This is a genomic window from Bacillus sp. TE9106W (assembly GCF_054062215.1).
The window spans coordinates 1-57105 of record NZ_JBSSFA010000015.1 but is presented as its reverse complement, the minus strand read 5'-3'; the positions used below and the strand labels follow the sequence as shown (position 1 = coordinate 57105).

The 57105-nt window shown below is 34.7% G+C and carries 66 protein-coding genes, 4 pseudogenes and 1 riboswitch (1 of these 71 only partly in view); of the genes and pseudogenes, 18 read left to right on the top strand and 52 right to left on the bottom strand.

Features of this window, described 5'->3' with window-relative positions; genetic code table 11:
- Positions 1 to 106, bottom strand: partial view of a hypothetical protein gene (locus tag ACVWY7_RS22265; RefSeq protein ID WP_003293534.1) — the start only. The gene continues 413 nt to the left of window position 1, outside the view; the window shows 106 of its 519 coding nt (coding positions 1–106); it begins with the start codon at positions 104 to 106; the stop codon falls past the left edge of the window.
- A gap of 83 nt (positions 107 to 189) precedes the next feature.
- Here ACVWY7_RS22265 and ACVWY7_RS22260 point away from each other — a divergent pair, with 83 nt between their 5' ends.
- The gene (locus tag ACVWY7_RS22260; RefSeq protein ID WP_062921681.1) at positions 190 to 1092 is read left to right on the top strand and encodes an aminoglycoside phosphotransferase family protein; all 903 of its coding nucleotides are present in this window, start codon (positions 190 to 192) and stop codon (positions 1090 to 1092) included.
- Between the two features lie 2 nt (positions 1093 to 1094).
- On the opposite strand, the gene ACVWY7_RS22255 is transcribed toward ACVWY7_RS22260, so the two are convergent.
- The 5 genes from ACVWY7_RS22255 to amaA all read right to left on the bottom strand — a co-directional run bounded on the left by ACVWY7_RS22255 (position 1095) and on the right by amaA (position 4165).
- On the bottom strand, positions 1095 to 1256 hold the full coding sequence (locus tag ACVWY7_RS22255; RefSeq protein ID WP_000651087.1) for a hypothetical protein: 162 nt from the start codon (positions 1254 to 1256) through the stop codon (positions 1095 to 1097).
- A 99-nt stretch (positions 1257 to 1355) separates the two neighbouring features.
- Positions 1356 to 2129, bottom strand: a complete 774-nt coding sequence (locus ACVWY7_RS22250; RefSeq protein WP_000544541.1) for a hypothetical protein — start codon at positions 2127 to 2129, stop codon at positions 1356 to 1358.
- Positions 2130 to 2153: 24 nt separating this feature from the next.
- The gene (locus tag ACVWY7_RS22245) at positions 2154 to 2600 is read right to left on the bottom strand and encodes a flavodoxin (RefSeq protein ID WP_073522449.1); all 447 of its coding nucleotides are present in this window, start codon (positions 2598 to 2600) and stop codon (positions 2154 to 2156) included.
- Complete coding sequence (locus tag ACVWY7_RS22240) at positions 2593 to 2769, bottom strand: hypothetical protein (protein WP_000929023.1); 177 nt, start codon at positions 2767 to 2769, stop codon at positions 2593 to 2595. Before ACVWY7_RS22240 ends, ACVWY7_RS22245 begins: the two co-directional genes overlap by 8 nt.
- Positions 2770 to 2995: 226 nt before the next feature.
- Entirely contained in the window at positions 2996 to 4165 is a 1170-nt protein-coding gene (gene amaA / locus ACVWY7_RS22235; protein ID WP_073522431.1) for an N-acyl-aliphatic-L-amino acid amidohydrolase, read from the bottom strand.
- 336 nt (positions 4166 to 4501) lie between these two features.
- On the opposite strand from amaA, the gene ACVWY7_RS22230 reads away from it, so the two are divergent.
- The 5 genes from ACVWY7_RS22230 to dltD all read left to right on the top strand — a co-directional run bounded on the left by ACVWY7_RS22230 (position 4502) and on the right by dltD (position 8821).
- On the top strand, positions 4502 to 4648 hold the full coding sequence (locus ACVWY7_RS22230; RefSeq protein WP_000440293.1) for a teichoic acid D-Ala incorporation-associated protein DltX: 147 nt from the start codon (positions 4502 to 4504) through the stop codon (positions 4646 to 4648).
- Between the two features lie 12 nt (positions 4649 to 4660).
- Positions 4661 to 6178, top strand: coding sequence for a D-alanine--poly(phosphoribitol) ligase subunit DltA (gene dltA, locus ACVWY7_RS22225; protein ID WP_000770516.1), 1518 nt, complete (start codon positions 4661 to 4663; stop codon positions 6176 to 6178).
- A complete protein-coding gene (gene dltB / locus ACVWY7_RS22220; RefSeq protein ID WP_000127952.1) occupies positions 6175 to 7341 on the top strand; it encodes a D-alanyl-lipoteichoic acid biosynthesis protein DltB in 1167 nt (388 codons plus the stop codon). The genes dltA and dltB overlap by 4 nt, the downstream gene beginning before the upstream one ends.
- A 68-nt stretch (positions 7342 to 7409) precedes the next feature.
- Positions 7410 to 7649 carry a D-alanine--poly(phosphoribitol) ligase subunit DltC gene (dltC, locus tag ACVWY7_RS22215; protein ID WP_000807310.1) on the top strand — a complete coding sequence of 80 codons (240 nt, stop codon included), beginning with the start codon at positions 7410 to 7412 and terminating at the stop codon, positions 7647 to 7649.
- Positions 7646 to 8821 (top strand): D-alanyl-lipoteichoic acid biosynthesis protein DltD, encoded by a 1176-nt coding sequence (dltD, locus tag ACVWY7_RS22210; protein ID WP_001030261.1) that lies wholly within the window; start codon positions 7646 to 7648, stop codon positions 8819 to 8821. The genes dltC and dltD overlap by 4 nt, the downstream gene beginning before the upstream one ends.
- A gap of 17 nt (positions 8822 to 8838) precedes the next feature.
- Here dltD and ACVWY7_RS22205 read toward each other — a convergent pair whose 3' ends face one another.
- Complete coding sequence (locus ACVWY7_RS22205; RefSeq protein ID WP_000495244.1) at positions 8839 to 9933, bottom strand: NAD(P)H-dependent flavin oxidoreductase; 1095 nt, start codon at positions 9931 to 9933, stop codon at positions 8839 to 8841.
- A 115-nt stretch (positions 9934 to 10048) separates the two neighbouring features.
- Here ACVWY7_RS22205 and ACVWY7_RS22200 point away from each other — a divergent pair, with 115 nt between their 5' ends.
- Positions 10049 to 10969: a S66 peptidase family protein gene (locus ACVWY7_RS22200; protein WP_456523977.1), complete on the top strand. Its 921-nt coding sequence runs from the start codon at positions 10049 to 10051 to the stop codon at positions 10967 to 10969.
- 27 nt (positions 10970 to 10996) lie between these two features.
- Here ACVWY7_RS22200 and ACVWY7_RS22195 read toward each other — a convergent pair whose 3' ends face one another.
- The 3 genes from ACVWY7_RS22195 to ACVWY7_RS22185 all read right to left on the bottom strand — a co-directional run bounded on the left by ACVWY7_RS22195 (position 10997) and on the right by ACVWY7_RS22185 (position 12520).
- Positions 10997 to 11395: an SseB family protein gene (locus ACVWY7_RS22195; protein WP_000435202.1), complete on the bottom strand. Its 399-nt coding sequence runs from the start codon at positions 11393 to 11395 to the stop codon at positions 10997 to 10999.
- Between the two features lie 86 nt (positions 11396 to 11481).
- On the bottom strand, positions 11482 to 12036 hold the full coding sequence (locus ACVWY7_RS22190) for a cysteine hydrolase family protein (protein WP_001064623.1): 555 nt from the start codon (positions 12034 to 12036) through the stop codon (positions 11482 to 11484).
- Complete coding sequence (locus tag ACVWY7_RS22185) at positions 12029 to 12520, bottom strand: carboxymuconolactone decarboxylase family protein (protein WP_139242218.1); 492 nt, start codon at positions 12518 to 12520, stop codon at positions 12029 to 12031. The genes ACVWY7_RS22190 and ACVWY7_RS22185 overlap by 8 nt, the downstream gene beginning before the upstream one ends.
- Positions 12521 to 12583: 63 nt before the next feature.
- Here ACVWY7_RS22185 and ACVWY7_RS22180 point away from each other — a divergent pair, with 63 nt between their 5' ends.
- Together ACVWY7_RS22180 and ACVWY7_RS22175 are read left to right on the top strand one after the other, a co-directional pair.
- Complete coding sequence (locus ACVWY7_RS22180) at positions 12584 to 13036, top strand: Lrp/AsnC family transcriptional regulator (RefSeq protein ID WP_001175495.1); 453 nt, start codon at positions 12584 to 12586, stop codon at positions 13034 to 13036.
- Between the two features lie 100 nt (positions 13037 to 13136).
- Entirely contained in the window at positions 13137 to 13319 is a 183-nt protein-coding gene (locus ACVWY7_RS22175; RefSeq protein WP_000707107.1) for a DUF3913 family protein, read from the top strand.
- 29 nt (positions 13320 to 13348) lie between these two features.
- Here the strand turns inward: ACVWY7_RS22175 and ACVWY7_RS22170 are convergent, their stop codons facing one another.
- From ACVWY7_RS22170 to ACVWY7_RS22100, 15 genes and pseudogenes are all read right to left on the bottom strand, one after another.
- Positions 13349 to 14362 (bottom strand): CPBP family intramembrane glutamic endopeptidase, encoded by a 1014-nt coding sequence (locus ACVWY7_RS22170; RefSeq protein WP_073522421.1) that lies wholly within the window; start codon positions 14360 to 14362, stop codon positions 13349 to 13351.
- Between the two features lie 202 nt (positions 14363 to 14564).
- Positions 14565 to 15341 carry an ABC transporter permease gene (locus tag ACVWY7_RS22165; protein ID WP_000916002.1) on the bottom strand — a complete coding sequence of 259 codons (777 nt, stop codon included), beginning with the start codon at positions 15339 to 15341 and terminating at the stop codon, positions 14565 to 14567.
- Complete coding sequence (locus ACVWY7_RS22160) at positions 15341 to 16243, bottom strand: ABC transporter ATP-binding protein (protein WP_073522420.1); 903 nt, start codon at positions 16241 to 16243, stop codon at positions 15341 to 15343. The genes ACVWY7_RS22165 and ACVWY7_RS22160 overlap by 1 nt, the downstream gene beginning before the upstream one ends.
- Before the next feature lie 14 nt (positions 16244 to 16257).
- Positions 16258 to 17046: a hypothetical protein gene (locus tag ACVWY7_RS22155; RefSeq protein WP_000804804.1), complete on the bottom strand. Its 789-nt coding sequence runs from the start codon at positions 17044 to 17046 to the stop codon at positions 16258 to 16260.
- Complete coding sequence (locus ACVWY7_RS22150; RefSeq protein WP_000137724.1) at positions 17043 to 17741, bottom strand: ABC transporter ATP-binding protein; 699 nt, start codon at positions 17739 to 17741, stop codon at positions 17043 to 17045. Before ACVWY7_RS22150 ends, ACVWY7_RS22155 begins: the two co-directional genes overlap by 4 nt.
- Entirely contained in the window at positions 17738 to 18118 is a 381-nt protein-coding gene (locus ACVWY7_RS22145) for a GntR family transcriptional regulator (protein ID WP_000687504.1), read from the bottom strand. The genes ACVWY7_RS22150 and ACVWY7_RS22145 overlap by 4 nt, the downstream gene beginning before the upstream one ends.
- 216 nt (positions 18119 to 18334) lie before the next feature.
- Positions 18335 to 18736 (bottom strand): ribonucleotide-diphosphate reductase subunit beta, encoded by a 402-nt coding sequence (locus tag ACVWY7_RS22140; protein ID WP_000864959.1) that lies wholly within the window; start codon positions 18734 to 18736, stop codon positions 18335 to 18337.
- Between the two features lie 123 nt (positions 18737 to 18859).
- Positions 18860 to 18961: pseudogene (locus ACVWY7_RS22135) on the bottom strand (nuclease); the annotation flags it as partial.
- A 201-nt stretch (positions 18962 to 19162) separates the two neighbouring features.
- Positions 19163 to 19741: pseudogene (locus ACVWY7_RS22130) on the bottom strand (ribonucleotide-diphosphate reductase subunit beta); the annotation flags it as partial.
- 154 nt (positions 19742 to 19895) lie between these two features.
- Positions 19896 to 20276: pseudogene (locus ACVWY7_RS22125) on the bottom strand (hypothetical protein); the annotation flags it as partial.
- Between the two features lie 72 nt (positions 20277 to 20348).
- The gene (locus tag ACVWY7_RS22120) at positions 20349 to 20849 is read right to left on the bottom strand and encodes an HNH endonuclease (RefSeq protein ID WP_249211541.1); all 501 of its coding nucleotides are present in this window, start codon (positions 20847 to 20849) and stop codon (positions 20349 to 20351) included.
- A 531-nt stretch (positions 20850 to 21380) separates the two neighbouring features.
- Positions 21381 to 23105: pseudogene (nrdE, locus tag ACVWY7_RS22115) on the bottom strand (class 1b ribonucleoside-diphosphate reductase subunit alpha); the annotation flags it as partial.
- Positions 23092 to 23451 (bottom strand): class Ib ribonucleoside-diphosphate reductase assembly flavoprotein NrdI, encoded by a 360-nt coding sequence (gene nrdI, locus ACVWY7_RS22110; RefSeq protein ID WP_000959450.1) that lies wholly within the window; start codon positions 23449 to 23451, stop codon positions 23092 to 23094. The gene nrdI and the pseudogene nrdE, both read right to left, overlap by 14 nt.
- Positions 23452 to 23927: 476 nt before the next feature.
- Entirely contained in the window at positions 23928 to 24245 is a 318-nt protein-coding gene (locus ACVWY7_RS22105) for a hypothetical protein (protein ID WP_000502216.1), read from the bottom strand.
- 26 nt (positions 24246 to 24271) lie between these two features.
- Complete coding sequence (locus tag ACVWY7_RS22100) at positions 24272 to 24466, bottom strand: hypothetical protein (protein ID WP_000356683.1); 195 nt, start codon at positions 24464 to 24466, stop codon at positions 24272 to 24274.
- Positions 24467 to 24711: 245 nt separating this feature from the next.
- On the opposite strand from ACVWY7_RS22100, the gene ACVWY7_RS22095 reads away from it, so the two are divergent.
- Entirely contained in the window at positions 24712 to 25290 is a 579-nt protein-coding gene (locus ACVWY7_RS22095) for a GNAT family N-acetyltransferase (protein WP_000619533.1), read from the top strand.
- Between the two features lie 35 nt (positions 25291 to 25325).
- On the opposite strand, the gene ACVWY7_RS22090 is transcribed toward ACVWY7_RS22095, so the two are convergent.
- Complete coding sequence (locus ACVWY7_RS22090) at positions 25326 to 25928, bottom strand: histidine phosphatase family protein (RefSeq protein WP_000703121.1); 603 nt, start codon at positions 25926 to 25928, stop codon at positions 25326 to 25328.
- An 88-nt stretch (positions 25929 to 26016) separates the two neighbouring features.
- The gene (locus ACVWY7_RS22085) at positions 26017 to 26172 is read right to left on the bottom strand and encodes a hypothetical protein (protein ID WP_000486156.1); all 156 of its coding nucleotides are present in this window, start codon (positions 26170 to 26172) and stop codon (positions 26017 to 26019) included.
- A gap of 261 nt (positions 26173 to 26433) precedes the next feature.
- Here ACVWY7_RS22085 and ACVWY7_RS22080 point away from each other — a divergent pair, with 261 nt between their 5' ends.
- Positions 26434 to 26619, top strand: a complete 186-nt coding sequence (locus ACVWY7_RS22080) for a YkvS family protein (RefSeq protein ID WP_001165081.1) — start codon at positions 26434 to 26436, stop codon at positions 26617 to 26619.
- 55 nt (positions 26620 to 26674) lie between these two features.
- Here the strand turns inward: ACVWY7_RS22080 and queF are convergent, their stop codons facing one another.
- The 4 genes from queF to queC are packed head-to-tail and all read right to left on the bottom strand — an operon-like array spanning position 26675 to position 29053.
- Entirely contained in the window at positions 26675 to 27172 is a 498-nt protein-coding gene (gene queF / locus ACVWY7_RS22075; protein WP_000918895.1) for a preQ(1) synthase, read from the bottom strand.
- A gap of 18 nt (positions 27173 to 27190) precedes the next feature.
- The gene (queE, locus tag ACVWY7_RS22070) at positions 27191 to 27907 is read right to left on the bottom strand and encodes a 7-carboxy-7-deazaguanine synthase QueE (protein WP_000036288.1); all 717 of its coding nucleotides are present in this window, start codon (positions 27905 to 27907) and stop codon (positions 27191 to 27193) included.
- Positions 27900 to 28391: a 6-carboxytetrahydropterin synthase QueD gene (queD, locus tag ACVWY7_RS22065; protein ID WP_456523976.1), complete on the bottom strand. Its 492-nt coding sequence runs from the start codon at positions 28389 to 28391 to the stop codon at positions 27900 to 27902. Before queD ends, queE begins: the two co-directional genes overlap by 8 nt.
- Positions 28391 to 29053 carry a 7-cyano-7-deazaguanine synthase QueC gene (gene queC, locus ACVWY7_RS22060; RefSeq protein ID WP_000711596.1) on the bottom strand — a complete coding sequence of 221 codons (663 nt, stop codon included), beginning with the start codon at positions 29051 to 29053 and terminating at the stop codon, positions 28391 to 28393. The genes queD and queC overlap by 1 nt, the downstream gene beginning before the upstream one ends.
- Before the next feature lie 93 nt (positions 29054 to 29146).
- A riboswitch (PreQ1 riboswitch) is annotated at positions 29147 to 29190 on the bottom strand.
- A gap of 207 nt (positions 29191 to 29397) precedes the next feature.
- On the opposite strand from queC, the gene kinB reads away from it, so the two are divergent.
- A complete protein-coding gene (gene kinB, locus ACVWY7_RS22055; RefSeq protein ID WP_003159138.1) occupies positions 29398 to 30606 on the top strand; it encodes a sporulation sensor histidine kinase KinB in 1209 nt (402 codons plus the stop codon).
- Positions 30607 to 30617: 11 nt separating this feature from the next.
- On the opposite strand, the gene ACVWY7_RS22050 is transcribed toward kinB, so the two are convergent.
- The 4 genes from ACVWY7_RS22050 to ACVWY7_RS22035 form a co-directional block, all read right to left on the bottom strand.
- The gene (locus ACVWY7_RS22050) at positions 30618 to 30734 is read right to left on the bottom strand and encodes a DUF6254 family protein (RefSeq protein ID WP_000038254.1); all 117 of its coding nucleotides are present in this window, start codon (positions 30732 to 30734) and stop codon (positions 30618 to 30620) included.
- 101 nt (positions 30735 to 30835) lie between these two features.
- Entirely contained in the window at positions 30836 to 31369 is a 534-nt protein-coding gene (locus ACVWY7_RS22045) for a DinB family protein (protein ID WP_000941979.1), read from the bottom strand.
- Positions 31370 to 31507: 138 nt separating this feature from the next.
- Positions 31508 to 33202: a M3 family oligoendopeptidase gene (locus ACVWY7_RS22040; protein WP_000008568.1), complete on the bottom strand. Its 1695-nt coding sequence runs from the start codon at positions 33200 to 33202 to the stop codon at positions 31508 to 31510.
- A gap of 160 nt (positions 33203 to 33362) precedes the next feature.
- Positions 33363 to 33809, bottom strand: a complete 447-nt coding sequence (locus ACVWY7_RS22035; protein ID WP_000203348.1) for a MarR family winged helix-turn-helix transcriptional regulator — start codon at positions 33807 to 33809, stop codon at positions 33363 to 33365.
- Positions 33810 to 33999: 190 nt separating this feature from the next.
- Here ACVWY7_RS22035 and ACVWY7_RS22030 point away from each other — a divergent pair, with 190 nt between their 5' ends.
- Positions 34000 to 35496: a DUF3149 domain-containing protein gene (locus ACVWY7_RS22030; protein WP_212113850.1), complete on the top strand. Its 1497-nt coding sequence runs from the start codon at positions 34000 to 34002 to the stop codon at positions 35494 to 35496.
- Positions 35497 to 35525: 29 nt separating this feature from the next.
- On the opposite strand, the gene ACVWY7_RS22025 is transcribed toward ACVWY7_RS22030, so the two are convergent.
- Positions 35526 to 35807, bottom strand: a complete 282-nt coding sequence (locus tag ACVWY7_RS22025; RefSeq protein ID WP_000495530.1) for an aspartyl-phosphate phosphatase Spo0E family protein — start codon at positions 35805 to 35807, stop codon at positions 35526 to 35528.
- Positions 35808 to 36146: 339 nt separating this feature from the next.
- Between ACVWY7_RS22025 and ACVWY7_RS22020 the strand changes: the two genes are divergently transcribed.
- On the top strand, positions 36147 to 36917 hold the full coding sequence (locus ACVWY7_RS22020; protein WP_017560849.1) for a divergent polysaccharide deacetylase family protein: 771 nt from the start codon (positions 36147 to 36149) through the stop codon (positions 36915 to 36917).
- A gap of 68 nt (positions 36918 to 36985) precedes the next feature.
- Here ACVWY7_RS22020 and cbpA read toward each other — a convergent pair whose 3' ends face one another.
- From cbpA to ACVWY7_RS21965, 11 genes are all read right to left on the bottom strand, one after another.
- On the bottom strand, positions 36986 to 37609 hold the full coding sequence (gene cbpA / locus ACVWY7_RS22015; protein WP_001264196.1) for a cyclic di-AMP binding protein CbpA: 624 nt from the start codon (positions 37607 to 37609) through the stop codon (positions 36986 to 36988).
- A 125-nt stretch (positions 37610 to 37734) separates the two neighbouring features.
- Complete coding sequence (locus ACVWY7_RS22010) at positions 37735 to 38364, bottom strand: class II aldolase/adducin family protein (protein ID WP_000896001.1); 630 nt, start codon at positions 38362 to 38364, stop codon at positions 37735 to 37737.
- Between the two features lie 248 nt (positions 38365 to 38612).
- Entirely contained in the window at positions 38613 to 40928 is a 2316-nt protein-coding gene (locus tag ACVWY7_RS22005) for an NEAT domain-containing leucine-rich repeat protein (protein WP_456523975.1), read from the bottom strand.
- Positions 40929 to 41341: 413 nt separating this feature from the next.
- Complete coding sequence (locus ACVWY7_RS22000) at positions 41342 to 42124, bottom strand: DeoR/GlpR family DNA-binding transcription regulator (protein ID WP_000117663.1); 783 nt, start codon at positions 42122 to 42124, stop codon at positions 41342 to 41344.
- Positions 42125 to 42164: 40 nt separating this feature from the next.
- Entirely contained in the window at positions 42165 to 43349 is a 1185-nt protein-coding gene (locus tag ACVWY7_RS21995; protein ID WP_000862139.1) for a saccharopine dehydrogenase family protein, read from the bottom strand.
- On the bottom strand, positions 43346 to 44443 hold the full coding sequence (gene phnW / locus ACVWY7_RS21990) for a 2-aminoethylphosphonate--pyruvate transaminase (protein ID WP_061530854.1): 1098 nt from the start codon (positions 44441 to 44443) through the stop codon (positions 43346 to 43348). Before phnW ends, ACVWY7_RS21995 begins: the two co-directional genes overlap by 4 nt.
- Before the next feature lie 15 nt (positions 44444 to 44458).
- Positions 44459 to 45253 (bottom strand): phosphonoacetaldehyde hydrolase, encoded by a 795-nt coding sequence (phnX, locus tag ACVWY7_RS21985; protein WP_088119680.1) that lies wholly within the window; start codon positions 45251 to 45253, stop codon positions 44459 to 44461.
- 21 nt (positions 45254 to 45274) lie between these two features.
- On the bottom strand, positions 45275 to 47032 hold the full coding sequence (locus ACVWY7_RS21980) for a putative 2-aminoethylphosphonate ABC transporter permease subunit (RefSeq protein ID WP_212113853.1): 1758 nt from the start codon (positions 47030 to 47032) through the stop codon (positions 45275 to 45277).
- On the bottom strand, positions 47033 to 48034 hold the full coding sequence (locus ACVWY7_RS21975; protein ID WP_212113855.1) for a putative 2-aminoethylphosphonate ABC transporter ATP-binding protein: 1002 nt from the start codon (positions 48032 to 48034) through the stop codon (positions 47033 to 47035). It lies immediately after the preceding gene.
- 20 nt (positions 48035 to 48054) lie between these two features.
- Positions 48055 to 49131 (bottom strand): putative 2-aminoethylphosphonate ABC transporter substrate-binding protein, encoded by a 1077-nt coding sequence (locus ACVWY7_RS21970; RefSeq protein WP_098681919.1) that lies wholly within the window; start codon positions 49129 to 49131, stop codon positions 48055 to 48057.
- Positions 49132 to 49359: 228 nt separating this feature from the next.
- The gene (locus ACVWY7_RS21965; protein ID WP_000240799.1) at positions 49360 to 49512 is read right to left on the bottom strand and encodes a hypothetical protein; all 153 of its coding nucleotides are present in this window, start codon (positions 49510 to 49512) and stop codon (positions 49360 to 49362) included.
- Positions 49513 to 49660: 148 nt separating this feature from the next.
- Between ACVWY7_RS21965 and ACVWY7_RS21960 the strand changes: the two genes are divergently transcribed.
- Positions 49661 to 49996: a DUF3905 domain-containing protein gene (locus ACVWY7_RS21960; protein WP_000743723.1), complete on the top strand. Its 336-nt coding sequence runs from the start codon at positions 49661 to 49663 to the stop codon at positions 49994 to 49996.
- Positions 49997 to 50034: 38 nt separating this feature from the next.
- On the opposite strand, the gene ACVWY7_RS21955 is transcribed toward ACVWY7_RS21960, so the two are convergent.
- The 5 genes from ACVWY7_RS21955 to phaR form a co-directional block, all read right to left on the bottom strand.
- Positions 50035 to 51384, bottom strand: coding sequence for a TrkH family potassium uptake protein (locus tag ACVWY7_RS21955; RefSeq protein WP_001204718.1), 1350 nt, complete (start codon positions 51382 to 51384; stop codon positions 50035 to 50037).
- Positions 51385 to 51407: 23 nt separating this feature from the next.
- A complete protein-coding gene (locus tag ACVWY7_RS21950; RefSeq protein WP_001049220.1) occupies positions 51408 to 52601 on the bottom strand; it encodes an NAD(P)/FAD-dependent oxidoreductase in 1194 nt (397 codons plus the stop codon).
- A 95-nt stretch (positions 52602 to 52696) separates the two neighbouring features.
- Positions 52697 to 53782: a class III poly(R)-hydroxyalkanoic acid synthase subunit PhaC gene (gene phaC / locus ACVWY7_RS21945; protein ID WP_073522412.1), complete on the bottom strand. Its 1086-nt coding sequence runs from the start codon at positions 53780 to 53782 to the stop codon at positions 52697 to 52699.
- An 82-nt stretch (positions 53783 to 53864) separates the two neighbouring features.
- Entirely contained in the window at positions 53865 to 54608 is a 744-nt protein-coding gene (locus ACVWY7_RS21940) for an acetoacetyl-CoA reductase (protein WP_000250412.1), read from the bottom strand.
- 151 nt (positions 54609 to 54759) lie between these two features.
- Positions 54760 to 55242 carry a polyhydroxyalkanoic acid synthase subunit PhaR gene (gene phaR, locus ACVWY7_RS21935; RefSeq protein WP_000566947.1) on the bottom strand — a complete coding sequence of 161 codons (483 nt, stop codon included), beginning with the start codon at positions 55240 to 55242 and terminating at the stop codon, positions 54760 to 54762.
- A gap of 198 nt (positions 55243 to 55440) precedes the next feature.
- Here phaR and phaQ point away from each other — a divergent pair, with 198 nt between their 5' ends.
- From phaQ to ACVWY7_RS21920, 3 genes are all read left to right on the top strand, one after another.
- Positions 55441 to 55893 carry a poly-beta-hydroxybutyrate-responsive repressor gene (gene phaQ, locus ACVWY7_RS21930; protein ID WP_000903020.1) on the top strand — a complete coding sequence of 151 codons (453 nt, stop codon included), beginning with the start codon at positions 55441 to 55443 and terminating at the stop codon, positions 55891 to 55893.
- Positions 55894 to 55935: 42 nt separating this feature from the next.
- A complete protein-coding gene (gene phaP, locus ACVWY7_RS21925; protein ID WP_001990934.1) occupies positions 55936 to 56460 on the top strand; it encodes a polyhydroxyalkanoic acid inclusion protein PhaP in 525 nt (174 codons plus the stop codon).
- A gap of 101 nt (positions 56461 to 56561) precedes the next feature.
- Positions 56562 to 57005 (top strand): MaoC family dehydratase, encoded by a 444-nt coding sequence (locus ACVWY7_RS21920; protein ID WP_001067916.1) that lies wholly within the window; start codon positions 56562 to 56564, stop codon positions 57003 to 57005.
- The last annotated feature ends 100 nt before the right edge of the window (positions 57006 to 57105 follow it).

The window sequence follows — 57105 nt, the reverse complement described above, 5'->3', positions numbered from 1 at the left end:
TATAGCTAGCAAAAACTTCTTCTTTATATGACCAAAACAGTCCAAAAACGATACATAGAGAAATGATTACTATTCTTTTCTTCATAATACTCTCACCCTTCTCCATAATGATAGGTATATTTTAACATATAGAAAGAAAATTCTGATATCATAAAGTAGAATAACTTAAATCAGAAACGAGGAACAATTATGGACTCTTACAAACAATATATAAAAGAAGCTTTGCCTAATCTTTCTATACACTCATATAAACAAAATGAAGAAGGATGGGATAATGTAGCGGTTATTGTAAATGATGAACTATTGTTTCGTTTCCCGCGAAAACAGGAATATGCAATGCGAATTCCGTTAGAAAAAGAACTGTGCACAATTCTCACTCAATCACTACAAGAAATCGAAGTTCCACAATATCACCTAATTTATGAAAATGAATCTGATGAGGTGCCTCTTTGTAGTTACTATACTCTCATTCATGGTGAACCATTAAAAACAGAAATAGTTGCGAACTTAGATGAAAAAGAACGAAAAATAATTACTACACAATTAGCTACTTTCCTTGCGGCTCTACATAGCATTCCTCTAAAAAGTGTTACAGCGTTAGGGTTCCCTACCGAAAAAACACTTACCTACTGGAAAGAGCTACAAACTAAATTAAATGAGTATGTTACTAACAGTCTAACTTCGTTCCAGAAATCAACCTTAAACCGTTTATTCGAGAATTTTTTTGCCTGTATAGCTACATCGGCATTTCCAAATGCAATCATTCACGCTGACTTTACACATCATCATATTTTATTTGACAAACAAAATAAAACCATTTCAGGGATTATCGATTTTGGTGATGCTCAAATTGGAGATCCTGCCTTTGATTTTGCTGGGCTATATTATAATTTCGGACATGAATTTACTACATCAGTATATGAACAATATAGTACACTTACTTCACACCATGACCCATTACTCATTCACCGCATCACGAGTTTTTATCAGTACAGTCCTTTACTACATAACATGATTTATAACTTTGAAACAAAGAATGAACTTGAATTTCTAGCAAGTATAGAACAACTGAAAGTAATACTGCAGGGATGAGATTACATTCTCTCCCTATATTCCCTCTCCTCATACATCATTAACTTTTTATCCATTTCAATAATGACTTTATATAGTTGAAATGCTTGTAAAATTTGCAGTTGAATCCCAAAAGGAGCATTTTGTTCTTTTAACCATTGAAATACTTTCGTTTCATCTTTCATTGATTATTCCTCCCTTTATTAAAATCTGCTACAAATATACGGTAAATGATGAAAAGCTTTTCATGTCAACAACAAAAAAAGGATGCAAATTTGCATCCTTTAATGTACAATATTTTTCTTCTGCTTTGCTTCTTTCTTTACTTCTTCCCCTTGGCATTCGCTACGAAATGCACAACTTATACACTCAGAACGAAAATGACGCTCTGTGTAGTGCTCAGGTTGCTGCAACATTTCTTTCATTCTAGATAAATCAGCCATTCCAGTTGTTATATCTTCTTGTTTCGGAATGTACTCATACTTAGTTCCTTCTATTAAATTAATAACTTCAATTTTCCCTGGAAGAATGCCGAAAGCTTTATAACTAAATACTGTCATTAACTTTTGACAAAGAGCAAGCATTTCCTCATCCGCATCGACAACATACTTTTTAATTACAAACGACTCAGTACTCCACTCACCAACTTCTAGTGTCAATGACATGTGCACACCTAACTCTTCCATATATGTTTGAAATTTTTCATATAAAAATAACGGCGGTGTCTGACTATCATCTCTTTCAACAAACTGTAATAAGTGATCTGTTAGCTTTGCTAACACAATATAATACTCCGTCTTCGAAGCAAACATATTAATCCTTACTTTTTTCCAATACTTTTCTATTAATAGTAAAAGTACAATTTTCGTCTGTTGGCCCGCAGGTAGTGTGTAATATTCGTTAATAATTTGATTCACAATCATTTGTGCGATTTGTTGCCATTCAAACGAAGAAGGTTCTCTTCTTTTTATATGACGAAAATAAAATTTATGCGGGCAACGCATAAAATCATACAAATGATAATCTGTCATCGTTTTGATCGCGATTTTCTCATGCACTTACTCTTCATCTCCCTTCTGCCATTAAGAAAGGTGTTTTACAAATTCAGCTCCAAACTGTAAACATTTTTCTACATCTTCATCTTCTGGCGTTAATTCTACTTTTAGTCCTTCTAACACAACTGCTGCACCGCGTTCTTGTAGCTTTTCTATTAAAATGTCAACCGCCACGCCGTATTTTGGATAAGCTGAATCACATGATCCGAATACTGCCGCTTTTTTTCCAGTTAAATCAATAGAATCCATTGCGTCATAAAAATCTAAGAAATCATCAGGAAGGTCACCATCTCCCCAAGTGTATGCACCTAAAATAATTCCATCATACTCTTCTAATATAGAAGCTTCTGGTGAATCCATAATATCAATAACTTCAATTTCATTTTCTGTTTCACGAATTGCACCGGCAATATGATCAGCCATTTCCTCTGTATTTCCACTCATACTCGCAAAAATCATTACTAACTTACTCAACTGAACCTCTCCCTTTACTTTGTATCTCTTTTTCTGTTTGAATGCTCTTCTTCTCATCTACATATTCAGACCGAATTACATTTCGTTGCCATTCCATATGCTGATCAACATCTTTATTTTTATCTTTTAATCCCCTCCGCAGAAGGTGAAAATTTTTTCTCATTAACATGTCGCATCCATCCTATTGATAATAATTATCAATTTCAACTATATTTAGATTAATTGACATTGATTATCAATGTCAACAACTATTTTTAAAAAAATGATTAAAATGTACAAGCTTGTCCGTTAGCTATTCATATACTATAAATGAGCATAGTTCTTTCTCAGCCCTCTCTGACGGAAAGAAATAAAAGCAACTGCGATAGAGCGCAGTTGCCTTTTTTTATATTTCTCTATGATTTTAGTAGTCTTATCGTTGTCTCTAAAAATAATTCCACTCCACTAATTAGCGCTGATTCATCTACATCAAATTTTGGATGATGATGCGGATAGCAAGTATTTATCTTTTCATTACCAGTTCCTAGTTTAATAAAACAACCAGGTGCTTTTCTTAAATATGCTGAAAAATCTTCTCCTCCCATAGAAGGTTCAAGCTTCACAACACGCTCATTCCCAAACAAGTGTATTGCACTTTCTTCTACTACTTTCGTAATATATTCATCATTAATCACTGGATCATATCCATATCGATACGTATATGTATACGCCCCTCCATGTGCTTTTGTAATGCCTTTCACGATTTTTTCAATTTTCTCTTCTGCTTCCACCCTTAATGCTTGATTAAATGAACGAACAGTGCCCATTAAAGTTGCTGCACTAGGAATAATATTATCAGCCATTCCCCCATGAAACTGCGTAACTGAAACGACTCTTTGCATGAAAGCACTTGTATTTCTTGATACAATATGTTGTAGATTTGTAATAATCTGCGCTCCGATAGCAATAGGATCTATCGTTTCCTCCGGCCTCGCCGCATGTCCCCCTTTCCCTTGAATTTCAACTGTAAATACGTCTGGTGCCGCCATCATCGGCCCATATGCAATTCCTATCTTCCCGCTCTCAAGTCCTGACATAACATGTAAACCTATTACATAATCAACACCGTCCATTACACCTGCCTCAACCATTTCTTGTCCCCCGCCGGGATATACCTCTTCTGCGTGCTGAAAAAGTAGACGAATCTCCCCTGCAAAATCTTCCTTTATATTTGACAGTACCTCTGCTGTACTTAACAAAATAGCTGCGTGAGCATCATGCCCACATGCATGCATCATTCCTTTATTCACAGACGTATAAGATTTACTTGTCTCCTCTTGAATTGGCAGAGCATCTATATCAGCTCGAATTGCAATCACTTTCCCTTGTACATTTCCTCTTTTAATTGCTAGTACACTATACTTCGTCGGTCTCGTTACTTCAAAAGAAGAAAATGAGCATAATGTATCATATATAAATTGTGAAGTTTCTTTCTCATGAAACGATAATTCCGGATACTTATGAAAATATCTTCTCCATTTCACGATATTTTCTTCCGCAATTAAACTCTTCCACACTCTATTCATGATAATCTCCTCCTTTTCAAAAGAGATAGAAATAAAAAGTTTACTCCGTTTTGAATAATTAATAAAAACAAATACTATATTTTTATACATTCTTATAGTCCACTTTTATTTATTCACACAATCCACTTTCTATTTACATATCAAACCCATTACAAATTCATGCTGAATGTAATATAATTGCTAAGTTAGGGATTTTCTTTTTTAGTATTTAGTGCTAATATCAAAAAAGAGCCTTTTGACTTATTTTTACCTAAAATGTGGAAGTTTGTTTTTTTCACAATAATGTAGGACATGATACCTACAAAGAGCTATTATTTCATTAAGAGAGGGAAAGACATGGAAAGATTAAAAGAGATATGGTCTCGACCACTCACACAATGGGTTGCAAAGACGGTTTATTACCTTGCAATTTTATTTGCATTACTTTGGTTGTATGGATTCCATGATACAAACACAAGTACATTTATTTACAACGAATTTTAGGGTGGGAACGTTATGAAGTTATTAGAACAAATTGAAAAGTGGGCTATTGAAACGCCTGATCAAACTGCTTTTGTTTGGCGAGATGCGAAAATTACGTACAAACAATTAAAGGAAGATTCTGATGCGTTAGCACATTGGATTTCTTCTGAGTATCCAGATGATCGTTCACCAATTATGGTGTATGGCCATATGCAACCTGAAATGATTATTAACTTTTTAGGATGTGTAAAAGCTGGACATGCTTATATTCCTGTAGATTTATCTATCCCAGCTGATCGTGTACAACGTATCGCTGAAAATTCTGGTGCGAAATTACTTTTATCAGCAGCAGCAGCAGTAACTGTAACTGATTTACCAGTTCGCATTGTAAGTGAAGACAACTTAAAAGATATTTTCTTTACTCATAAAGGGAACACTCCAAATCCTGAACATGCGGTAAAAGGTGATGAGAACTTCTACATTATTTACACATCAGGAAGCACAGGTAATCCGAAAGGGGTTCAGATTACTTATAACTGCCTTGTAAGCTTTACAAAATGGACTGTAGAAGATTTCAACTTACAAACAGGGCAAGTATTCTTAAACCAAGCACCTTTCTCATTTGATTTATCTGTCATGGATATTTACCCATCGTTAGTAACAGGTGGTACACTTTGGGCAATTGATAAAGATATGATTGCACGTCCAAAAGACTTGTTTGCTTCTTTAGAGCAATCGGATATACAAGTATGGACTTCCACACCATCTTTCGCAGAGATGTGTTTAATGGAAGTATCTTTCTCTGAGAGTATGCTACCAAACATGAAAACATTCTTATTCTGCGGTGAAGTGTTACCAAATGAAGTAGCTAGAAAATTAATTGAGCGTTTCCCAAAAGCAACAATTATGAATACGTATGGTCCAACAGAAGCTACTGTCGCTGTAACAGGTATTCACGTTACAGAAGAAGTGCTTGATCAATACAAATCACTTCCAGTTGGCTACTGTAAATCAGATTGTCGCCTTCTTATTATGAAAGAAGATGGCACGATTGCACCTGATGGTGAAAAAGGTGAAATCGTAATTGTCGGTCCAAGCGTAAGCGTTGGATATTTAGGAAGCCCTGAATTAACAGAAAAAGCATTTACTATGATTGACGGTGAGCGTGCCTATAAAACAGGCGATGCTGGCTATGTTGAAAATGGTCTTCTATTCTATAATGGTCGTCTTGATTTCCAAATTAAGCTGCATGGTTATCGAATGGAATTAGAAGAAATTGAGCATCATCTTCGTGCGTGTTCTTACGTAGAAGGAGCAGTTATCGTTCCAATTAAAAAAGGTGAGAAATACGATTATTTATTAGCGGTTGTTGTTCCTGGAGAACATTCATTTGAAAAAGAATTCAAATTAACATCTGCAATCAAAAAAGAACTCAATGAGCGATTACCAAACTACATGATTCCACGTAAATTCATGTATCAATCTTCTATTCCAATGACACCAAATGGAAAGGTAGATCGCAAAAAATTATTGAGTGAGGTTACAGCATGACCGCATATGGATCATTTTATTTTTTCGCTATAGTGGGCATTTTATTAATACCTACTATCATAGCTGGACTAAAAGGTAAAATGTTGCGTAAATATAATGCCGTTTTAACATTAGTCATGCTTGCTATTATCTTCTCGGATAAACCGAAGCAAGCTATTATGTTAGCCGCATTTATTATTTGGCAATATGTCCTTATTAAAGGCTATTTACTTTTAAGAAAACAAAATAATAGTACATTTACATTCTGTATAGCTGTTATTTTATCAATTTTGCCACTTATTTTGGCAAAAATCGCACCGTTTGCACCTGAACTAAAGTTTATTGTATTTTTAGGGATGTCTTATGTAACATTTAGAGCAGTGCAAATGGTATTTGAAGTTCGCGATGGATTAATTAAGGAACTTTCCTTCTTTAATTTTTGGGAATTCGTTTTATTCTTCCCAGCGATTTCAACAGGACCTATCGATCGTTATCGTAGATTCCAAAAAGACATTCAAAAGCCACCTAGCGCTGAAGAATATCAAAATTTACTATATACAGGGTTAAACCGTATTTTCCAAGGTTTCTTGTATAAATTTATTATCGCTTACTTAATAAAGCAATATTTTATGGATCCAGCGTTTGCTCAGCAAGATACAATTTTATCCAATATGATTTACATGTATAGCTATAGCCTATATTTATTCTTCGACTTTGCTGGTTATAGCTCATTTGTAATTGGTGTAAGTTATATGATGGGTATTAAAACGCCTGAAAACTTTAATAAGCCGTTCATTAGTCGTAACATTAAAGACTTCTGGAACCGTTGGCACATGAGTTTATCATTCTGGTTCCGTGATTTTATTTACATGCGTTTCGTCTTTTTTGCAACGAAGAAAAAGTTAATTAAAAACCGTTATACAATTTCGTATATCGGTGCATTTTTAAACTTTTTCATCATGGGAATTTGGCATATTACTGGTGAGCATGTGTATCAATACATTATTTATGGTCTTTATCATGCCGCACTGTTTATTCTATTCGATATTTTTGAACGAAAAAACAAAAAGCATAAGTTTTGGCCAAACAATAAATTTACACACGTCCTTGCGATCGTAATTACGTTCCACGTTGTATGTTTCGGTTTCCTAATTTTCTCTGGACACCTTAACAGATACTTTTAATGCACCCTTCTTATACCATTAAGAAGTTGCACATATAATATATTTCGGATATAAAGGAGATTTTAAAAATGGCAGAATTTAAAGAGCAAGTATTAGATATTTTAGAAGAAGTATGTGAAAACGATATTGTAAAAGAAAACTTAGATGTTCAATTATTTGAAGAAGGTATTCTTGATTCTTTCGCTGTAGTATCTTTATTAGTTGAATTCCAAGAGCGTTTAGATATTGAAGTTTCTATTTCTGATTTTGATCGTGACGAGTGGGCTACTCCAAACATGGTTATTAAGAAGTTGGAAGAAATCCGATGAACAAAGCAAAATTTGGTCCGATGCTTTTAGCATTGGCCCTTTTTGCTGTATTCCTACTTATTCCGACGCGCTTTCTACTCCCGCTTTTAAGTGACGAGAAAGTAGAACAAGCTGCGACTTCTTTAAAAGAAGAAAAGATTCAAAGTATGATTTTACAGCAAAAGATGTTAGCAGACCCGAAATACCTTCCGATGTACGGTTCATCGGAATTCGCACGTATGGATGCTTTCCATCCATCGAATTATTTCAAAGTAAAACCTGAAGGATTCACACCATTCCTACTTGGGCGCGGTGGAACACAAGACCTTGTACATGTGTTAAACTTTGCATCTACAATGGATCAATTGAAAGATAAGAAAATGGTATTCGTTCTTTCTCCGCAATGGTTTGTACCACAAGGTATTGATGAAACGCACTTTGCACCTAACTTTTCAAAGCAACAAGGTTACCACTTCATTTTTAACGATGATGTAAAACCTGAAATGAAAAAGCAAATTGCAAAACGTTTATTAAACTTTGAAATCGTTAAGAAAGAAACTTTATTAAAAATTTCGCTTGAAGGTATCGCCTACGATGATACGAAGTATAAAGTAAAAGCGCTTGCTGCTAAACCTTTCGCTTATATTTACCGTAACATTTTAGATCGTAAAGATTTATTTACAGCAATGTTTAATATTAAACCGCACAAAGAAAAACTTGATCCTTCATTAAAACAAATGAACTGGGATGAAGCTCGTAAACATGCAGATCAAACAGGTGCAGCAGAATCTGGATCTAACGAATATGGTATCGAAGATGGTTACTTTAATAGCAAAATCAAAAAGAAATTAAAGCAACGTGAAGGCTACTTAAAAAATGATTCTTATGATCAATCGCCAGAATATGAAGATTTACAAATTGTACTTGATTTATTAAAACAATCTGGTGCAAAACCACTCTTCATCTCTGTTCCTGTAAAAGGGCCTTGGTACGATTACGCTGGCTTCCCGAAAGAACGACGCGAATTGTATTATAAGAAAGTTCATGAGCAAATTGAGAAAGCTGGCTATCCAATTGCCGACTTCTCAAATCATGAGTATGATAAATACTTCTTAAAAGATCATATGCACTTAGGTTGGAAAGGCTGGGTTTATATCGATGAGGCCATCCAACAATTTTATAAAGCAAACTAATGAAAAGACCGCTTGAATTATTCAAGTGGTCTTTTTCTATATACATTCTGTAATTGTTCGATTACGTTATTTGCTTCTTCCATAACTCGCTCCACTACATGCTGAGCTGATTCTATTCGTGCTAATGACGACGCTTGTCCCGCCCAAAGCGACATATATTCTCCATTATTTTGTTTTGCTGCTTCTTGGCGTATTTTAGAAGTTAATACATTTTGCACCGGATACACCGGAAGCCCTTCTTCTTTCCCTTCATGCTTCTCTATAAATTCATTACGAATACCGCGTGCATATTTCCCGGAAAACGCTCGAGTTACAGTTGTACTCGTATCTGTACTATGTAAAACTGCTTCTTTATACACATCATGCGTAATACTTTCTTCACTCGTTAAAAAGGCTGATCCCATTTGAACAGCTTCTGCTCCCAGTGTAAATGCCGCAACAAGCCCTTGCCCGTTCATTACACCACCTGCTGCAACAATCGGGATATGCGGAACTGCTGCTACTAACTGCGGAATTAATGCAAACGTACCAATCATAGCGTCCTGTTCTTTCCCGATAAACGTTCCTCTATGCCCTCCTGCCTCGCTACCTTGACCGACAATAATGTCTACTCCTAATTCAGCAAGCACTTTCGCCTCTGCCACATGAGTAGCTGTGCCGATGACTTTTATTCCACTTCTTTTCAAATCATTTATCTCTTCTTTTTCTAACGTTTGAAACGCAAAGCTAACGACTGGTACTTTTTCTTCTAATAACACTTGTAATTGTTCTTTATAACTTTTTGGAAGCTTTAAATGCTCTTCTTCCTCTATACCGAATTCTCTATTCACTCCGCTAAGTAATCCCTTTGCCAAGTTTATCTTCTCTTCTTCTATCTGTATCTCTTTCGTTAAAAGTAAATTAACACCGAAAGGCTTATCTGTTAGCTCCCTTATTGTATAAATTGCTTCACGAATTTGTTCTGGGCTCATATAGCCTGCCCCAAGCGTTCCTAATCCTCCGCTATTACTTACAGTTGCAACAAGTTCTGGCGTCGTAATCGCACCCGCCATACCTGCTTGAATAATGGGATGCTTAATTTGTAATAAATCTATGACTCGACTTGTAAACATCATCTCTCCTCCTATTCTCTTTATATCTTCTTTATTTGACAAACTTTTCCCTTCTTTTACAAGGGTTGAACTTCCTATGAAGCGAATATATTGAAAGTGAAGGAGGCTGAAAACAATGATATATCCAAATGCATTACAACAAGGTGATACAGTAATGATTATTGCACCGTCCGGCCCACCAACAATTGAAAATGTATTAAAAGGTGTAAAGGTATTACAAGAAATGGGTTTATCTGTAGTAATCGGGAAGAGTGTTTATGAGAAATATGGATATTTAGCTGGAAGGGATCAAGTCCGGCTTGATGATATACATGAAGCATTTTCAAGTCATGAGGTAAAGGCCGTTTTCTGTGCACGAGGTGGTTACGGTAGTGCTCGTCTCCTCCCTTACATTCAATATGAAATCATTCGGCAAAATCCAAAAATCTTTTGGGGATATAGCGATATTACAGCTTTACATACTGCCTTTTCACGTTATGCAAAGCTTATTACTTTTCATGGCCCAATGGTTGAAGAATTAGGGAAAGGTATAGATTCTCTTTCTTTATCTTCTTTCAACCAACTATTTCATCCGTATTCAACCATTTTATCTGCGTCAGAATGTATCGTACCTAGCTCTTCCCGTACAATTACAGGTCAATTAGTTGGAGGGAATTTAGCAGTGCTAACGAGCATAATTGGCTCACACTACGAGGTACATACAGCCAATAAACTTTTATTACTTGAAGACATTGGGGAAGAACCGTATCGCGTTGATCGTATGTTAAATCAACTACTCTTATCTGGAGAATTCAATGAATGCAATGGTGTTATTTTTACAAGCTGTCACGACTGTACTCCTTCTAAACCATCTCAATCATTGCAAACGATACTATATGAATATTTCGCACCGTATCATATACCTGTCCTATTCGATTTACCGATTGGACATATAAGCCCAAACATTGGGATTCCTCTTGGAGCTACAGCTACAATAAGTACACATAATAAAACACTCTCTATTTCTTCTGGTGTAGCCACCCCGTGTTCAAATTAAAAAGGAAAAGCGATTACGCTTTTCCTTTTATTTATAATAGTTAAAAATTCGTCCAGATGCGATATCTGCAATTTCTTCGGGAATAAATGTTTTACTTATATCAGTACCGACATTTAATACGGCTGTGGCATCTTTCTCAATGCTACCAAATAATTCTTTCCCACGTATCGTAATAAGGGGCGTTCCTTCTGGCAACACATCTTTTACAAATTCCATTTGTGTAAAGAACGGAACGATCCATCTACCATCTCCTTGGAAATGACGCAAACGAAGTATCCCTTCTGTTGCCCCTTCCTCTGCTTCTAGTGAGCCAGCAACATAAAACTCAGTAGATAAGAGCAATTCATAAAATTCCTTTTGCTTTTGTTTGTCATCCCCTGCTACAACAAGTACTTCTTCTATTCTCTTTACCGGAATTTGCTCCATATGATGCCACCCCTATTTTCAAAATGATTGTACTTAAATTATACGAAATATTCTTATTTTTTTCTACATAATTCGCAATTATTTTCTTAAAATAATTTTAATACTTCTTTTGTCGTCACAATCGTAGCAAACTCTTCATGTAAATTTACAAGTGTCATATTGTGAATATCTTCTGCACTATACTCTTTACCATCTAGACCTTTACGATTAAAAGTAGCCGTTGCATCACTCACTAAATACGTTGTAAATCCTAAATTACCTGCCATTCGTGTCGTAGTCTCCACACAGTGATTTGTCGTTAATCCTACAATTACTACTGCATTACATTTGTTTTCTCTTAATTGCTCTTCTAAATTTGTTCCAATGAACGCGCTGTTAACGGTTTTCTGAATAACCACTTCACCTGACAATGGTTTCACTTCTTCTTTAAAGTTAACCGTTTCTGCTCCCTCATAAAACATCGACTGATCATTTTCTTTATTTACATGTTGAATATGAAAAACTGGTTGTTTCCTTTTTCTCCATTCTTCCAATAACATTCTCATGTTTTCTTCAGCAAAAAGATTATTTCTCTCACCCCAGTATGGTAATTGAAACGCCTTTTGTACATCAATTATAATAAGTGCTATTTGATTATTCATCATTTCCTCCTTCATTCGGCTGCAATTGAAATAGAAAACCAAGTTGTTGTGACGCAGTAATAAAACATATATAAGCGCAAAGTTCTACAATTTCTTTTTCCGTCCAATATTGTTTCAATACATGAAACATAGTATCATCTATCGCCTTTTTGTCATGAACAAATGTATGAGCAAAAGTAACGGCTACACTTATTTCTTCTACCTTTTGCATATCAGCAGGCCTTCCCTTTGCCATACAGTACGGGCATTCATTCCCGTACGCTAATGTTCTTCTCACTTGTTCCTTTAACTCTGCTGAAAGAGTTCCTTTATTGTACAGTGTATTTTCTAATGTACTCCACGAATGTAATATTTCCGGATTATGGCCTAATAACTTTTGAAACTTTGTATCTCCTACGTTTGATAATGAAATTCTCTCCATTATTTTACCTCCTATTCCTTTCAGTTTTATTGTAAAATAAATAAAGTTCTCTTTACATTTCATATGAATCTTAATTTATATTTTTCCTTTACAAAAATAATCATTTTACTGGAGGTATATTTACACATGCAACTAGATCGTGTTGATCGAAAAATTTTAAATGAATTATATAATGATAGTCGCCTTTCCATGCGCGAATTGGCCAAACGAGTAAACTTATCTGCTCCGTCTACTGCAGAACGTGTTCGTAAACTCGAAAGTGAAGGCGTGATTCAAAAGTATACAATCGATATCGATTATAAAAAAGCAGGACTTGTTTTAGATTGTATTTTAGAAATCACTTTAAAAAATGGTGATACAACACGTATGCAACAGTTTATTCAGTCCTATCCATCTGCAAGTTTTTGTTACCGAGTAACAGGGAGTTTATGCTACATTGTAAAAATCTCTGTTCCTTCACTTGTTGAACTTGAAGAATTTATTAATGATGTTTCTTCATACGCGACGACTGTTTCTCATATCGTATTATCAGAAATATCTCTTACTCCTGATATTGAACATATCTTCCCAGAAGATTAATTAATTTTTATTCATAAAATATATAAAAACCCCTTACAATAAGAATAAAAATAATATATTATGTATTAAAATACATAAAGTTCGAGAAAGGGGCTTTACATTGAAAATCTGGTTTTATGAAAAAACGGCGCAATTAGATGACTTGCTTGGCATTTGGGACAATGTTCCGACTATCCCTCGAATTGGTGAAAAAGTTGAGATTTTAAAAACAGTCCGCACTGTTACAGATATTAAATATGTAAAGAACGGCAATAATTTCCGTGTGGAAATTATTACAAATTAAAAAGTAGCTCCTAAGGAGCTACTTTTTAATTATCTATCATGCGCTTTCTTTATAACGATTTTATCTTCTTCTACAGATACTGTTACATAATCATTTTCTTCTAACCGGAGCTTATTTACAGCCTCATCTGGTAGCTCTACAGCCATCAATCTATCTGTTACAATCACTTGACTATACACTTCATTTCCTTCTGATGCACTCACTACTTTTTCCTCATTTATAAAGCGCACTGGTGGCACACCCACTTCTTTTACGGTACGCCATTGTTTCCAGACGTAAGGAATTAACCAAAGTAATCCAACAACTGTAAGACCGATACCGATCCATAAATTACTTTGCGCTTGTAATTCAGGGATTGAAATTGCGCTACTCTCTTCTCCACCGATAAATTGCATACTTGTTGCAATTAAATTATTTAAAGCGTGTACAGCTATATTCGTCCATATATTTTTCGTCTTTATGTATAACAGACACATCACAACCCCAAACATGAACGCACCAATAACATCAAAATGTCCTAGGCCAAAAATAAGTGAAGATATAATGACAGCTTTTTTAATCCCCCATTTATAAGCCATTCGCTGTAAAAAGAAACCTCTAAAAATAACCTCTTCCATAATAGGTGCTAATACACATGCTGAAATGAAAGTAAATATCGTCATATATATGTTACTCGTATTAATAACAGTTCCGTCTTCTAACATAGTAACTAAGAAATTCGGTAACGTATGTGCTAATATGTAAAATTGAATATGAGATATACCAACGGAAAAAATCATTCCCATTATCGTTGCTAACACAATTAATCCCCACGTTAAACGTCCTCGCTTGTCAAAAAAACTATTAAATACAATATTATTTTTATTTGTTTTTACGTATAACCAAAGTAACGGAAATACAAAAAACACAGTTATTTGTGAAATAACCTCCATCGCATTCTCAGAAACATTTACTAGACTTAATGGGATCATTGTAAGGAACAATCCTATAATCATCCATCCAAAAAAGCTACGTAGCCTTATACGTGAAAATGCATAATGCATATAGAACACCTCCAAAGATAGTAAAAGTAAATGGTCGGATAACTAAATTATAATATGAATATAGTTGAAACTCTTCCTATTTTTCTCAATTACTTTCAAACAACATATCTCTTAAAATACTATATTACTGCTCTTCAAGTTGCACTACCTGAGCAAGTTATGTAATAAAAATCCCCGTTTTTACAAGCGGGGATTTCTTTTATTATAATACGTCACGTTTTTGGAATAATGCACTTGATGCTACAAGTAATACAACAAAGTATGCAGCTACAAGTAATAATGAAGTTGTAAATGTAAATTCTGTGAATGTAGGTTCTACTCCGCCACTAATTAATTTATTACTATCGTAAGCTCTTAAATCCAAATGGAAGAATACTACAAACTTTGCTACACCTTTTGCAAACATCATTAATACCATATTAATTGCTCCTTGTAAGAAGAACAGGAACATCGTAATAATTAATGGTAATACAGATTTTCTAAATACGTTTGCTAAGAAAAATGCAAGCGTCGCAAAGAAGAGCGGTGAAAGTACTTGATATAAAGTAGATTTCATTACAATTCCTAACGTTAATTCTGTTTTACTACCATCCATTACAATTCCACCAATAATCATTGAAATGATCATGTTAGCAAATATGATAAATACTATAGTAAGTAATACTGTAATATATTTAGAGAATAAAACTGTCATTCGTTTTCTTGGACGGATTAATAACTGCTTAATTGTACCTTTTTGGAACTCATCCGTAATCATACGAGAAGCAATCGTAATTCCAAATATCGTTGCAAACAAAGTAATTAAACTAATCTCTGAACTTGCAAAATCTAAATAGGATCCTTTAAATTCAGTTCCGTCTCCCCATTTCAGCATCGCTAAAACTCCCAAAATCTCCAATACTGCAATAACACCAATTAAAATATACATACCTTTTTTCGCATGCAACTTTAAAAATTCATTTTGAATTAATTTCAACATTACGCTTTCACTCCCCCTGTAATCGCTAAGAACTCATCCTCTAACGTTTTATTTTGAACGGTAACTCCGTATACAAGCACATCGTCATTCACAAGTTTCTTTACAAGTTGTGGAATTTCTTCTTTCATTACAGATACTACAATGACATTTCCTTGCGCCTTACCTTGAACGATTTCATTTGCTTTCTGTACTTGATCTACTTCAAACACTACAACTACTGTCTCATCATGTTTTGCTTGTTCATGTAAGTTATACTCTTGTACAAACTCACCTTGCTTAATAATAACGACGCGATCACACATGAGTTCAATTTCACTTAATAAGTGACTTGATACGATTACAGCAATATTCTCTTCTTTCGCTAAACGTTGTAAATAATCACGAATTTGGCGAATACCAGCTGGATCTAATCCATTTGTCGGCTCATCTAAAATTAAGATTTTCGGCTGATGCAGTAATGCCTGTGCAATTCCTAAACGTTGTTTCATACCAAGTGAATATGTTTTCACTTTTTTATGAATCGCATGCTCCAACTCAACAAGCTTTACAATTTCAGCAATGCGCTCTTTCCTAATTGGTGTAATTGCCATGTTCGCAAAATGCTTTAAGTTTTGCATTCCTGTCATATAATCATATAGTTCAGGATTTTCTACAATCGCTCCAATTTGCTCTAGCGCCTTTTCACGCTCCGTACGAATACTATGACCACAAATTGTAATATCGCCCTCTGTCATTGAAATAAGACCTGTCATCATACGGATTGTTGTTGTCTTACCGCTACCGTTCGGTCCAAGGAACCCGTACACTTCCCCTTCGCGAACTTCAAATGATAAACCGCGAATAATTTCCGTTCCACCAATCTTTTTTCGAACATTCTCTAACTTTACTACTACGTTTCCCAATTTCGATTCCTCCTTTAAACTTCTAGTTTTTTATCGATTATGCGACCTGTTATATAAACAAGTAAAACAAATATACCGATTGAAAAAGCAATACTATATAAATTCATAAGTTTTTCTGAATAGAGCAACACATTCACTTCTGATGAATCATCTATATATACTAATTTTTTTATTAAAGGTGCAGCAGGTGCAAGACCGCCCAACATTCCATATATAGTACCTAATAATTTTGTTACTAGTAAAAATAAGAAAAATACCAGTGGATATTTTAACTTCTTCTTTTTCAAAGAAAACACTTTAACGCTTGCTACTGAAAAAAGTAATACTAGCAATATGCTAGATAAATTAAATACATATAACATAGTACTAAAGAGGTGCTTTAGTGGATTGAATACACTTTGAGTAAATAATACTTCGTAGAGCTCTGTACCTTTTATTATTTTCATAGAAATACCATATAAAAAAATAGATCCTATTAATTCGAAAATAAGTAAATAAATTACAGCGTATAACAATATTGCTAAAACAATCTTTTTACCGGATATCGATGTTAACCGAAATAATGTACTTTCAGTCATTTTTCCAAATGCAGACACCGCTTGAATAACTATCATTGCTAAAAAAGTTATATATACTAGAATAACGAAACTAACTATAATTGTTTGTCTTACTTCTCCTGATTCTTGCTTAATATAATTTCCCAAACTTACGAAAGCTACAGCGACAACGAATATAAATGATAACAAAGAAATAATTATTTGTTTTTTATTTATGTTGTACATATATATTAAGCTCGGCTTCATCTACTAAACACCTCCTTAAACACCTCTGTAACAGCTTTTCCTCTCTGAAAACGTAACTCTTCTACATTTTCATACAATACAATTTCTCCATCTTTTAAAAAGATCACTTCATCAAAAATATTTTCAACTTCATTTATTAAGTGCGTCGAAATTAGTATCGTACAATCTTCTCGATAAAACTGTAAAATAAGTTCCAGTACGTGTTCCCTAGAAACGAGATCAATCCCGCCAAGCGGTTCATCTAGTACGTATAACTTCGCTTTCCTCGAAAATGTTAAAATAATTTGTAGCTTTTCAACCATACCTTTTGATAAAGCTGTAATTTTTTCTTCTAACGGTATTTTAAACTCCGCAATCGTATCTACCGCTTTTTGAATATCAAAGTCTTTGTAGAAATCTCGATAGAAAAATAAAGAATCTTTTACAGTCATCCAATCATCAAATACTGGTTTATCCGACATAAAAGAAACAATTTCTTTTGTTTCTAATCCTACCTTTTTACCAACGATTGTAATGCTACCTTCAGAAGGGTGCTGTAAGCCGGCAATCATTTTCAATAACGTCGTTTTCCCGCTCCCGTTATCTCCAACAAGCCCTATAATTTTCCCTTCAGTAATCTCTATGTTTAATTCACGGATCACAGCTTTCAATCCGTACCTCTTCCATAAGTTTTCTATTTTTAATAACTCTGTCATTCGCTCTCCTCCCTTTTTTCATGTAATGAAGAACGAAGAATTGTAAGAATTTCTTCTTCTGAAAAACCTAAATTGTCCATTCCATCTATAAAAGAGTGAAGTAATTCTTTCGCCATCTCTTTTCGCAGCTCCATAATTTTCTCCCCTTCATTCGTTACATATCGTCCCATTCCTCTACGCGTTACAACAACGCCATCCCGTTCTAGCTCTTGAAATGTGCGCTGAATCGTATTTGGATTTACTTGTAATTCACTCGCTAATTCACGTACAGAGGGAATTTTATCACCAGGCAATAAATGTCCTGTTACGATTTCTTTTTTTATGTATTCCATTACCTGAATGTAAATTGGTATATTTGGAGAAAACTCTATTTTCATTTCTTCCCTCCTTTTGTATCGGTGTACTAGTTAAATAATACACCGATACAAAAGGATTGTAAATACCCATTTACTTACAAAAAAATTCTATCCGTTAGCTGGATAGAATTTTTTAAACAGAAATCGTTATACGAAAATAATAGTGTTATGTAAACAAAACCATAAAGAAAAGCTGTCTTATCAATGAATAAGACAGCTTTTCTTTATGATCATATATTAAAAATTAAACACGAAGTCATCATCAGATAACTTTTCAACGTTCGTCGCTTTTACATAACCATTTCCTTTTACAGAGAAGAAATCATGGTTTTTCGTATCTGTACGTAAACCATTTAAAACGATTGGGTTAATTTCTTCTTCTTCAAACTTCGGCTCAAGTCCTAAGTTCATAAGCCCTTTATTCGCATTGTAACGAACGAAACGATTTACATCTTCTACAAGACCGATAGAAGTGTAAATTTCTTCTGTGTATGCCATTTCGATTTCATATAGTTCCATTAATAACTCTTGCGTTTCTTTTTGCACTTCTTGTTGATCTTCTGCAGAAAGTTCCGCGAAGGTTTGTTGTGCTAAAATACCGACGAATACGCCGTGAATTGACTCATCCTTTACCTTCACATAGATTCGCTACTTCTATGCCGTTTATACAGCTTACAGTTTCCTGTAAGAAGAGACTATATCATCTACCTTCTCAGGTAGCCCTCCATTTCGATTTAAGGGATTCTCACCCACCGCTTGGCCCTACTCCTCTTGCGGAATTTCACCGCCAATGGGATAGTCGTTGAACGTTCCTTTATCTACGTATCGCACCCACCACTGTTTATACAGTTTTCGGTGTCTAATACTTCCGTACATGTTATCGCTAGATAAAGGCTTCGCTGCTGATTGCCCTATCAGCTATTCTCCTTTCCATCTATTGATAGTTAGAGAATAACCTGAATGTATATATTCATCAATAATAAAACAGATAAATTTACAATAGGGGTTCCCAGCAATTAAAAGGGTTTTTCAATTGGTATCTCTACCAAAAGCCGCTATAAGTTAACGGATAATAAGGTTAATAATCTCACCACTCGCCGTAAGTTTTCCTTGACCAGCTAAGTAAAGTGGATAGAAGAATCCACTATAGAATAAGTAACTTTCTAAGAACACACTTGCTACCATTGCCATGTATAACTCTTTTTTCGTCACTTCCGGTTTTAATAAACGACGATAGTAACTTGTAATAATACCAGCCTTTTTCTCAAGTAACGGATGAGTATCTACCCAGTCAAAAATCTCATCGATTTCTTCTTCAGTAGCTAACGTTGTGAAAATATGACTATAACTCTTCGCATGTACTTCTTCCATAGCACCCATGAAAGCTAATACACTTTTTGCTTGTAAATTTTCAAGATGAACAAGTACAAGAGGCATCCCTTCGCCACCTTGTTTCGTATCTAAAAGTGTTAAACCACCTAATACACGCTTATAAGCAATTTGCTCTTCTTTTGATAATTGCACCCAAGTATTTTTGTCAGACGAAACCGCAATTTCTTCTTCTGTCCAAAACTGAGCGATGTTTTGCTTCCAAAACATTAAACTGAAATCATCTTCTTTTTTATTCCAGTTAACAGCGCGCATTGAATCACCCCTATATCTATTATTGTTCTACTGAACGGTTAAATTTCCATCTAACAATGAAAAGCTAACCGTTTAGTAGAACAAACCAAGTATGAGCAGGGTTCATAACCCTGCTCATACTATTGGGTTATTCATTTAGTATGGCAATATGCCATTAAACGGTACAAGCCACACACTCTTCCACGCTTAATTTACGTGTTCTCGTATAATACAGACTCTTTAAGCCTTTTTTATGTGCATAGATGTAGTAACGTGCTAATTCACGTGTTGAAATATCACTATTAACGTAAAGAATTGTACTAATTCCTTGGTCAATATGTTCTTGAATTTCTGCGATTAAATCAATTAATTTAAACTGATTCATATCGTAAGAAGATTTATAGTACCAGAACGTATCTTTTGATAAATACGGCATTGGATAATATGTTGTCGCATTCGCATACGTTCTTGATTCGATTTGACTTACAATCGGCATTACGCTTGAAGTTGCATTTTGAACGTAACTGATCGATTGTGTCGGAGCAATGGCAAGACGATCCTACATACCCTCTCTTTCGAGACACTTTAACACTTCTTATATGAAGTGGGAGTAGACTATTCCATATTCTTAATTGTGTTTATTTTTTCTTCTAGGTCGAATCGATTGAGGAGAACGTTCATATAACATTTTCCATGAATCCCCTCTATACATTCGTCTGACATTTCCGTATGACAATCCAGTTTGATCAGAGATTTCTCGTAAAGATAAATCGGTGTTTAATAGTAACTCTAAAACTTGTTGTGCCTTCTTCTGCTGTTGCGTCCAAACCACGTTACGATGATTTGTAAATTTTATTTTGTCTAAGCAAAACGAAGAAGGATGTTGCTCCCCTTTATGTACCTGCCTATGGCATGATTCACAAAGAGAAATAAGATTTTGAAGTCGATTAGCTTCTTCGTAAGATTCGAAGTAAACAAAAGGCTTATTATGGTGTACTGATAGTTCTTGTCCATACTCTTTCTCATGAATCCCACAAATTTGGCATTTGTATTGATCCCGTTTCCTTGCTCTTCTACGCTGCATTAACCAATTTGGTCCATAGTACTTTTTCTTACCTGTATATGGCATAGTAGAATTCCTTTTCCACGAGTATATTGTTACGGCCAAATTTTTACATTGCTTTGAGCAATATTCATGAGTTTTACGAGGTTGACACCAAATAGGCTTATTACAAACTTTACATAGTCTATATTTACCTTTGTTTTTCGCCCATGAAATCTTTAATTCTTGACAGTACTTACAACAAGTTTTAATAGCTTTACGATGTATATACGGTATTTGGAAGTCTCTATTACATATGAGACATGATATCCAAATTAATCTTCCTCTTTTATCTTTCGTATAGTCTCTAATTTCGAAAATGTCTTTCACATTAGAAGCCTCCCCTGAGGCAAACCACAAAATAAGAATCGGCTATGGTAGTCGTTGAGGGTTTACCTTGTCAATTTGATTTAGGTACTTCCCTGCAGATCATCCAATTTCTTTCCTTTTTACCGTACCTTAGGCATTACCCCTCGCCATACACACATTTCTATGTGTACTTGGTAGAAAGAACTCTTAGGACTTTCCTGCATATAAGCCGTTTTCCTCTAAACATCACTGTCTAGGGGCGCTACATGTTAACGCATTGTACAAACCATGCTCCATTACTTGTCGTTTTAATTGATTCCAATCTTCTTTTGTAGGAATATGAATTCCGGCAAATAGTTGCTGAACTTTTTCAGTTACTGGGCTATAATCAATCGTTTCATACTTTTCAAAGTATGCGCCATTCGCATAATCAGATTTATCGAAGTCTTTAAATGTTTCGCCTTTTTCTTTAGCGATTTCCATACTTTTCTCAATAGAGTAGTAATTTAACATCATAAAGAATGTACGAGCGAACTCTTTCGCTTCTGCACTTTCATAAGCGATTTTATTTTTTGCTAAATATCCGTGTAAGTTCATTGCGCCAAGCCCTACTGAATGAAGCTCATCATTTGCTTTTTTCACAGTTGGTGCATTCGGAATGATTGTCATATCAGAAACAGCTGTTAAAGCTTCCATTCCCGCATGAACTGCTTCACGAATTTCTTTATTTTCCATTACATTTACGATATTTAACGATCCTAAGTTACAGTTAATATCACGACGGATAATGTCATCTGTACCATAATCGTTAATTTCAGAAGTTTCTTGAAGCTGGAAGATTTCTGTACACAAGTTGGACATCTTCACAGTTCCAATATCCTTCAATGGATGTTGGTTATTTGCATTTGATTTAAACATTAAGTACGGATAACCAGACTCCAGCTGAATCATAGCAATTTTAATCAGCATATCACGTGCACTAATATCTAGCGGCTTCTTCTTCACTTTCGGATTGCTCATTAATTCATCGTACATTTCATCAATATCAATGTCATCTAAATGCTTTCCATATTCTTTATACACCGTATAAGGCGCGAAAACATGGAAAGGTTCGTTTTTCTCAGCAAGCTCAAAGAACTTACTTGGAACGATAATTCCGATTGATAGAGACTGAATACGGCTCTTCTCATCGGCATTTATTTTTTTTGTATCAAGGAATTCAATAATATCCCAATGGAAAATGTTTAAGTATACTGCGCCGGCACCTTTTCGTTGGCCAAGCTGATTCGCATATGAAAACGAATCTTCAAGTAACTTCATAACAGGTACTACACCACTTGCAGCGTTGTCGATACCTTTAATTTGCTCACCACGTGCGCGTAGCTTAGATAAGTTTAAAGCTACTCCCCCGCCGATTTTTGATAATTGCATTGCAGTATTAATGTTAAAGCCGATTGAATTTAAGCTATCATCCATCTCTAACAAGAAACAAGACACCATTTCTCCTCTTCTGCTTCTTCCCGCATTTAAAAAGGTTGGTGTCGCTGGTTGGTAGTTTTGTTTGACAATCATGCTTGCGAATTGTTTTGCCTTCGCAACATCACCGCGTCCTAAGTATAATGACACAATTGCTACACGATCTTCATAGCTTTCTAAGTATTGTTTTTGATCATTTGTTTTTAACGCATAATCTTTGTAAAACTTAGATGCTGCCATATAAGATTGGAACTCGAAGTTTTCACCATAAGCGATGTTATATACCTCTTCTACTTCCTCCAAGTTATACTCGTCCAGAACGTTGTAATAGTAATCATGTTCTTTCATATACTCCATTCGCTCTGCCACGCTATTAAAATGAACGGTATTCTCTCTAGCTTCTTCCATAAAGACTTCTAATGCCTCTTTATCTTTATGAAGCTGATAAAAACCGTCCTGCATTTGCGTGATTTCATTATTCAGTTCAATGTGTCGCAATCTCCCGCACCCTTTCCTTAAAATATTCTACATCGTTATTTGTTCCTGATAACTCAAATTTTGATACAATAGGCACTTCATATTTAGCAGAAATTTTGTCAGCACTTGCACCGAACATGTCTCCCCAGTTACGATTGCCGCTTGCAGATACGCCTTTTAATTTTTCATTATTGCGCTCTAAAAATTCTAAAACACGTTCTGGTACATTGCCAAAACCTGTTGTATACGTAATTAAAATAAAGTCTTCATCTATTACTAGATCTTCACCAATTTGAACGGCCGGCATATTTAATTTGTGGATGAAACGCTTTACGTTTCCTGTCATAGAATCATATGCAACTAACATTTCCGACCCTCCCTTTTCAATCTATACTCTCTGTATGTTGTTTCTTGATTTCTCTATATATTGTATTACGTTTCAAAATAAGACACAAGATATATGTATAAATTCTTTCTTTTTTTAACTTTTACTTTTCGACAAGACCGTCGATTTTTTTCAATACAATGACTATGAAACAACATTCTAAAACTCATGTCAATAAAGTGCTTTTCAAAAAAGTTGTCAACGAATTTAACCTTATTTTTAAAAAAGTTACCAATATATTTTGTCATAAAACGGCAAATGCTGGAGGAATATATTTCTCCAGCATCACGCAAAAAAGAACAGACATGAAACGATAATCTGTTCTAAAAAACGATTACATTTATCAATTTTACTTTATTAAATATTATACATATAGTTTCGGTTCGCGTTACATACTAAAAGATAGCTATTATAGAAAAAGATTATTATTATGGAAATTCAACTTATTTATGAAAAGATTATTCAGAGTGCTCAATACGCAAAATATCTTTTACAAATATATGATGCGGATTTTCATCTTTATCAATCATTGTACATACAGGAGCTTCTTCATCAAAGTATACAATCATTCCTTCTATGTACTGATACGTATGTTGAACTTGTACAGTTACTTTAATTTCTACAGCCTCTTCATATGCTCTTTTTATTTTCTGAAGCATTTTTGTGGAACACTTTCTTTTCTCTGGATACATGACCATCCCCATAAATCGGTTGCCCGCTCTATCTTTCCACATATAATCCCAATGCGGTAATATGCTTTGTTTAAAATCGCCCATAAGTCTCCTCCCCTATATTCTTCTAGTTACGAACGTGGCGTTTCTGAATATGTATAAATGACCTGTCCGCCGCGCTGTGCGTTACCAATGAAATGTTTAAAGTCTTCTCGATTTACTAAAACTTCTCTGAACGTATAAAATACATCTTTCGTAACAACATACTCCTTTATTTCACCATTTTTCAGCTGATCCAAAATTGTATTTGCTAATTCTTTATCCATGTATTTCACCTCTATGCAATATTTTATTTTATCTTATATTCTATAGGTCAACAACTGTAAAATTATCCAGATGCTATACCTTCATTTCATTTTCATTATTTTTCAAAAGATATCTCTTTAGTATATGTCCACTAAATATCATATACTAACATAGCTACTTCTCTATATCAAACATTTCGACATTCAATTATGCAAAGTTTCACACCGCTATGCTACAATATATGAATAGAACTAGGAGGGATACTATGATTCGGAAAGCAAAAAAGACAGATGCGAAACTGGTAGCACCTTTATTGTATAACGCTCTGCACGAAATTGCTGAAAAAATCACAGGTAGCACAGTTGAGACAGAAGTATTACTAGGACTTGAAACATGGTTCTCAAAAGAGAAAAATCGACTAAGCTATGAAAACTGTTTTGTATATGAGCAAGACGGGGGTGCAGTTGGAGTTATTGTCGCTTATCACGGTAGTGAAGCAACAATGCTTGATGCACCAATTGTACACCATTTAAGAGAATTACATAAAGATGAATCGATTACGTTAGAAAAAGAAGCTGAACTTGATGAATATTACATTGATACTTTATCCGTTTCAAGTGTATATGGCGGAAAAGGAATTGGTTCTAAATTAATTAAAGCTGCTGAAATTTATGCAACTGAAAAGGAGCATAAAAAAATCGCGTTACTTGTTAATTTAGAAAACAAACGTGCCTATTCACTATACGAAAAACTAGGTTATAAAAAAGATCAAATCGTTATGCTTGTAGGCGAACCTTATGCACATCTCGTAAAACCATTGAACATCAAAATTTCTATATCTTAAAAAGAAAGCACACGATCTATATAAATCGTGTGCTTTTATGTTAAATTCGTATTTAATACATTCCCATTCATCGCCTCATGAAACGTATATGTTGTACATCCCCATGGCTCTCTGTGCAAAATAGGAGAACCAGACCATCCCATCGCTCTCAGTTCGGCACCAATCATTCCATTCACATAATTATGACCTACAAGAGCAATACTTCCATGCACGAGAGCGTAACGATGTAATAAGTCGGCCGCTTGTCTTGCCCTCTCTCTTACTTCCTTATAGGACTCAACATCTTTATGGTAACCAAGTATCCATAATGTTCGTCCGATAAATATCCATACGTTAGGTTTGCATTTTATCCATTTCGGAGCATAAAAGCCCGTGGGAACCGCCGCTTCTCTAAAGAGAGAATTTTGTATAAACGATAAAGAATCCATTAATTCAGCTGCTGACTGTACAGCACACCTTTGATCACTCGTTACAATCAATTTTGCTGCTTCAACCGCTTCCCTTGTTTCCAATGGTATAGATGCTTTTTCTTTTATAGTATGTAAGTCATATCCTTTCATCCATTCATGAAAGGATGTAACCGTCATTGGTTCTATAGTACGCTCTAAGCGACCATGACGAATAAAAGAAATCTTCATTCTTTCCACTCTCCATTCATCACTTACGAACTCTATTATGTACTATTTTTACATATCATACCACGCAAAAAAAGAAAGTTATACAACTTTACATATCCCCGCCACTCTCATGTGTGACCCCAGCATATATCCCATCCATCCCATCAAAATATGTAGTCGTTTCATGATGACGAATCTTTTTTAAATGCATATAAGAAAATACAAATAAAGTTAATGCTATAATACTCCCCACAAATTGAAACATCATTTTACCGCCTCTAGTTTCTCCTACTTTAGTAGGTTATTGTATATTTTTATTATACCCCTATATAAAAATGCACGCATTTAAACCTTTCTTTTTTTCAAAAAACATGACTTTTCTACATATTTTCTTACAAAAAGTGAATATTTTTCGAATTTTTACTTTGAAAACATTTACAAAATAGGAAACATAGTTCAAAATAAAGGGAAATAAAAAATCCCAAATTATTCTTTTTTGGAAAAACTGTAACAAGGAGAGTTGCTTATGCAGATCGCAGAAACTGGAGATATCATTGAATTTAAAGGTGGAATGCAAGGCCGTGTTCAAAAAGTAAATCAAAACTCTGTTATTGTGGATATAACAATTATGGAGAATTTTAGAGAACTAGATATGGAACCTCTTACAGTTGTTAGTCATAAAAACTATACTGTCATTAATCAAAATGCATAATATAATAGAAAGAAAGGATCTGTATGTTATACAGATCCTTTCTTTCTATTATATATTAACGATTGTCAATTGTTTCTGGATATAGATCATGGTTCATCATGCGGTAGTCTGCCATTTGTTCATATTTCGTTCCTGGACGACCGTAGTTGCAGTAAGGATCAATTGAAATCCCTCCACGTGGTGTGAATTTCCCCCATACCTCAATGTAACGTGGATCCATTAATTTAATTAAATCATTCATAATAACGTTCATGCAATCTTCATGGAAATCACCGTGATTGCGGAAACTAAATAAATATAGCTTTAAAGATTTACTCTCTACCATTCTTTGTTCTGGAATGTAGCTAATATAAATTGTTGCAAAATCCGGTTGGCCTGTTTTCGGACATAAGCTTGTAAATTCAGGACAATTGAATTTAACAAAATAATCACGGTTTGGATGATTGTTATCAAATACCTCTAAAATTTCTGGACTGTATTCAAATAAATATTTTGTATTTTGATTCCCTAATAATGTTACATCTTTTAAATCTTCATCTAATCTTCCTGCCATTTTAAACATCCCTTCTCATTATACTCCGCGTTTATTTCCCCATACTAACGCATGAAGCTGCGGCAATACTTTTGCATTATTCATTTCTTTACGGTTAACTGCTTTTTCAATCAGCCACTCATACTTATCTAATAACTTTTTAATTAACATCGCATCATCTACAGTTTTTGTATCATCATTCCCTACTTGTAAGAAAAATGGCACATCTGGATAACGTTCGTGCATCTTAACTGCATACTCGAAGTCATAATCGTCAAATACTACTACCTTTAAACTAATATCTTTTCCTGCTAGTTTCTGAATTACATCATCTAACTTCTGAAAATCAGTATTCATTGTCGAGCTTGGTGGCTTCGGAGAAATCGTTATCTCATCAATTTGAAGTAACCAATCTTGCCATTTACTCCCTTGCGTTTCGATTGCCGTTCGCATTCCATTCTCTTTTAATATAGAAAGAAGAAACTCAATATTTTTCAGCAATACCGGATTTCCACCTGAAATCGTAACATGAGAAAAATTTTCGCCACCAATTTCTACAAGCTCATTCCAAACGTCTTCTGCTGTCATCTGTCTAATCTGATCTTTAGCCGATCCATCCCACGTAAAAGCAGAATCACACCAAGCACAGCTATAATCACAGCCAGCTGTACGGATAAACATCGTCTTTTGTCCTACAACCATTCCTTCACCTTGAATAGTCGGACCAAATATTTCTAAGACTGGGATTTTACTCATCGAGCATCCACTCCCGTCTTACTTCCGCATAACTAGTTGGAGTCTCAAACAGACGAACAAACTCAACACGAGCTCCTTTATATTCGTTCGCACGATTATCTTTTGTTAACGCTTCTGCCATCTTTTCATAAATCCAAACGACCATATTTTCAGCTGTTGTATTCATCGCTGGTAACGTTTCGTTTAAATAACGATGATCTAAATAAATTTCTATCTCATTCTTCCAAATTTCTTTTATATCTCCAAAGTCAATTGCAAGACCTATTTCATTTACATATTCACTAATCCCAAATACTACTTTATATGTGTGACCATGTAAGTTTTTACATTTCCCTTCATAACAGTGTAAATGGTGTGCTGCATCAAATGTAAATTCCTTGCTGACCATTACTCTTTTATTATGATATTTGAGCTGTTTACGCTGAATATCCTTGTCCATTTTTTGCAAATTTTCTACGATGCGAAATCCAAAGAAATTATCCATTAGTTACTCGCTCCTTCGCGTTCTTGTAGGTACGTATCTAATCCTGCTTTACGAAGTTGACATGCTGGACATTCACCGCAACCATCACCAATGATTCCGTTATAACATGTTAATGTTTTCTCTCTAACAAACTCGAATGCTCCAAGTTCATCTGATAATTTCCATGTTTCCGCTTTATCAATCCACATAAGTGGTGTATGAATCACAAACGGATAATCCATGGATAAATTTAAAGTAACGTTTAACGATTTCACAAACACGTCACGGCAATCTGGATAACCACTAAAATCAGTTTCACATACACCCGTTACAATATGACGTGCTCCAACTTGTTTTGCTAATACAGCAGCAAATGATAAGAATAGTAAATTTCGTCCATCTACAAACGTCGATGGTAATTCACCTTCTTCATGTGTAATCTCCATATCCGTTCTCGTTAACGCATTTGGAGCAAGTTGATTTAATAGACTCATATCTAGTACCGTATGTTTAATTCCTAGCTCTTTTGCAATTTCCGCTGCACAATCAATTTCTAGCTTATGACGTTGATTGTAATTAAACGTTACAGCCTCTACTTCTGCAAACTGCTCTATTGCCCAAAATAAACATGTCGTACTATCTTGTCCTCCACTAAAAACAACAACTGCCTTTTCTTTTTTCATTTCACTCATTCTCCTTCTCTACTACGAATAAGAAGAAAGAACGTTCTTGAACTGTCACAATAAAAAAACAAAACAATACCTAAAGATATTGTTGTTTCCATAGTTTTTTATAGAGGGAGTTCGCGAACCTCTCCCGTGCATTGCACGGAATTCCTTCTTTCATTGACAAAGCTTATTGTAACATATTGTATACTACCAGAAAAATTTTCTGATTTTTCCGCTATTTTTCATTTCATTTCTTTCATTTTATAGTATGATTAATTTAATGTAAGAAGAGAGGAGGCGTCCCACTGAAATCCTTTATTATTTATCTCTTTTTAAATATATTATTCATCCTTGTTACAATGCTCGTATACCATTTATTTTGGAATCAAAAAGGGAAACGTTCTCCTAAATTAAACTCAGCAATATTTATTGTATTATGTTGCCTCGTTACTATACTATGTATAACTTTCGCAGCAAAAACAATTTACGGATTTCAATTTGATATGCGTCATATCGTATTAATTGTCGGTACATTAACCGGAGGTCCTATTGCTGGTGGATCTATATTAGTTGTATTAAATATATACCGCTTCTTATTAGGAGGAATAGGTGTTTTCCCATCACTTATCGGTTCTATCCTTCTATTTATTGTCCTATTATTTACATACAAATTTTTCAATCGAACTTCTAATCGTATAAAAATAACACTTGCTATTATCTACAGTCTCATATACGGATTTAGTTGGATACCTTTCTTCCTTTCCAAGGTTACAAACAAGGCTGATTATATACCACATATTATTGTGTATGAGTTATGTACGATACTGGGTACGATTCTTATTTTATATTTACTACACATATTACAAACTCAAGTTCGACTCCAAAACGAACTTATGAATGCTGAAAAATTTCATTTAATTGGTGAAATGGCAGCGTCTATCTCTCATGAAATTCGCAATCCGTTAACTTCAACGAAAGGATTTTTACAACTTTTACAATCAGATACATGCACTGAGCAGGAGCGAAAATTATATATCGACATAGCCATCAACGGAATCGAACAAGCAAACCACGTTCTTACAGATTATTTAACCTTTGCAAAACCAAGTATTGAAAAAGAACAAAGATTACAGTTAGAAGAAGAGCTGCTGCACGCATTATCGTTAATTACACCGCTTGCTAATTTAACAAATGTGCGTACACATTATATAAAGCAAAGCACTTCTTTTTTTATCGCGGGAGAAAAACAAAAACTAAATCAATGCTTGTTAAATATTTTAAAAAACTGCATTGAGGCTATGCCAAAAGGCGGTGATCTTTATTTCACATTAGTTCCTGATCATAAGCATATTCAGTTATATATAAAAGATACAGGAGTTGGTATGGATCAAGAACAAGTAAAACGCCTTGGATCCCCTTTCTACTCAACAAAAGAAAAAGGTACCGGTCTTGGAATGATGGTCGTATTCAGTGTTGTTCAAGCTATGAATGGAAAAATTGATATTATAAGCGAAAAAGGTACTGGTACAACCTTCTTATTAACTTTTCCACTCATACAAAAAACGTGATGAAATACTCATCACGTTTTTTCTGTTCCTTCAACTAATTCAGCAAAAGCTTTCACTTTGCCATGTGGTTTTTGATTTTCTTTACGTGCTTTCCAAGCTCGCTCTTCTTCTTTCTTTTTCTTGGACATACTTTTTCAACTCCTTCTTATCTTTCTCCATGTAGTATTCCAAAATAAGAAAGAAAACTATGCACGTATCAAAAAAGAAGCGGTCTCCCACTTCCTTCTGATTATCGCTGTAAAATTGCGTGTTTCGCTTCTTTTAACTGCGTAAGATGTCTTTGCTCATGCAAATCAAGAAATTGAACCCACTGATATAAATTCAGATCATTAAAAACAGGATGCTTTAATCCATTTTCAAATAGGTCTTTTTCATCTATAACGCTATGAAGCGCGTGTAATAGTTCTTGTCGTGAATGTTCTAGTAATTGGATTCCTTGCTGTTTTTTCATTAGCGTTTCTGTTGGTTTCATTTGCTGAGGAGCTTCTCGTTTATGTGTGCGATCCAGCGTAAGTTGGAGATCTTTAAATGGAGTCGTGTTTCTTTCATTTTTTTGTAAGGCATATACAAGGGCAGACGTGACAGATTGTTCAACTAAATGCAAGTGATGCAAAATTTGAATAATACTCCATTTATCACGGCGTGGTTTTACATTCACTTCTGTATCATTTAACATTTCAATTTCTGATAATAGCGTGCTTCGGGTAGACTGTAATGAGCTCACCAAACTTTCTAAACTCACATCCATATTAGATTGAAGCATACTTCTTTCCCCCCTTTTGTTGGTGAAAAGAGGTGCTCCTTATTAGAAACACCTCTTTAGTATTCTGAATTTTCTTTTATTATCTCATCATTTTCCCGTTATGTCGATGTTAAACATGTGAAAAAAAGCGCATGTTTTTTACAATTTTGTGTCATCAATCGCATGTAACCATGCTTCAATTTCTGTAATAACACTTTTCACACAGCCTTCAGCAAATGGTGATGTTAAATTTGCAACTTCTACTAATTCCAAGAATGATTTACTTCCACCTTGTTGGCACAGATTCACATAATCTTCCCACGCCTCTTGTCTATTATCTCTTGCACGTTTCCAAAATTGCAGTGCGCAAATTTGTGCTAACGTGTAGTCAATATAGTAGAACGGCGAGCTATAAATATGCCCTTGACGTTGCCAGAATCCACCGCGTTCTAAATAATCATTATCCTCATAATCACGATGCGGCAAATACTTTTTCTCTATGTTACGCCATGCTGTCTTACGCTCTTCTGGTGACGCTTCAGGATTTTCATATACATAATGTTGATATTCATCAACAGATACACCATACGGTAAAAACAGAAGTGCTGAACTTAAGTGAGAGAAGTAATATTTATCTGCATCTTCTTCAAAGAATAGCTTCATCCATGGCCATGTAAAGAATTCCATACTCATAGAGTGAATTTCACATGCCTCATATGTTGGCCAATTATATTCTGGAATTTCAAATTTACGACTTTCATATACTTGGAAAGCGTGGCCCGCTTCATGGGTTAATACGTCAATATCGCCAGATGTTCCGTTAAAGTTTGAGAAAATAAATGGCGCTTTATAATTCTCAATATATGTACAATATCCACCGCCAGCTTTTCCTTTTTTCGCAACTAAGTCTAATAAATCATTATCTAACATGAAATTGAAGAATTCATCTGTTTCAGCCGATAACTCTTTATACATCGTTTTCCCATGATTAACAATCCAATCCGCATCTCCTTTTGGAGTTGGGTTACCTGTTGGAAATTCAAAGTTTTCGTCGTAATACGCTAACTTCTCTACACCGATACGTGCTTGTTGTCGTTTTCTTAATTCCGTTGTGACGGGAACAATATAATCTAGCACTTGCTGACGATAATTCGCCACCATTTCCGCATTATAATCTGTACGGTACATTCTTGCATATCCAAGTTCAACAAAGTTTTTGAAACCTAAAGATTTAGCGATTTTTGTTCTTACTTTAACAAGCTCGTCATAAATGCGATCTAACTCTTCTTCATTTTCAGCTAAAAATCCGTAATACGCCTCACTTGCTGCTTTACGTTCACTTCTCTCTTTCCCTTGCATAAATGGAATAAGCTGTGATAACGTTCTTTCTTCTCCTGCAAAATCAATTTTTGCAGATGCTAATAATTGTGTATATTGTGAAGACAATTTATTCTCTAATTGTAAATCCTTCACGACTTCATCAGAATATGTTTTTAAATCACACTCCGCAAGAGCAAATAATTGCTTTCCATAATACGCTTCTAATTCTTCACGGAATGGAGAATGAATTAACGCATTATAATACTTTGTACCATACCCTTGTACAACTGGAGAGAATTCATCAAAGAAATCTTGCTCTTCCTTATAGAAAGCATCTGTCGTATCAACAGAATGACGAATATAACAAAGATTCCCCATTGTACCAAAATCGTTACGAATTTCGTTAATTGAATGAATGACTTGTTTTTGTTCTTCTACAGTTTTTGCGTTATCAAACTTCTCTAAAGCAACTGTAAACTTCTCTTTTAATTCTTCAATATTTGGCCTTTTATATTCATAGTCTTTAAATGACATGAACGAGCCTCCTCTCCATTATATGCATCCTTACTATAATTCAATACTTACTTACAAATCTCCTCTTATTCTTCAGCAAAATACGGCATATACCGTCATAATTCCATGTAAATAAAAAAGCCTTGGGTTTCTGTATCCAAAGCTCCTTTGGAATATACTATTATTTTTCGTACTTTCCAATCTTTTTTAATAGATCAAGTAATTCATCCTTTTCCTCTTTCGTTAACATTTCAAAAGACTGATGTATAACTTGCTCATGCCCTGGAAAAATAGAAGCAATAAAGGTCTCTCCAGACTCAGTTAATTGTGCATAAATAACACGTCTGTCATTTGGGCAGGGAATTCTCTTTACTAGCCCTTTTTTCTCTAGCTTATCTACAACATATGTAATGCTACCACTAGCTATTAAAATACGCTCACCAATTTGCTGAAGTGGTTGGCCGCCTTTATGATATAGCAGTTCTAATACAGCAAACTCAGTTGGATTTAACCCGTTACTTTGTATAGATTTATTTGTAGTATCCATAACAGAACGATGTACACGAGATAATGCAATAAATACTTTTAAAGATTGAGAAATATCTTCTCGTTCATTATTTGATGTCATACAACTTTCAACCCTTCACTTAAATTCTCAGTAATAAAAAGAACAAACTAGTACTCCATATAAATTCCGAATGAGCATTCACTCATTCATTACCTCTCCCAAAATATATTATGAATGATTCTTGAATAAAAACATGACAATTTTAACATAGTTTATATATAATGATAATAAAAAAGAAGGAGTTCCAAATTTGAAATTCAAATTCCACAACATAGTTTTATATATATTGCTTGTTATCCTACCAACGATCGGTATTGGTGCTACATTTTATTCATATCATTCGTATAAAATGAAACAGGAAAACAAACGAATTGCTCATACGGTGCTCTTTTTATATAGAGACTATTTAGATCACCATCTTGGCGAAGCAATTTCTGCCTTAGAAATGCTCTCAAAGGTCGTAGGAACCGAGACTGGAAATATTAATGGAATGAAAGAAATTGTACATGATACTGATGGAAACGATGCACGTTTTTCTGGTCTATATTACACTACACCAGAAGGTATCATTACAATCGCATCGGAAGGCGACCAACCACCTGTTGATGTCTCAGATCGTAAATATATTCAAAACGCATTACAAACTAAGAAAACAACTGTATCATCCGTCATTACAGATCGTGTTCTTGGCCATCAAGCTATTATGATTGCTTCTCCCATTTTCAATAAACAGAAGGAGCTCTCAGGCTTATTGTTAGCAAGTTTACGCTTTGACTACATTTCATCATCTTTAAATGCCATTAAACCGCAATACCATTTTGAAGTAACTGATAAGTATGATGTAGTTTTTCTAACCGATGATAATAATGAAACAAGTGATGCACATTATAATATGCTTACTACTCCACTCCAAAGATTAGATTGGAAGGTCTCTGTTTCTCCTTTACCTATTCATCAAAAAACTTTAAACCAGTGGGTTGCCGTAGAATGTATAGCTACTTTATTTTTAATGTCAATTTTATTTTTACTCGCTCAATATATGTTGTTAAAACGACAAACAAAACTGGAAAGACAACAAAATGAACTACAAAAAATTGAATTAGTTGGAACTTTTGCAGCTAGTACAGCCCACGAAATCCGTAATCCACTTACCGGAATTAAAGGGCTCGTCGCTCTATTACAAGAGAAATATAAAGATGAACAAGATCAGTTCTATTTTTCCATCATCGAACAAGAAATAAAACGAATTAATGAAATTGTAAGTGAATTTCTTATTCTTGGAAAGCCAACTGCAACCACTGAACAAACATATGATGTGAGAACCATTCTAAATGAGGTAGCATTAATTATTCAATCTGAGGCGAATCTACATAACATTGTATTCCATTTACATTTGCCAGACCATCCTGTTCATATCCGGTGCTCAAAAGACCATATGAAACAAGTGGTTTTAAACATTACAAAAAATGCAATTGAAGCTATGACTTCTGGTGATACACTAACTATTTCCGTAACAAGCAATGAAACACACGCACAATTGCAAATTATAGATACTGGAAAAGGGATTCCAAAACATATTCAAAAACACCTCTTTCATCCGTTCTTTACTAATAAAGATACTGGAACAGGTCTTGGACTTGTCATCTGTAAACGAATTGTAGAGATGTATAATGGACACCTTTTTATTGACAGTATAGAAAACGAAGGAACGACAGTTCATGTCGAAATTCCATTACACATAGTATAATTATCCTTATCCCAAAAGGGTAATTATACTTATTTCATAAAACCAGCCACAAGCATTCGCCAAAAATTACTTGATTTCCCTTCATACCCAATTTGAAAAATAGGTGCCTTTATAATTGATAACCATTTTGGTGTTTGTTTTTCTTTATAACACTGGTACTGTAAAATAAGCTTGTCCAATTCTTGACTAACTTGAATCGTCTCCATACTATTTAACCCACTCGTTAAACCTAATTGAATCATCTCTTCACGTTTCATATGAATATCACGTGAAAGCTTTTCTAATGTGTACTTCCTTTTTACAGTAAACATTCATATATCCCCCTTATTATACTTCCATGCTCTCTACTTCACTTCTCCATTGGACTGTTAACTACTTAATCATATTTGAATTTGAAGAATCAGAAAATTTAACATTTTCTCCCTGTAATTTACAATTCTTTACCCTCACTTTGAGAATTATTACAAATTATTCTATCTTTGTAAATACATTCGCAATAATAGACAATTTTTTCATCTTCTTTTTTTACAAACACCAATTAAATAGCGGATTCTCTATTTTCCATATACTTTTCTTCGACATTTTTTGTTTAATTTATATAAAAACGCAAACCATAATGATGATTGATAATATAGAAAGGAAATAGTTATATGCGCAAATATACGATTGCATTGCTTATTTTGACTATGTTCTTACCATCTTTCTTGTTTCCTGTTCAAGCAAAGGCCCATACAAACAAAGTAGCTATTGTCATTGATGACTTCGGCAATAATATGAAGGGGACTGATAAAATGTTATCACTTCCTATTCCCCTAACTGTTGCTGTTATGCCTTTTCTTCCTTCCACAAAGGAAGATGCGATAGCGGCTCATAAGAAAGGACACGAAGTTATTATACATATGCCAATGGAACCGATTAAAGGTAAAAAAGAGTGGCTTGGACCAAAAGCAATTACAACTGATTTAAGCGACGAAGAAATAAACAATCGACTCGAACAAGCAATTCAAGAAGTACCACATGCAATTGGGATGAATAATCATATGGGATCAAAAGTGACTGCAGACGAAAGAATTGTACGACTTATACTTGCAGCTTGTAAAAAACACGGCTTATTTTATTTAGATAGCAAAACAAATCCTAAAAGTGTCGTCCAAAAAATTGGGAAAGAATTAGGAGTGCCAATTATTGAAAATCAATTATTTTTTGATGATGTGTATACTGCGGCACATATTTCAAAACAAGCCCAATTACTCATAAAAAAACTTCAAGAAAAACCGATTATGGTGGCTATTGGACATGTTGGCCCTCCAGGTGAAATTACATCACGTGTTATAGAAACTTCTATTCCTAAAATTCGTGAACACGCAGATTTTATTTTTTTATCTGATTTAGCATTATCTCCACCTCCTGTTTCGAAATAAGATTTATAACTCAAACTAAAAAAAGGGAGCCATTTGCATATAGCAAATGGCTCCCTTTCCTTTTCATCTTAAATATAATCTACATGACTCACCCTGAATCCTTTTTTCTCTATTTTTTCGATTAATTGCTTTAATCTTTTTTCATTTAACTCATCTGTTATATTTACAATAACGCGGCGTATATATTGATCGCCGTTATCTAGCGTAAATAGTCCACCAATATGAAATGCTTTCAACAATGTCCCAAGTTCTTTAATCGTTCCCTTACAATCTTGTGTTGCAATTGTTAATATATAACCACCCGTCCGCATACCAAACGAATCTTCAATAACATCAAATATATTGGAATGCGTTAAGATGCCAACAAATTCATTATAATCATTTAGTACAGCTAAAAATGGAAGACGACGAATAACATAAAATGCTCTGAAAAAAGAGTCCTTTTCAAAAATAAATGCAGCGGAATCTTCCAGCATATGTTCTGTACTTAATTCCTCTAATCCACCATTACACTTCTTTTCTAGAAGATCTACTTTATAAATAATCCCCATGAATTTCTTTTCATCTTCTGCTAATACAGGGATTGCTCGAAATCCCGTTTTATTCATAATTTGCAGAGCCTTTTCACCTGAATCGTTCATTTTGCAAAATGTTACTTGTGGTTTTGGCAGAAAATGATATTTAACTCGCAAAATATGTTCCTCCTTACATGTCAACATGTAATCTATATATAATAAGGAGACCTATATTTTATGAGTAAAATTATTTTTAAAACGCTTTCATTTGTTTATTGACTTGTAACGACATGACAAACATTTCATATAACAGAGCTCTTTGCACCTTTTATCATTAACAATTTTACATGATAGTTCATTAAATACTCTATACCCTCTAGCCATTTTTTCGCTTCTTCTGGCGTTTTCCCCCACACAATCATGCCATAATTATGAACGAGAACTACTCCTCCACCTTCAATAAAATTCGGCACATTATTTTCTAACAAATCAGCGAATTTTTTTTCATCTTCTACAATGGGAATTGTCATTTCTGTTATACCTTCTTTTCCAAAAACACGTTCCACGCTACGTTTATCGAATGTTACTTCCCCTTCTTCTCCGTACAACTCTGATATTAAATGACTATCTACAGTCTGTACTTGTAAAATACATTCTGCACGACTTTTTTTATAAATATCCGCATGCATAAATGATTCCACAGCTGGTTTTTCTTCATTTTCAAATACTGGTTCACACATACAGTTTACAACAATAAAATCTTCTTCTGAAAATAACCCTTTATCCCTTCCCTCAACGTTTACTAAAAAAGTTAACGGCTCTTTTGACGTACAGAGTGATAAACTAATTTTTGTACCATAAAACCAATCACGAAGTGCTAGTTCAGATTTCACATCTTTTAATTCATTCCATTTCTTTAAAAAAAATAACATTTCGTCACCCCCGGCGTAATATTCATATAATGTTCGAATCCTTTTTATGTAAAAGGAATATTTTTTGATTATTCTAAAAATTTAATTGAATTATCACATGAGAATGCTTTTTTGTCAATATAGTTTCACATCTCTTCTTTAAAATGGGCCATTCATATGTCTATACTCCTGTATATTGACTAGTTCATTTTATACATAAAAAATACGTTATTCTTTTCCAATGAAAGAATAACGTATTTTCTCATCTTTTATTTCATTATTGCGTTATATAAAAACTGTGCATATTGTTCACGTGTTACAAAATCATCACCTAAAAAGCGTTCTTTTCCATCACCTTTTGATATGTTATTATCCACTAACGCTTTCACATACCCTTCTGCCCAATGACCAGTTGGTACATCTTTAAAGTTCACTTTATTATTTCCATCTTCTTTTAACTGAAATACTTTATATAATACTACAGACATTTCGTATCGAGTTAATACTCCATCTGGACGAAACTCCCCAGTACCATCTCCTTGCATAATTCCAGCTTGCGCAACTGTAGCAATATCTTGCTCAAACATATGTCCTTTCGTATCTGTAAATCTCTCTTTCTGCTCTACTTTATTCTCTAATTTCAAATATCTTTGTACTAAAGACGCAACTTGTCCACGAGTAATACTATCCCCAAATCCAAATTGTCCATTTCCATATCCCTTGAAAATATTTTCTTTCGCTAAATAGTTAATTGCTTCTTCTGACCAATGTCCTTTTGGTACATCTTTAAATTCCACTACTTCTACTTTTGCATCTTCTTTAGAAGTATTGTCTTCTTTAGAAGTGTTATCCCCTTTACTTTCTACCACATTTTGAATGACAGATCCCGTAAAGAAGATTCCTGTATCCGCAAATGGATCTTTCACACCAAATTCATATACTTTCTCACCTGGTGTACTCCACTTAACTGCATCGTTACTATACGTACCACCTTCGTCCTTCAAACGAATTTTTGTAGAGATTTTACCGTCTTTTTCGTATATAGGTACTTTTACTTCTTTATTTACTTCTGTTTCCTCTAAAAATACTTTTTGATTTTGAACATTGATGTAGGCTGTTTTACTTAGTTCTATCACTGGTCGAACATCACGAATTTCATTTGCAACAAAACTTAAGAATACTAACTTTTTCAAATTACTAGCCGGTGTTAAGTCTGAAATATAATTTGCTTCTAAATCAAGTTTTTGTAAGTTTACTAGACTTGATAATGGCGTAATATCCTTTAACTCATTGTTAGGTAGGTGTAATTGTTTTAACTGTGTCATCTTACTTAGAGGAGTAACATCTTTTATTTCATTTTTCCCGATCCACAACTCTTCTAATTGCTTCATTTGCTCAATGCCGGATAAATCTTTAACTTTATTACGCGTTAATACTAAGTCTGTTAAAGGTAATGAATATAACGGTTTAATATCTTCAATTTGATTACCAGCTAAAGTCAAGTATGTTACATTTTTTAACGCGCTTAATGGAGCAACATTCGTAATTTTATTATTTGCTAAATTCAAATAATCTAGTTGTTCCATTTTCGCTAATGCTGTTACATCTTCTATTTGGTTACCTGATAGATATAAACTTTTTACATTTTTCATTTCAATTAGTGGTGCAACGTTTGTAATTTTATTATTACTTAAATCAAGAGAATCTAAATGATCCATCTTAACAAGTGGTGTTACATCTGAAAATTCATTACCACGCAAAGCTAAATGATTTAATTGCTTTAAGTTCGCAAAGAACGACGGATCTTTTATCTTCGCATTCGCAACTGTTAAAGATTTCAAATTTGGCATATATTTTAATGCACTATAATCAAGAATCTCATTCGTATTTAAAAACAAATTCTTTACTTGTAATAACTCTTCTTTCGTAATCGGTGTATTTACATCTTTTCTATTAAATACTTTTTTATTAACAAGTTCCCTTAACTTGTTATCTGTTATCATATTTTGATTATCAACTGGTTTATCCGTTTCCGTATTGCCTGAATTAGAGTTATCATCTGGTTTCTCTGTTTCTTTGTCACCTACAGTTGGATCTTTAATTTCAAATTGAACTTGATATTTATGATCGTATCCAATAGCTGGAATAAGTATGTGCATTTGCATATTATGCTTCTTCTCAAATTCACCAATTTCAAATTGAATTACTTTCGTCCCATTCTTCCTCTTATCTTCTGACAAAACTTTCACATCATGAAATACACCTGGTTGATTTCTATCTTCTATTCTAAGATATTGAAAATAATCGCTATCTTGCATCGTTACAGTTACAATTTTTTTCCCAGCTACAATCGCCACTTTAGGATCTTTTATATATTGAGAAACCATAGATGGCTCATCTTTTTGATCTTTATATATTTTAATCTCAGTATGATACGTGCGATCACTCGCTGCTACCGATTGGTTTGCTTCAATTTTTATTGCTGCTAATGCTGGAGTAGAGTATGCAGCAAATGGAATTGCTAATGTTGTCGCTACTACTAGCGCCTTCATATATATTTTTTTCAAAATAATATCCCCTATCATATATAATTTTTATAATTGATAACATTTATCAATTAACTACAAATAAATGATAATGAACATCATTATCATTGTCAATGAGAATATTACATTAAATTTATATTTCCAAAGGTAAAAAATAAAAAGGCCCTTTATTCAGAGGGCCTTTTTACTTATCGTATGCAGAATTTCACTTTTTTCTTTTTCATTAATAACACCAATTTTTTGCAAAATATTTGCATACAATACAAGTTTATTATATATCCGTTCTGACATACTTCCCCTTCTTTCCTTCGACCAACTTTTTTTGTATTGGTAAATTATATGAAAGAGATGCGAAAATGTGTCCACTTTTTTTGCATACATACAAATCTTTTATCCCTCTATTTACAAGCAGTAAAACTCCCACCTTAAAATCAGGCGGAAGTTCAATGTATTTAACAAATTGTCCATTGAATATTATGCTTTTTAACTTCCTCTTCAAAACTATAGGGCATTTTTTTATCACAAATAACATGCTGAATACGGGAGAATGCTGCTATTCGATAATTCCCTTTTACGCCTACCTTTGTATGATCACATAGAATATATGTTTTTTCCGCTAATTTCATCATCGCTTCTGACAGTTTCGCCTTTTCCAATTCAAAACTAGAAACTCCAAAACTAGGTAATAATCCATCAATCGAAACAAATGCTTTATGAAAATGGAATTGCTGGATGACTTGTTGCGAAATAGATCCTGATACGCGTGAATGCTTTGGAGATACTTTCCCACCAATAAATAAAACTTCACCGTGAAACATCTTTTTATTAATAGAAGAAATTAATTGTGTCGCTACTGGAAATGAACTTGTTACAATCGTTAAATTTTTACGATGAACAAGATAGGGTACCATTTGAAGTGGTGTACTTCCGTCATCAATTGCAATCACATCTCCATCTTCCACAAACGTTGCTGCTTTATACCCAATTCTCTTCTTCTCTTCTATATGCAGCATCTCTCGTTCTAACATTGGTGCCTCTATCCCAGCTCCCGGAAGTTGGACGGCTCCACCATACACTTTCTTCAACTTCTTTTCACGATCCAATTCTTCTAAATAACGGCGAATCGTCTCCGTTGATACAGCAAACTCTCTCGCTAATTCTGAAACTTTTACTTTCCCTTTAAACTCTACCTTCTCAAGAATGGTTCGCTTTCTTTCTTCACCTACTACAGACATAACCTCACCCCATTGATTTCTACCTCATACATTGCCTTACTTATACAAAGTTATAACTTTCTTTGTAAGTAGAAATTTCTTCATGAATATGAATACCACGCTTTTTTAATTCATCAAAAATAACTTGTGGATTTACAAAAGCTTCCTCAGGTGTCACAACACCAACTTTATTTACATCCCCTTTTGCGATTAACTCTGTAGCAATCCCAAATGGTATACCGACGTTTCTCGTATATGCTCTTAATTTTTCCCATCCTTCAACAGAACCATCAGATAACGGGTGTGTATGATACAATACGTGCCTTTGTTTCTCATTATTTTTCATCCCTATTACTTCTACATGAAGTGCATAACCGTAAACCTCTGTTTCTTGTCCTTCTTTCGATTGCAATAAATACTTCGAAATACAATCCATTATGCCGATTTCTTCCCCATTTATTTCAACTTGATCATTACGCAATATACCATAATCATATAAAGCACGTACGAGCTGCATATTTTGCTTTGGCCAAGTTCCTCTCGTCTCTATTAGTTTGACGCCTTTATTTTCTAATGCTTTTGCTAACGTAATTGTTTCAGAATGCGGTATGATATACTGCGTTGCCTTACCATAAGGCGCCGGTAATTCAATTTCTCTCGGACGTGCAAACGGAGGTACTTGCTTAAACTCGCCATTTTCATACACTGTACGCGATGGCAAATGTGGATCATATTCATATGTCGTTGTTTCTGTAATGGATGCAGAAAAAGCAATTGGACGATATGAACCGTGACTGACACGAACTGATTCTACCGTATGTAACTGATTCGCTGCATGCATCGCCATCATTTGCGTTACACCTGGCGTCATACCAAATCCAGGTAAACATGTTTTTCCGTTTTGAACAAATATAGAATGCGAATCATTTTCTTCACCAAATCCATTTAAGTTCACACCGTGACAACCTGCTTCTGCAATACATCGAGTAGACAATCCATTTAACTTAATTGTCGTACCATCCATGACAATGTCATAGCCCTTCATTTTTGCAACCGTATCCTCATGATTCGTTACATCTACTTTCACAAAATTAACGCGAGGATCGTTGAGCCATTCTACTATTTTAAGGCCCTCTTCTTCATTAAAATCAGCTACCGTAATCGTTTCAAAAGATGAAAATTGCACTAAATCTAAAATTGCTTCACGACAAATTTTACCTGCTCCACCTAAGCAAAATACTTTCAACCTATAACAACCCCTTTAGCAATACTATCTACTAAACGATTTATGTCTTCCTCATGTACATCACCAATATTTCCAATGCGGAACGTATCTACTTTCGAAATTTTCCCAGGATAAATAACAAATCCGTAGCGTTTTAACTCATTATATAACTGTTGAAATTCGAAGTTCCCTTCCGGATAAATAAAAGATGTAATAATAGGAGATTGATATTTTTCATTTACGAGTGGCTTAAAACCAATTTCCCCCATTCTATTCACTAATAGTTTTTGATTGTTGTAATATCGATTGTAACGTGCTCTTACTCCGCCTTCTTTTTCTAATTCAAGTAATGCTTGATAAAAAGCGTGTACAACATGTGTAGGTGACGTAAAACGCCATTTCCCATTTTGATTTTCCATCGTTTCCCACTGATCGTATAAATCTAAAGATAATGAACGTGCCTGCCCTTTACATTTCAATAATTCATCACGCTTTGCAATAACAAATCCGAACCCTGGAACTCCTTGAATACATTTATTCGCACTACTAATTAGAAAGTCAATTTGCAACTCAGCAATATCTATTTCAATACCACCAAAACTACTCATTGCATCAACTAGTGTTACTTTTCCGTATTGCTTCCCTAATTTACATACGTCTACAATTGGATTGATAATACCTGTTGTTGTTTCACAATGAACAACTGCAATATGTGTAATCTCTTTATCTTGTTGTAATATCTTTTCTACTTCTACAATATTAGTAGGCTCCCACTCTTCTGTTTGACTGACCACCACATCTATATGTAACATCTCTGCCATTTGTACAATTCGTTTACCGTATGCACCATTTGTACAAACAAGAAGCTTTCCGTTTTTTGGAATGACAGAACCGATTACTGCTTCCACTGAAAACGTACCGCTTCCTTGCATTAATACTGTTGTATATTTCTCTTCTTCCTTCGTTGCTAACGATACAAGTTTAGCTCTTACTTTTTGTACCATCGTGTTATATTCAACATCCCACGTACACCAATCGTATAACATAACTTCTTTTACCGTCTTTGTTGTCGTTAATGGTCCTGGCGTTAATAATAAGTAATGATTTTCAGTCATGATCCCATGCCCCTTTTATGAAATAATAAGTTCTTGTTTCTCGATACGTTCCATTACACTTTCAAGTTCCTGCATCGTTTCAATCGTAAAGTGCGCTCCATTTTCAACGAAACGATTGCGAACTACTTCTATTTTTTCACGAAGTTCTGCTGGATCCATATTCTCCACTTCTTCTTCACTTAAACCGAGTTCGCTACTGCCAAGAATTACACCAACTGTCCACATACCAGCATTTCTTCCCTCTTTCATATCTGATACCGTGTCTCCAATTTTTATCATATGATTCATCGGATATACACCAAGTTCCATCGCATTTTTATAACACATCCACGGATATGGACGCCCCGCAGGAACATCATCTGGCGTTACAAGAAAATCAGGTTTATATCCTTGTAGTGCTGCTTCTTTTGCTACAATGTCCATCATTTCTCTCGTATAACCAGTCGTTGAACCAATTTTAATTCCTCGTTCACGTAAAGAAGCAATCACTTCTTTTACTCCATGAATTGGCGACGCATAGCGCGGTAAAATAGCGAAGAGAATCTCTTCAAATTCTTCATACATCTCCTGAACGTCTGTTTCTGTTGGTAATTGTCCGAAAATACGATTCCATTCATTCGCAATACGAGGCATCTCTGTAAGTGCCCTTACATGATCAATTTTTAATAATCCCATTGGCTTACGGGCTTCTTCTGCTGTAATTCCCACACCTCGTTTATGAAAAATCTCCATAAATACTTCCAGTGGTGCAAAACATCCGTAATCAACTGTCGTACCTGCCCAATCAAAAATAACTGCTTCTATTTTCATACAATCCATCACCCTTCTTATTTATCTTTTTTGCCATTGTGAAGTTCGGTTACGAAGTGCTTTCGTTCCCCATTCATATACAACTCTCACTACAATATTTGTAACAACAATAAGTACACTCATTGCAGCTGCTGGCGCTACATTTCCTGCATCATCCATATTTACGATTGATACGGCAGCTAGTTTAAAATCAGCTGCGTATAAGAATACAACCGCTGACACAGTTACCATCGAATTGACGAAATAGTACATCACCATTTCTAAAATTGCTGGTAAACACATCGGTACTGTTACTCTAAAGAATGTTTTATAAAACGGAATGCCCATCGACTGCGAAACAAGCTCAAACTCTCGGTCTAATTTCTTTAAAGCAGTCGTTGCGGTAACGAATGTTACCGCATAAAAATGAATGATGTTTACTAGTACTAGCACAGCAATTGTTCCGTATAAAGAATGAAACGGATTCGTTACTGAAAGTCCAAATATTTGAATCGTTGGTTGACTAAAGAAAAAGACATATCCCAATCCAAGTACTAGACCTGGGATTGCTAAAGGTACAATCGAGAAAAAGTAGCCTGTTTTTCGGAAAAACTTTAGCTGATCTATTTTCTCAATCGCATATGCGAACATAAATGTTAAAATTGCCCCAATAACTGCTGTAACTGCTGAGACAATTACACTATTTTTAAATGCTTCAAGTCCATCTCCTGTTAAACTCGAAAAATTAAAATGCTCAAATGTAAAACTCATATTATATGGCCATACTTTCACACTTGCAGCAATACCAACTGCCACAAATAAAAGAACAATCATAAGTGTAATGACACTACAATATATGAATGAGACTACATCTCTTTTCTTATTAGCCGTTATTCTATATGGCACTGCTTTGGAAGATAAGAAATTCGCCTGCTTTCTTTGCGTAATGCGATCAACTGCAAATGCAAATATAGCTGGAATTAATAAAATCATTCCGACAGTTGCACCCATCGGCATATTTTGTTGTCCGATTACTTGCTTATATACGTCGGTAGCAAGTACATTATATTGCCCACCAACAATTTTTGGTGCACCAAAATCAGTGAAACTGAGTGTAAACACAACGAACATCGCACTAATTAATCCGTACTTTACACTAGGTAAAGTAACAGTAAAAAATTGCTTTATTTTACTCGCTCCCAACATATTAGAAGCTTCATATAAACGATAATCAGAACCTTGGAAAGCAATTAATAATATAAGAAATGCTTGCGGAAATGTATACATGACTTCAGCCATTACAATTCCTACTGGTCCATATAAAGGGATTTGTATACCTTCAAATAAGCCAAACATCCCTTTCGTTACTAATCCTTGATTACCAAATAAATATGTAAGTGCGATACCATGCATCATCGTTGGTGCGAATAATGGTAACAACGCGATGTATTGAAATACACGCTTTCCAAATACATTCGTCCGAGCGATCGCATAGGCGTAAGCGAAAGCGAGTGTTACTGCAATAATTGTTGTCGCACCCGAAACCCATACCGTATTTTGTAATGATTGAACTAGCGTTGGTGTTGTGAAATATTTACTGAAATTCGCAACACCAATGAAAGCTCCATCTTTATCATAAAAAGCTTGTGTAAATAGTTGTAATAGCGGCAATACAAGCATAATCAAAAAGGCAAGGATCATACCAATAATTAATAGTCTTTGTATCCACTCTTCTTTACCGATACGTCTCTTAATCTTTTTTTTCGTATTCTCTACCTTTAAATCTTCTAACATCTCCATCTATACAACAACCTTCTTTCCATATGACAACATATGATTTTCTGAGAAAGAGATTTGAATTAGCTTTCCTTTCCTAATGGCTGTTTTTTCTACTTCTGATGCCAATATATCTACAACGATTTTCTCATTATATAGGTGTGTTTTCTCATCTATAACTCGCACTTCTGTCCGGTATACAGACCCACGAAACTCCATGCTCTCTACAATTGTTTTCATACCATTATTTTGTACGACTGTTACATGTTCCGGACGAATGGCATGTTCTTCGTTATTTTTTGAAAAGAAATTAATAGAACCAATAAAATCTGCCACAAACGGATTTGCTGGTCTTTGGTAAATCTCCTCTGGTGTGCCGATCTGCATAATTTCCGCATGATTCATTACAACAATTTTATCAGCCATCGTTAATGCCTCTTCTTGATCATGCGTGACCATAATAGTTGTTACTCCTACTTTTTCTTGCAAATCACGCATTTCTCTACGTAACTTTTCACGTACTTTTGCATCTAAAGCAGATAACGGCTCATCCAGTAATAAAATATCCGGAGACAGAGCGAGCGCACGTGCAAGTGCTACTCGCTGTTGTTGTCCACCAGACATTTGAGCAGGATATTTATCTTTTACATTCAGTAAATCAACTAGTTCTAGCGCCGATAGCGCCTTCTCTTTTACTTCTGCTTTTCCATACTTTTTTGCCTTTAAGCCGTATTCAATGTTTTCAAGTGCTGTTAAATTCGGGAATAATGCATATGATTGAAATACCATTCCGAAATTCCTCTTTCCAGGAGGTAATGCTGTAATATCTTTTCCATTCACAGCTATACTACCTGTTGTTGCCTCTTCTAGCCCTGCTAAAATTCGAAGCAATGTTGTTTTCCCACAGCCACTTGGGCCTAATAAACATACAAACTCATTTTTTTTCACAGTAAAAGAAATATCCTTTAACGCTGTAAATGCATCAAACTGTTTTTGAATGTGTTGAATTGATAAATATTCGCTCATTTTTTCTCTCTCCCACTCACTTACTTTTTCGGTTCTGCTTTTTGACCAAACTCTTTTTCCCATTTTTCTAAAATTTTGTCGCGATTTTCTGCTGCCCACTTAAAGTCATTCTTTTTGTATAACTTTTCCGTCACATCTTTAGGGAATCCATCTGGAAGTTTATAATCATTTTTAATTGTTGCAAATCCATTTTTCTCGAAGTATAACTTCATTACATCATCAGTAATTGCCCAATCTAAAAATACTTGCGCTAATTTTTCATTTTTTGCATTATCTTTTTTAATAAGTGCGTTCGCTTCTACTTCCCAACCTAATCCTTCTTTCGGCAATACAACTTCAACTGGTGCACCTTTTTGTTTCTCTTTCAAAGCACTATAAACCATCGATACGCCAACTGGATATTCACCTGCACCTGCTAATTTCGCTGGTTTTGAGCCTGAATGCGTATAAGTTGCCATATTATCATGAAGTTTCTTCATGTAATCCCAGCCTTTATCTTCACCCATAATTTGTAACCATGCAGAAACTGTTAAAAATCCTGTTCCAGAAGAAGCCGGATGTGGCATAACAAGCGTTCCTTTATATTCTGGTTTCGTTAAGTCTTCGTATGATTCTGGCATCGGTAAATTTTTCTTCTTTAATTCTTCTTTATTTATAGCAATTCCCGTCATAAATGCAGTATTTCCAACCCATTTTTCCGGTTGTTTATCATCTTTAAATTGTGGTAGAACGCGATCCGCTCCTTTTGGAGAGTATCCTTTTAACATATCTTTTTTATCTAAAGCTAATAGACTTGATGCTGCAGTTCCCCATACAACATCTGCTTGTGTATTTTTTCCTTCAGCTAGTAATTTCGCTGTAATAACTCCAGTTGAATCACGAACAATGTTCAGCTTCACATCTGGGTATTTCTTTTTAAAAGAATCAAGATAAATTGGTACAAGTTCTTCTTCAATCGCTGTGTAAACAGTTAATGATCCAGATAATTTATCATCTTTTACTTTTGCCCCAGCACTTTCTTCTTTCTTTGCACCACACCCCATTAATAACGAAAATACCATTCCAGTTGCTACAGCTTTAAAGATTGTTTTTTTCACTGTCTCTCTCTCCTTTTACAAATCTTATGTACAACTCCAATATAAACAACTAGTGTAAAAGCAGTATTAAACCAACATTAATCTTTTGTTTGTTGTTTGTTTTTGTGTAATACGTTGCTACTTCTATGTTTTTTCGCATTTTTCTGCTAATAATGAATACTAAATTTACAAATAATTAAAAAAACCTTTATAATCCCACAAAAAAATGAGGCGTTTGTAAAAAACGCCTCATTTTTGTTTACCTTTTTTTGAATTACGATTTGCATACTTCGCGCTATTTTCTCCTTCATACTCTAATGCAAATTCTGCATCTGGTAAGCTTTCTTTCGGAGTTTTATTATTGTTGATTGCCGCATTTTGTTTCACTTTTCTTTTTACCAATACATTCACCTGCTCTCAAAAATTCACTTTCTACTCTAGTTTGAAGCAAGCTAAAATAATTATTACTGGCAAGTGTTAACAAGTACATAAGAGCAGCTAGATGGAAATACTACATATGAAAAAATCATTATAAAAAGGAGCTCGTATTTTGAAGAAGCAAGATAAAATTCAGTCACCCATTTTAGATGAAACGCTCCCGCATCAAATGAATTTTCCATCTTTTAAAGGAACAGGAAAGAAGATGCAACAACCTTTCATAAATCAATATGACGTCATAATCGGAGATAGTAAATATGATTCCGAGAACAGTCCACTTCACAATTGGAGTGATGATGTAGATCCTGCCATTATGGCTGGAGAAGAATGGATCCATCCTACAAATGATATTGGGTGGATTTCAGAAGAAAATCAAGAGTTGCTAAAAAAAGAAGTAGATAATAAAAAGGATGCTTTTATGCATCCACAATTTGGCATTAACGACTAAAAAACCATTCTACCTAACATAGGTAGAATGGTTTCATACTATCCAATAATAATCCGCTCTTTCGGATATTTATAGCGAGGTGGCTGTTCTCTTCCGCCACTAGCTAGTATAAACGTTAAAATACCAACGCGACCGATAAACATAAGTACAATGAGTACAAGTTTACCAACAGTTGTTAAATCTGGCGTAATACCTGTCGATAGTCCTGTCGTCCCGAAGGCAGAACAGACTTCAACGATTAAGCTCATAAGCGGTACATTTTCTGTAATAGATAAAATAAATAGTGCTGTGGCACATAATAAAATCCCCATCGTCATAACGACAGATGCTTTCAGCACATCCTCTTCATGTAGCTGACGTTTGAAGACTCTAACCGTTCTCCCGCCTCTTGCAAAAGTGTATAGCGATAATATACTAACAGCAAATGTTGTTGTACGTATTCCGCCTCCAACCGAACTTGGAGACGCCCCTATAAACATTAATATACTCATAAATAAAAGCGTCGGTTGTGACAATTCACGTATATCCATCGTAGCAAGTCCCCCGCTTCGCGTCGTCACAGATTGGAATAACGTATAGAAAACTGTTTCATGCCATGACTTTCCTGCTAAAAATTGATTTCGTTCTAGCAAAAAAATCATAATTGTTCCCACAATAACAAGTGCAAAAAATGTTGTTGTCGTCAATTTCGTAAATAACGAAAAACGAAATAGTTGCTGTCTCCTTTTACTAAGGAATTGTTTCACTTCCATTAATACAGGGAAACCGATTGCTCCTAAAATAATAAGTAACATATGAATCATTTGAACAATATAATCTTTCTTATACGGAATTAGCGATTGCCCTGTTAAATCAAATCCACCGTTCGTGGTTGCACTAACAGCGGCAAAAAAACCGTGAAAATAAGCTTCTTGCCAAGTTGGAAAATAAAGTAGGAATCTTGTGCCTAATAATATTGCTCCAATAAGTTCTATCGAAATAATTACAATTAAAATAGAACGCATCAATTCTACAAGGCCTGATAAGTTCCCTTGATTATGGTCTGCCATAATGAGTCTTCTTCTCTGCAAACCAATCTTTTTTCCTGTTATAATCCAAACGAATGTACCAAGCGCCATAATTCCTAAGCCGCCTAATTGCAAAATAAGGGCTAAAATAATAATTCCTGCCGTAGTAAATGTATCTGAAATTGTAACAACAGACAGTCCCGTAACACTTACCGCACTAACCGATGTAAATAGAGCATCAATAAATGTCCATTTCACACCAGATTTCGTCACAAACGGTAAACTAAGTAATATTACCGATACAACTACTGCTAATAAATAAAATAAAACAATGAGTTGTACGGGACGCAATTTTTGTAAAAACTTTTTTATATCTCTCATTCCATCACTTCGCTACCTTTTTTCTATCGATTAAATAAAGAAAAATCTTCACTTTCTTTATTTGTAAATAACTGCTCAAATATTTTAGCAAATACCATTCCATACACAGTTCCATTACCTCCGTGCAGTAATGCGTAAAATAAATTATGTATCTTTTTATCTTCTTTTAAAATGGGTAGACCATCATGACTACTGCCAAATGCTGCTGCCCAATAATACTCTGCTTGTATATTCTTATACTGGGGGAACATCTCTCTTACAATGTTAATAAGGATATCACGCTTATGCAATAGTTTCGTATCACCAATCGATTGAATTTGCATCGCTTCATCTAATCCGCCTACCATAATGCGGTTTTTATACGTCCGAAAATATAAGTAGGGACGTGCTGTTTCCCAAATCAATGATCGCTCATGCCAGCCTTCAAACTGATCTATTTCATTTGTCACAACTGCATAAGATGTCTCTACTGTTGTATTTTTTTCTTTCTTCCCAAAAAGCGCTTCATAGCCCGTCGCCATAATAATATTCTTTGCTACAATTTGATTTCCTGTTTTCGTGTAACAAATTAAATCATTTTCACGCTTTTTTATATGTATGGCCTCTGTATGCTCATGTATAATAGTACCCATTTGATTTGCTTTATGCAAAAGGCTATGCGCTAATAAATACGGGTTCACTTCAGCATCACCATGTGTATATAATGCCGCTTGTTTTGTAAAGGAATAACGTTCCTTAATATCAGCTTCTGTAAAATACTCAACAGGAAATCCATATTTCTGTAACGTATTGTACTCCTCTTGTAAAGATGAGACATCTTCACTTTTACTTGCATAATATAAACTATTTCGCGGAATAAACTGGGGATCAATATCGAGAGTCGGTACAACTTTCTCCATTGTTCGTAACGCTTCGTAACAAAGCTTATATGCTCGTACCCCTTTTTCTTCACCAAATGTATGAATAAGTGAGGTTAACGATTTATCATGAAAAAACTGTAATAAACCTACATTTGCAAATGTACTACCACATGCAATTTCTCTTTTTTCAATAAGCATCACACTCATGCCAATTTTCGCTAAAAAATACGCTATATGGGCACCTGCTTCGCCACTTCCGACTACAAGCACATCACATATCATATCATTTTCTAACGGTGGATAACAAGGTACAGAAACTCCTCTATTCCAAAACAACTTACCAGTTATAAGGTTCATAATTATACTCCTACAATATAATTTTCTCCTTTCTATGTTTTGTTATTTTCCATAAAAAAATCCAACTAACACAACGCTAGTTGGATTTTTCATTTTTACTTTGAACGCTCGTCAAGCCAATCTCCAATCGTCGGATACGTTTGTTTTACAGCTGTTCCGCCGTAAACGATAGACATATGCCCTGTCGGTAAACATACATATTGTTTATCTGTGCTAGAAATATGATCTAGCAATGCTTCTACTTGGCATGGCAGAGCGATATGATCACGTTTCCCGGAAATATTTAAGACATTCGCCTTAATATTTGCAAGGTCTACCTTTTTTCCACGAATAACGAGTTCACCCTTAACGAGTTTATTATTTTGATAAAAATCACGAATCCACTGTCTGTATGATTCACCTGGGAACGGAATGCCATCGCCAACCCACTTTTGAACTAACCTCCAGCTTTCAACGAAACGCTCATTCTCTGAACGATCTACTAAAGCAACGTATGGACCAACAAAGTTTGTAATTGGTTTTAACATTTTGTTTCCGAAATCAATCATTTCTGGCGGGATATTACCAAATGTATCAACTGCTTTATCTAAGTTAAAATATTTTTCATCTAGTAACGGACCATATAATCCTGTTTCAGAGAAATCAAAAGGACTTGTCATAAAGATTAAGTTGCGAATTGGCATGTGCGGATGAAGTGCCGCATAAATAGAAGTTAACGTTCCACCCATGCAATAACCAAGTAAAGAAATCTCGTCCGATTTTGCAGTTCGCATTACTTTTTTCACTGCTTTTGCAATATAATCAAACACGAAATCATCAAATTTCAAATGACTATCTTCTAAACCAAATGTGCCCCAATCAAGCATATACACATCAAAACCACGGTCCACTAGATATTCCACTAAACTATTTCCAGGAGTTAAGTCCATAATATATGGTTTATTAATAAGAGCATATATTAATAGAATTGGAACTCTTTGTGTTTTTTCTTGTTTTGGAATGTAGCGATAAAGCTTCGTCTTATTCTTCGTCCAAATAACCTCTTTCGGCGTTAATCCGACTTGCGGCTCTGGTTCACGTAATAAAATTTCACTCGCCCTTTTCACCCGGCGGTATGCTTTTCGATACTCTTCTGGGTATAGCTCTAATTGCTTTTCCCATTCTGTTGCGAATGTAGTCATTTTTCTATCTCCTTTTTGGTCAATTTCCTTCTAAAAAAAGAAGTGCATTCCTGCTATGGATATGCACTTTTTTCTTACTTCATTACATATATAATCCGCCGTTAATGTTTAATTGCTGACCTGTAATATAAGCACCGTCGCGGCATAGGTATACTACACCTTTTGCAATTTCATCTGCTTGACCAAAACGTTTTTTCGGGATTTTTGCAACAATTTTTTGTCGTACTTCTTCTGGTACTTCTGCTACCATTTCAGTATCAATAAATCCTGGGCAAATAGCGTTTACAGTTACATTTGTTTTTGCAAGCTCTAATGCTAATGATTTTGTAAATCCTAGCATACCTGCTTTCGCTGCTGAGTAGTTTGTTTGTCCAAATCCACCCGCTTGACCAATAATAGAAGAAATGCTAATAATTCTACCTTCTTCTGCTTCCGTTATGTATGGAAGTACCGCGCTTGTCGTATTAAACACACTGCTTAAGTTCACGTCAATTACGCGTTCCCAATCTTCACGATTTAACTTTTTAAATGTACGATCTCTTGTAATACCAGCATTATTAACAAGAATATCAACTTTACCAAAATGATTCACTGCTTCTTCTACAAGTCGGTTTGCATCTTCTACTTTAGAAACATCTGCTTGAACTGCATAAACGTCATGTCCTTCTTTTCCTAGTTCATTTACTAAGTTTTCAGCTGCTTCTTTGCTGCTGTTATAGTTAATAACAACTTTTGCTCCCTCTTGTGCAAGCGCTACTGTAATCGCTTTACCAATCCCTTTTGCCCCACCTGTTACGATTGCTACTTTTCCATTTAATTGAACCATTTCTTTTCCCCCTTAAATGAATTTGTGAACGACTATTATGAATCATTTTGGTACTCATACTATGGAGTCCCTATATAATTATGTTTCGCTGTTTATACATAGAAAAGAGATTCTCCCTCTCTCTTTTATCTGTTATAAACAAGCGCTATTATCACTTTTTATTTTCTGGCTTATTCGCAGGTTTTACTTCTTCCTTTACAGGTTCTTGTAGTTTCGCTAGTACTGCATTTTGCTTTTCTAGCAATTCTAGAATTTGATCAACCTTCGTTTCTAATGTGCGAAGATCTTGTTTTACTTTCGTAACATCACGCTTTAATGTAGGAGCTTGTCCTACTGACTCTACCTTCTCTTCTAGAAACTCCTCAATGTTATCCACTTTATTTTCTAAGTTAATAACAAGCGTAGCCACTCTAGCGATATCCTCTTTCGTAGGCACATTCACCTGCTCTAAATAATTTTTTGTCGTATCATTTAATGCTTTTTGATAAAACAAATTCAAATCTAGAACGCTGCCCATCCAAGCAGAATATTCTTCTGTTTTAATTGTTTCATTGAGCGCTTTTCCCCAAAATGTTTCGGTTTGTTCATAAGCATTTTTCCATGCTTGTAGTGGATCGAATTTTTGATCAATCACTTTACCTACACTCCCTTTTTCGTTTTTGAAACAATTCAACCTATTCATTATTTTCTAATATTCTGAATAAAACTTCAAGTCTATATTTTATTTTTTTCTATTTTCTAACAAATGTATTGACTTTAAAAACAGATAGGTGTAAATTGCACTTATAAGCAAAAAATTCCATCTAACTGATTCATGAGGTGATGCACAATCATGCTACATAATGAACCAGAACAACGCGAAAGTTTGGAGAACAACCAAGCAAAACAACCAAACTCCATGCCAAAAAACTTCTTAGTTCCCTTCTTACTTCTCTGTCTTAAAGACTGGAGTCTTCATGGTTACAAACTTATTCAAATGCTAATGGATATCGGCTTCTCTTCTGTTGACCAAGGTAATGTGTACAGAACACTACGCAAATTAGAAAAAGAAAACCTTATTTCTTCTACTTGGGATACAAGCGACGGAGGGCCAGCCAAAAGAATTTATTCTTTAACTGAATATGGAGAGCAATATTTAACAACATGTGCGACTTCTTTTGAACATTATCAAAATATGTTGCGGACGTTTTTCACGTTATACACCAATGCATTCTTTCCATTTTCTACTTCTCCAGAAAAGGATGAAAAAGATTCTTCATCTTCACCTGGTGATACAGCAGAGTAATCTGCGTTCACAATATGTAAAAAAACATTTGGGGGTCAAACAATGGAAACTAAACCATACGAATTAGTCGATGCATTTTGGAAAAACTGGTCTCAATCACTTTCCCTTTTCTCTTCAGCTGGGAAACAATTAGAGCAACTTACTTTAGAAACATTAAAACAACAACAAGATGCTTTGCATAAATTAACATCAGGAGTAGATGAACTAGAAAAAGAACTACAACAATTCACTGCTCAGTTCAATAATCAATATACAGATTACGTGAAGCAATTAACTGGAAACTCCTTAAATGATCAAATTAATGAGTGGCAAGACAAATGGAAAGAGCTTTCTACTCATATGCAGCAGCTTACTATTTCTCCTACGAAAACATCTTTGTCTATTCTTACTCAAACAAGCGGTCAATTTGAAGAAACAACAAAACAATTTATTGAACAACAACAATTACAACGTGAAGAGGCTCAAAAACAGTTAGAAGGTTTTTTGGAAGAGTTCAAGTTAAAACAGTTGGAACTCGCAAAAAAGTTCGAGGAAAACTCAAAAAATCTATTTACTTCCATCAAGTAAGAAAAATGTGGGAGCTAACTGCAGCACAAACAAAACTCTTTCTTCCTCCTACTACATCAAGATGGCTAGCATTTTTCGATATGGAAAAGAAGGAGGACAAAATGAATCCATTTCAAGAAGCACAAACTGTTCCGGAGCTTCGTTATGATGAGATTCAAGTCGGTGATCAAGCATCACTTACAAAAACGATTACGGATGAGGACGTTATCAATTTTGCAAAATTGACTGGAGATGTAAATCCTATTCATATTTTAGACTCTTTTGCAAAAACGACAATGTTTAAAGAACGCATTGCTCATGGTATGCTCGTTTCGAGTTTTATTTCTACCATCCTTGGAACGAAACTCCCGGGTAAAAATACGATTTATTTATCTCAAAACGTTTCATTCCGCGCTCCTGTCAAAATCGGCGATACACTTCGCGTTGTGGCAGAAGTCATCAAAAAACGTGACGATAAAAAAATCATTACGTTGCAAACAAATATATATAATCAATCGGATGATATTGTCGTTGAAGGTACAGCGACAATACTAAAAAAAGAGTAGCAATTTTGGTCATCTCCCTGTCAAGTAGACAGTCATAAAAAGAGTATTATGCCACGGCCTTTTCCCGATATTCTATCGGGGAAAGGCCGTGAAGTTTTTC

Bases quoted from the DNA above. Each gene is read 5' to 3' on its own strand.
- phaC (WP_073522412.1), bottom strand. From the start codon at position 53,782: ATGACTACATTCGCAACAGAATGGGAAAAGCAATTAGAGCTATACCCA.
- ACVWY7_RS22100 (WP_000356683.1), bottom strand. From the start codon at position 24,466: ATGGATAAAGAATTAGCAAATACAATTTTGGATCAGCTGAAAAATGGT.
- ACVWY7_RS21980 (WP_212113853.1), bottom strand. From the start codon at position 47,032: ATGGAGATGTTAGAAGATTTAAAGGTAGAGAATACGAAAAAAAAGATT.
- ACVWY7_RS22020 (WP_017560849.1), top strand. From the start codon at position 36,147: ATGCGCAAATATACGATTGCATTGCTTATTTTGACTATGTTCTTACCA.
- ACVWY7_RS21950 (WP_001049220.1), bottom strand. From the start codon at position 52,601: ATGAACCTTATAACTGGTAAGTTGTTTTGGAATAGAGGAGTTTCTGTA.
- ACVWY7_RS22080 (WP_001165081.1), top strand. From the start codon at position 26,434: ATGCAGATCGCAGAAACTGGAGATATCATTGAATTTAAAGGTGGAATG.
- ACVWY7_RS22185 (WP_139242218.1), bottom strand. From the start codon at position 12,520: ATGAAATGTAAAGAGAACTTTATTTATTTTACAATAAAACTGAAAGGA.
- ACVWY7_RS22085 (WP_000486156.1), bottom strand. From the start codon at position 26,172: ATGTTTCAATTTGTGGGGAGTATTATAGCATTAACTTTATTTGTATTT.
- ACVWY7_RS22105 (WP_000502216.1), bottom strand. From the start codon at position 24,245: ATGGGCGATTTTAAACAAAGCATATTACCGCATTGGGATTATATGTGG.
- queF (WP_000918895.1), bottom strand. From the start codon at position 27,172: ATGGCAGGAAGATTAGATGAAGATTTAAAAGATGTAACATTATTAGGG.
- dltB (WP_000127952.1), top strand. From the start codon at position 6,175: ATGACCGCATATGGATCATTTTATTTTTTCGCTATAGTGGGCATTTTA.
- ACVWY7_RS22165 (WP_000916002.1), bottom strand. From the start codon at position 15,341: ATGTTGAAATTAATTCAAAATGAATTTTTAAAGTTGCATGCGAAAAAA.
- ACVWY7_RS22120 (WP_249211541.1), bottom strand. From the start codon at position 20,849: ATGCCATATACAGGTAAGAAAAAGTACTATGGACCAAATTGGTTAATG.
- ACVWY7_RS22045 (WP_000941979.1), bottom strand. From the start codon at position 31,369: ATGCTTCAATCTAATATGGATGTGAGTTTAGAAAGTTTGGTGAGCTCA.
- queC (WP_000711596.1), bottom strand. From the start codon at position 29,053: ATGAAAAAAGAAAAGGCAGTTGTTGTTTTTAGTGGAGGACAAGATAGT.
- kinB (WP_003159138.1), top strand. From the start codon at position 29,398: ATGCTCGTATACCATTTATTTTGGAATCAAAAAGGGAAACGTTCTCCT.
- ACVWY7_RS22200 (WP_456523977.1), top strand. From the start codon at position 10,049: ATGATATATCCAAATGCATTACAACAAGGTGATACAGTAATGATTATT.
- ACVWY7_RS21975 (WP_212113855.1), bottom strand. From the start codon at position 48,034: ATGAGCGAATATTTATCAATTCAACACATTCAAAAACAGTTTGATGCA.
- ACVWY7_RS22180 (WP_001175495.1), top strand. From the start codon at position 12,584: ATGCAACTAGATCGTGTTGATCGAAAAATTTTAAATGAATTATATAAT.
- ACVWY7_RS22090 (WP_000703121.1), bottom strand. From the start codon at position 25,928: ATGAAGATTTCTTTTATTCGTCATGGTCGCTTAGAGCGTACTATAGAA.
- ACVWY7_RS22145 (WP_000687504.1), bottom strand. From the start codon at position 18,118: ATGAAAATAGAGTTTTCTCCAAATATACCAATTTACATTCAGGTAATG.
- ACVWY7_RS22195 (WP_000435202.1), bottom strand. From the start codon at position 11,395: ATGGAGCAAATTCCGGTAAAGAGAATAGAAGAAGTACTTGTTGTAGCA.
- ACVWY7_RS22000 (WP_000117663.1), bottom strand. From the start codon at position 42,124: ATGTCTGTAGTAGGTGAAGAAAGAAAGCGAACCATTCTTGAGAAGGTA.
- ACVWY7_RS21920 (WP_001067916.1), top strand. From the start codon at position 56,562: ATGAATCCATTTCAAGAAGCACAAACTGTTCCGGAGCTTCGTTATGAT.
- dltC (WP_000807310.1), top strand. From the start codon at position 7,410: ATGGCAGAATTTAAAGAGCAAGTATTAGATATTTTAGAAGAAGTATGT.
- amaA (WP_073522431.1), bottom strand. From the start codon at position 4,165: ATGAATAGAGTGTGGAAGAGTTTAATTGCGGAAGAAAATATCGTGAAA.
- phaP (WP_001990934.1), top strand. From the start codon at position 55,936: ATGGAAACTAAACCATACGAATTAGTCGATGCATTTTGGAAAAACTGG.
- phnW (WP_061530854.1), bottom strand. From the start codon at position 44,443: ATGACTGAAAATCATTACTTATTATTAACGCCAGGACCATTAACGACA.
- ACVWY7_RS22025 (WP_000495530.1), bottom strand. From the start codon at position 35,807: ATGTTTACTGTAAAAAGGAAGTACACATTAGAAAAGCTTTCACGTGAT.
- ACVWY7_RS22205 (WP_000495244.1), bottom strand. From the start codon at position 9,933: ATGTTTACAAGTCGAGTCATAGATTTATTACAAATTAAGCATCCCATT.
- ACVWY7_RS22150 (WP_000137724.1), bottom strand. From the start codon at position 17,741: ATGACAGAGTTATTAAAAATAGAAAACTTATGGAAGAGGTACGGATTG.
- ACVWY7_RS22190 (WP_001064623.1), bottom strand. From the start codon at position 12,036: ATGAATAATCAAATAGCACTTATTATAATTGATGTACAAAAGGCGTTT.
- ACVWY7_RS22230 (WP_000440293.1), top strand. From the start codon at position 4,502: ATGGAAAGATTAAAAGAGATATGGTCTCGACCACTCACACAATGGGTT.
- ACVWY7_RS21955 (WP_001204718.1), bottom strand. From the start codon at position 51,384: ATGAGAGATATAAAAAAGTTTTTACAAAAATTGCGTCCCGTACAACTC.
- ACVWY7_RS22240 (WP_000929023.1), bottom strand. From the start codon at position 2,769: ATGTTAATGAGAAAAAATTTTCACCTTCTGCGGAGGGGATTAAAAGAT.
- dltA (WP_000770516.1), top strand. From the start codon at position 4,661: ATGAAGTTATTAGAACAAATTGAAAAGTGGGCTATTGAAACGCCTGAT.
- queD (WP_456523976.1), bottom strand. From the start codon at position 28,391: ATGGATAATTTCTTTGGATTTCGCATCGTAGAAAATTTGCAAAAAATG.
- ACVWY7_RS22260 (WP_062921681.1), top strand. From the start codon at position 190: ATGGACTCTTACAAACAATATATAAAAGAAGCTTTGCCTAATCTTTCT.
- phaQ (WP_000903020.1), top strand. From the start codon at position 55,441: ATGCTACATAATGAACCAGAACAACGCGAAAGTTTGGAGAACAACCAA.
- ACVWY7_RS21940 (WP_000250412.1), bottom strand. From the start codon at position 54,608: ATGGTTCAATTAAATGGAAAAGTAGCAATCGTAACAGGTGGGGCAAAA.
- dltD (WP_001030261.1), top strand. From the start codon at position 7,646: ATGAACAAAGCAAAATTTGGTCCGATGCTTTTAGCATTGGCCCTTTTT.
- ACVWY7_RS22255 (WP_000651087.1), bottom strand. From the start codon at position 1,256: ATGAAAGATGAAACGAAAGTATTTCAATGGTTAAAAGAACAAAATGCT.
- ACVWY7_RS22050 (WP_000038254.1), bottom strand. From the start codon at position 30,734: ATGTCCAAGAAAAAGAAAGAAGAAGAGCGAGCTTGGAAAGCACGTAAA.
- nrdI (WP_000959450.1), bottom strand. From the start codon at position 23,451: ATGTTAGTTGCATATGATTCTATGACAGGAAACGTAAAGCGTTTCATC.
- ACVWY7_RS22040 (WP_000008568.1), bottom strand. From the start codon at position 33,202: ATGTCATTTAAAGACTATGAATATAAAAGGCCAAATATTGAAGAATTA.
- phnX (WP_088119680.1), bottom strand. From the start codon at position 45,253: ATGAAAATAGAAGCAGTTATTTTTGATTGGGCAGGTACGACAGTTGAT.
- ACVWY7_RS22010 (WP_000896001.1), bottom strand. From the start codon at position 38,364: ATGTTATTTTTTTTAAAGAAATGGAATGAATTAAAAGATGTGAAATCT.
- ACVWY7_RS22095 (WP_000619533.1), top strand. From the start codon at position 24,712: ATGATTCGGAAAGCAAAAAAGACAGATGCGAAACTGGTAGCACCTTTA.
- ACVWY7_RS22155 (WP_000804804.1), bottom strand. From the start codon at position 17,046: ATGAAGCCGAGCTTAATATATATGTACAACATAAATAAAAAACAAATA.
- ACVWY7_RS22170 (WP_073522421.1), bottom strand. From the start codon at position 14,362: ATGCATTATGCATTTTCACGTATAAGGCTACGTAGCTTTTTTGGATGG.
- ACVWY7_RS22005 (WP_456523975.1), bottom strand. From the start codon at position 40,928: ATGATAGGGGATATTATTTTGAAAAAAATATATATGAAGGCGCTAGTA.
- ACVWY7_RS22035 (WP_000203348.1), bottom strand. From the start codon at position 33,809: ATGACATCAAATAATGAACGAGAAGATATTTCTCAATCTTTAAAAGTA.
- queE (WP_000036288.1), bottom strand. From the start codon at position 27,907: ATGAGTAAAATCCCAGTCTTAGAAATATTTGGTCCGACTATTCAAGGT.